This window comes from Fluviispira multicolorata (genome assembly GCF_009208585.1).
GTDB lineage: Bacteria > Bdellovibrionota_B > Oligoflexia > Silvanigrellales > Silvanigrellaceae > Silvanigrella > Silvanigrella multicolorata.
The window spans coordinates 115,344-173,014 of the sequence record NZ_WFLN01000004.1; the positions used below are offsets into that span (position 1 = coordinate 115,344).

At 32.9% G+C, this 57,671-nt stretch carries 51 protein-coding genes (1 of these 51 only partly in view); 28 read left to right on the forward strand and 23 right to left on the reverse strand.

Annotated elements, in window-relative coordinates; all coding sequences use genetic code 11:
• Positions 1–153: 153 nt before the first annotated feature.
• Together GCL57_RS00600 and GCL57_RS00605 are read right to left on the reverse strand one after the other, a co-directional pair.
• Positions 154–1,974 (reverse strand): acyl-CoA dehydrogenase, encoded by a 1,821-nt coding sequence (locus GCL57_RS00600; RefSeq protein WP_152211316.1) that lies wholly within the window; start codon positions 1,972–1,974, stop codon positions 154–156.
• A 63-nt stretch (positions 1,975–2,037) separates the two neighbouring features.
• Positions 2,038–3,576, reverse strand: coding sequence for a TPR end-of-group domain-containing protein (locus GCL57_RS00605; RefSeq protein ID WP_152211317.1), 1,539 nt, complete (start codon positions 3,574–3,576; stop codon positions 2,038–2,040).
• A gap of 157 nt (positions 3,577–3,733) precedes the next feature.
• On the opposite strand from GCL57_RS00605, the gene GCL57_RS00610 reads away from it, so the two are divergent.
• The 4 genes from GCL57_RS00610 (at position 3,734) to GCL57_RS00625 (ending at position 7,536) form a co-directional block, all read left to right on the forward strand.
• A complete protein-coding gene (locus GCL57_RS00610) occupies positions 3,734–4,402 on the forward strand; it encodes a lysophospholipid acyltransferase family protein (protein WP_152211318.1) in 669 nt (222 codons plus the stop codon).
• 152 nt (positions 4,403–4,554) lie between these two features.
• Complete coding sequence (locus GCL57_RS00615) at positions 4,555–5,622, forward strand: hypothetical protein (RefSeq protein ID WP_152211319.1); 1,068 nt, start codon at positions 4,555–4,557, stop codon at positions 5,620–5,622.
• Positions 5,623–5,655: 33 nt separating this feature from the next.
• Positions 5,656–6,501, forward strand: a complete 846-nt coding sequence (locus GCL57_RS00620) for a ribosome-recycling factor (protein WP_152211320.1) — start codon at positions 5,656–5,658, stop codon at positions 6,499–6,501.
• 177 nt (positions 6,502–6,678) lie between these two features.
• On the forward strand, positions 6,679–7,536 hold the full coding sequence (locus GCL57_RS00625) for a hypothetical protein (protein ID WP_152211321.1): 858 nt from the start codon (positions 6,679–6,681) through the stop codon (positions 7,534–7,536).
• 34 nt (positions 7,537–7,570) lie between these two features.
• Here the strand turns inward: GCL57_RS00625 and GCL57_RS00630 are convergent, their stop codons facing one another.
• Entirely contained in the window at positions 7,571–8,122 is a 552-nt protein-coding gene (locus GCL57_RS00630) for a phospholipase D family nuclease (RefSeq protein ID WP_211363197.1), read from the reverse strand.
• A gap of 213 nt (positions 8,123–8,335) precedes the next feature.
• On the opposite strand from GCL57_RS00630, the gene GCL57_RS00635 reads away from it, so the two are divergent.
• Positions 8,336–9,472 carry an outer membrane protein assembly factor BamB family protein gene (locus GCL57_RS00635; RefSeq protein ID WP_161597521.1) on the forward strand — a complete coding sequence of 379 codons (1,137 nt, stop codon included), beginning with the start codon at positions 8,336–8,338 and terminating at the stop codon, positions 9,470–9,472.
• On the opposite strand, the gene GCL57_RS00640 is transcribed toward GCL57_RS00635, so the two are convergent.
• Together GCL57_RS00640 and GCL57_RS00645 are read right to left on the reverse strand one after the other, a co-directional pair.
• On the reverse strand, positions 9,469–10,947 hold the full coding sequence (locus GCL57_RS00640; RefSeq protein ID WP_152211323.1) for a M20/M25/M40 family metallo-hydrolase: 1,479 nt from the start codon (positions 10,945–10,947) through the stop codon (positions 9,469–9,471). The genes GCL57_RS00635 and GCL57_RS00640 overlap by 4 nt on opposite strands.
• 10 nt (positions 10,948–10,957) lie before the next feature.
• Positions 10,958–11,341, reverse strand: a complete 384-nt coding sequence (locus GCL57_RS00645) for a J domain-containing protein (RefSeq protein WP_152211324.1) — start codon at positions 11,339–11,341, stop codon at positions 10,958–10,960.
• A gap of 116 nt (positions 11,342–11,457) precedes the next feature.
• Between GCL57_RS00645 and ccsA the strand changes: the two genes are divergently transcribed.
• The 9 genes from ccsA (at position 11,458) to GCL57_RS00690 (ending at position 19,411) form a co-directional block, all read left to right on the forward strand.
• Positions 11,458–12,309: a cytochrome c biogenesis protein CcsA gene (gene ccsA, locus GCL57_RS00650; RefSeq protein WP_152211325.1), complete on the forward strand. Its 852-nt coding sequence runs from the start codon at positions 11,458–11,460 to the stop codon at positions 12,307–12,309.
• Positions 12,310–12,332: 23 nt separating this feature from the next.
• On the forward strand, positions 12,333–13,388 hold the full coding sequence (locus tag GCL57_RS00655) for an asparaginase (RefSeq protein ID WP_161597522.1): 1,056 nt from the start codon (positions 12,333–12,335) through the stop codon (positions 13,386–13,388).
• Positions 13,385–14,773, forward strand: a complete 1,389-nt coding sequence (gene hemA / locus GCL57_RS00660) for a glutamyl-tRNA reductase (RefSeq protein ID WP_152211327.1) — start codon at positions 13,385–13,387, stop codon at positions 14,771–14,773. The genes GCL57_RS00655 and hemA overlap by 4 nt, the downstream gene beginning before the upstream one ends.
• Positions 14,774–14,833: 60 nt before the next feature.
• Positions 14,834–15,925, forward strand: a complete 1,092-nt coding sequence (locus GCL57_RS00665) for a hydroxymethylbilane synthase (RefSeq protein WP_152211328.1) — start codon at positions 14,834–14,836, stop codon at positions 15,923–15,925.
• Between the two features lie 11 nt (positions 15,926–15,936).
• Positions 15,937–16,680 (forward strand): hypothetical protein, encoded by a 744-nt coding sequence (locus tag GCL57_RS00670; RefSeq protein ID WP_152211329.1) that lies wholly within the window; start codon positions 15,937–15,939, stop codon positions 16,678–16,680.
• A 103-nt stretch (positions 16,681–16,783) separates the two neighbouring features.
• Positions 16,784–17,296, forward strand: a complete 513-nt coding sequence (locus GCL57_RS00675; protein WP_152211330.1) for a hypothetical protein — start codon at positions 16,784–16,786, stop codon at positions 17,294–17,296.
• Positions 17,297–17,324: 28 nt separating this feature from the next.
• Positions 17,325–17,597 (forward strand): BolA family protein, encoded by a 273-nt coding sequence (locus tag GCL57_RS00680; RefSeq protein ID WP_152211331.1) that lies wholly within the window; start codon positions 17,325–17,327, stop codon positions 17,595–17,597.
• A gap of 20 nt (positions 17,598–17,617) precedes the next feature.
• Positions 17,618–17,935 carry a glutaredoxin family protein gene (locus GCL57_RS00685; RefSeq protein ID WP_211363198.1) on the forward strand — a complete coding sequence of 106 codons (318 nt, stop codon included), beginning with the start codon at positions 17,618–17,620 and terminating at the stop codon, positions 17,933–17,935.
• 90 nt (positions 17,936–18,025) lie between these two features.
• Positions 18,026–19,411, forward strand: coding sequence for a TIGR01777 family oxidoreductase (locus GCL57_RS00690; protein ID WP_152211332.1), 1,386 nt, complete (start codon positions 18,026–18,028; stop codon positions 19,409–19,411).
• Between the two features lie 128 nt (positions 19,412–19,539).
• Here the strand turns inward: GCL57_RS00690 and GCL57_RS00695 are convergent, their stop codons facing one another.
• From GCL57_RS00695 to GCL57_RS00740, 10 genes are all read right to left on the reverse strand, one after another.
• On the reverse strand, positions 19,540–20,928 hold the full coding sequence (locus GCL57_RS00695; protein WP_152211333.1) for a hypothetical protein: 1,389 nt from the start codon (positions 20,926–20,928) through the stop codon (positions 19,540–19,542).
• A gap of 207 nt (positions 20,929–21,135) precedes the next feature.
• The gene (gene tatC, locus GCL57_RS00700) at positions 21,136–22,026 is read right to left on the reverse strand and encodes a twin-arginine translocase subunit TatC (protein WP_152211334.1); all 891 of its coding nucleotides are present in this window, start codon (positions 22,024–22,026) and stop codon (positions 21,136–21,138) included.
• Entirely contained in the window at positions 22,008–24,890 is a 2,883-nt protein-coding gene (polA, locus tag GCL57_RS00705) for a DNA polymerase I (protein WP_152211335.1), read from the reverse strand. The genes tatC and polA overlap by 19 nt, the downstream gene beginning before the upstream one ends.
• A 57-nt stretch (positions 24,891–24,947) precedes the next feature.
• A complete protein-coding gene (gene lysS / locus GCL57_RS00710) occupies positions 24,948–26,441 on the reverse strand; it encodes a lysine--tRNA ligase (protein WP_152211336.1) in 1,494 nt (497 codons plus the stop codon).
• 2 nt (positions 26,442–26,443) lie between these two features.
• Positions 26,444–27,292, reverse strand: a complete 849-nt coding sequence (locus GCL57_RS00715) for a metal ABC transporter permease (protein ID WP_152211337.1) — start codon at positions 27,290–27,292, stop codon at positions 26,444–26,446.
• A gap of 19 nt (positions 27,293–27,311) precedes the next feature.
• On the reverse strand, positions 27,312–27,983 hold the full coding sequence (locus tag GCL57_RS00720) for a metal ABC transporter ATP-binding protein (RefSeq protein ID WP_152211338.1): 672 nt from the start codon (positions 27,981–27,983) through the stop codon (positions 27,312–27,314).
• A gap of 24 nt (positions 27,984–28,007) precedes the next feature.
• The gene (locus tag GCL57_RS00725) at positions 28,008–28,964 is read right to left on the reverse strand and encodes a metal ABC transporter substrate-binding protein (RefSeq protein ID WP_152211339.1); all 957 of its coding nucleotides are present in this window, start codon (positions 28,962–28,964) and stop codon (positions 28,008–28,010) included.
• Positions 28,961–30,229 (reverse strand): ABC transporter permease, encoded by a 1,269-nt coding sequence (locus tag GCL57_RS00730; RefSeq protein WP_152211340.1) that lies wholly within the window; start codon positions 30,227–30,229, stop codon positions 28,961–28,963. Before GCL57_RS00730 ends, GCL57_RS00725 begins: the two co-directional genes overlap by 4 nt.
• Positions 30,226–30,909, reverse strand: coding sequence for an ABC transporter ATP-binding protein (locus tag GCL57_RS00735; RefSeq protein WP_152211341.1), 684 nt, complete (start codon positions 30,907–30,909; stop codon positions 30,226–30,228). Before GCL57_RS00735 ends, GCL57_RS00730 begins: the two co-directional genes overlap by 4 nt.
• Entirely contained in the window at positions 30,906–31,481 is a 576-nt protein-coding gene (locus GCL57_RS00740; RefSeq protein WP_161597523.1) for a ZrgA family zinc uptake protein, read from the reverse strand. The genes GCL57_RS00735 and GCL57_RS00740 overlap by 4 nt, the downstream gene beginning before the upstream one ends.
• A gap of 121 nt (positions 31,482–31,602) precedes the next feature.
• Here GCL57_RS00740 and GCL57_RS00745 point away from each other — a divergent pair, with 121 nt between their 5' ends.
• From GCL57_RS00745 to GCL57_RS00775, 7 genes are all read left to right on the forward strand, one after another.
• Positions 31,603–32,100 carry a Fur family transcriptional regulator gene (locus GCL57_RS00745; RefSeq protein WP_152211343.1) on the forward strand — a complete coding sequence of 166 codons (498 nt, stop codon included), beginning with the start codon at positions 31,603–31,605 and terminating at the stop codon, positions 32,098–32,100.
• Complete coding sequence (locus GCL57_RS00750; protein ID WP_161597524.1) at positions 32,091–32,939, forward strand: MnmC family methyltransferase; 849 nt, start codon at positions 32,091–32,093, stop codon at positions 32,937–32,939. Before GCL57_RS00745 ends, GCL57_RS00750 begins: the two co-directional genes overlap by 10 nt.
• A gap of 127 nt (positions 32,940–33,066) precedes the next feature.
• Positions 33,067–33,564 carry a DUF3015 family protein gene (locus GCL57_RS00755; RefSeq protein WP_152211345.1) on the forward strand — a complete coding sequence of 166 codons (498 nt, stop codon included), beginning with the start codon at positions 33,067–33,069 and terminating at the stop codon, positions 33,562–33,564.
• A gap of 136 nt (positions 33,565–33,700) precedes the next feature.
• Complete coding sequence (locus GCL57_RS00760) at positions 33,701–34,159, forward strand: DUF3015 family protein (protein ID WP_152211346.1); 459 nt, start codon at positions 33,701–33,703, stop codon at positions 34,157–34,159.
• A gap of 78 nt (positions 34,160–34,237) precedes the next feature.
• Positions 34,238–36,133: an Lnb N-terminal periplasmic domain-containing protein gene (locus GCL57_RS00765; RefSeq protein WP_152211347.1), complete on the forward strand. Its 1,896-nt coding sequence runs from the start codon at positions 34,238–34,240 to the stop codon at positions 36,131–36,133.
• Positions 36,134–36,253: 120 nt separating this feature from the next.
• Positions 36,254–36,535: an HU family DNA-binding protein gene (locus GCL57_RS00770; RefSeq protein WP_152211348.1), complete on the forward strand. Its 282-nt coding sequence runs from the start codon at positions 36,254–36,256 to the stop codon at positions 36,533–36,535.
• Positions 36,532–37,629, forward strand: a complete 1,098-nt coding sequence (locus tag GCL57_RS00775; protein WP_152211349.1) for a dipeptide epimerase — start codon at positions 36,532–36,534, stop codon at positions 37,627–37,629. Before GCL57_RS00770 ends, GCL57_RS00775 begins: the two co-directional genes overlap by 4 nt.
• Before the next feature lie 131 nt (positions 37,630–37,760).
• On the opposite strand, the gene GCL57_RS00780 is transcribed toward GCL57_RS00775, so the two are convergent.
• The gene (locus GCL57_RS00780; protein ID WP_152211350.1) at positions 37,761–39,215 is read right to left on the reverse strand and encodes a hypothetical protein; all 1,455 of its coding nucleotides are present in this window, start codon (positions 39,213–39,215) and stop codon (positions 37,761–37,763) included.
• A gap of 331 nt (positions 39,216–39,546) precedes the next feature.
• Here GCL57_RS00780 and GCL57_RS00785 point away from each other — a divergent pair, with 331 nt between their 5' ends.
• From GCL57_RS00785 to GCL57_RS00800, 4 genes are all read left to right on the forward strand, one after another.
• Positions 39,547–42,630 (forward strand): alpha/beta hydrolase, encoded by a 3,084-nt coding sequence (locus GCL57_RS00785; protein ID WP_152211351.1) that lies wholly within the window; start codon positions 39,547–39,549, stop codon positions 42,628–42,630.
• Positions 42,631–42,815: 185 nt separating this feature from the next.
• The gene (locus GCL57_RS00790; protein WP_152211352.1) at positions 42,816–43,817 is read left to right on the forward strand and encodes a hypothetical protein; all 1,002 of its coding nucleotides are present in this window, start codon (positions 42,816–42,818) and stop codon (positions 43,815–43,817) included.
• A gap of 122 nt (positions 43,818–43,939) precedes the next feature.
• Complete coding sequence (locus tag GCL57_RS00795; RefSeq protein ID WP_152211353.1) at positions 43,940–44,494, forward strand: hypothetical protein; 555 nt, start codon at positions 43,940–43,942, stop codon at positions 44,492–44,494.
• Positions 44,495–44,516: 22 nt separating this feature from the next.
• Positions 44,517–45,494, forward strand: a complete 978-nt coding sequence (locus GCL57_RS00800) for a sucrase ferredoxin (protein WP_161597525.1) — start codon at positions 44,517–44,519, stop codon at positions 45,492–45,494.
• 4 nt (positions 45,495–45,498) lie between these two features.
• Here the strand turns inward: GCL57_RS00800 and GCL57_RS00805 are convergent, their stop codons facing one another.
• The 5 genes from GCL57_RS00805 to choX all read right to left on the reverse strand — a co-directional run bounded on the left by GCL57_RS00805 (position 45,499) and on the right by choX (position 50,170).
• On the reverse strand, positions 45,499–45,678 hold the full coding sequence (locus GCL57_RS00805) for a hypothetical protein (RefSeq protein WP_152211355.1): 180 nt from the start codon (positions 45,676–45,678) through the stop codon (positions 45,499–45,501).
• A 176-nt stretch (positions 45,679–45,854) separates the two neighbouring features.
• A complete protein-coding gene (betA, locus tag GCL57_RS00810; protein WP_152211356.1) occupies positions 45,855–47,498 on the reverse strand; it encodes a choline dehydrogenase in 1,644 nt (547 codons plus the stop codon).
• A gap of 16 nt (positions 47,499–47,514) precedes the next feature.
• Complete coding sequence (locus GCL57_RS00815; protein WP_152211357.1) at positions 47,515–48,375, reverse strand: ATP-binding cassette domain-containing protein; 861 nt, start codon at positions 48,373–48,375, stop codon at positions 47,515–47,517.
• Positions 48,372–49,208, reverse strand: coding sequence for an ABC transporter permease subunit (locus tag GCL57_RS00820; RefSeq protein ID WP_152211358.1), 837 nt, complete (start codon positions 49,206–49,208; stop codon positions 48,372–48,374). Before GCL57_RS00820 ends, GCL57_RS00815 begins: the two co-directional genes overlap by 4 nt.
• A gap of 17 nt (positions 49,209–49,225) precedes the next feature.
• Positions 49,226–50,170 carry a choline ABC transporter substrate-binding protein gene (choX, locus tag GCL57_RS00825; protein ID WP_152211359.1) on the reverse strand — a complete coding sequence of 315 codons (945 nt, stop codon included), beginning with the start codon at positions 50,168–50,170 and terminating at the stop codon, positions 49,226–49,228.
• A gap of 511 nt (positions 50,171–50,681) precedes the next feature.
• Between choX and GCL57_RS00830 the strand changes: the two genes are divergently transcribed.
• The gene (locus GCL57_RS00830) at positions 50,682–52,265 is read left to right on the forward strand and encodes an ATP-binding protein (RefSeq protein ID WP_152211360.1); all 1,584 of its coding nucleotides are present in this window, start codon (positions 50,682–50,684) and stop codon (positions 52,263–52,265) included.
• Positions 52,266–52,322: 57 nt separating this feature from the next.
• On the opposite strand, the gene GCL57_RS00835 is transcribed toward GCL57_RS00830, so the two are convergent.
• The gene (locus GCL57_RS00835; RefSeq protein WP_152211361.1) at positions 52,323–54,200 is read right to left on the reverse strand and encodes an NAD(P)-binding protein; all 1,878 of its coding nucleotides are present in this window, start codon (positions 54,198–54,200) and stop codon (positions 52,323–52,325) included.
• Between the two features lie 65 nt (positions 54,201–54,265).
• Entirely contained in the window at positions 54,266–54,961 is a 696-nt protein-coding gene (locus GCL57_RS00840; RefSeq protein WP_152211362.1) for an MBL fold metallo-hydrolase, read from the reverse strand.
• A 485-nt stretch (positions 54,962–55,446) separates the two neighbouring features.
• On the opposite strand from GCL57_RS00840, the gene GCL57_RS00845 reads away from it, so the two are divergent.
• Together GCL57_RS00845 and GCL57_RS00850 are read left to right on the forward strand one after the other, a co-directional pair.
• Positions 55,447–56,694 carry a dicarboxylate/amino acid:cation symporter gene (locus GCL57_RS00845; protein WP_152211363.1) on the forward strand — a complete coding sequence of 416 codons (1,248 nt, stop codon included), beginning with the start codon at positions 55,447–55,449 and terminating at the stop codon, positions 56,692–56,694.
• Positions 56,695–56,937: 243 nt separating this feature from the next.
• Positions 56,938–57,671: the 5' portion of a hypothetical protein gene (locus GCL57_RS00850; RefSeq protein WP_152211364.1), read on the forward strand. Its footprint extends 568 nt past the window's final position; the window shows 734 of its 1,302 coding nt (coding positions 1–734); its start codon is at positions 56,938–56,940; its stop codon lies beyond the right edge, outside the window.

A 57,671-nucleotide genomic window follows, 5' to 3' on the forward strand; every position in this document is an offset into this window, starting at 1 on the left:
TATAGATTGTTTTTAAAATTGCGTCAAATTAATTATTTTGTTATTTTATAAACATTTTGGGTATGGTTTGTAATATTTTTTTTTAATTTATTTAAAAAAATAAAAAAGCATCTTATTCTATTTCAAATAAGATGCAAGCAGAGTAGAATCATATTAAAATTCAAATTCAAGACAAGAATTATCTGCAGAAGTTACGTTAGCTAAGTATGACTTTGCTTCTGGCAAGACATGATGTGCGAAAAACTTTGCAGTTTTTATTTTATTTGAATAAAATCTTTTGTCTGTTGCTGACAATTTACCTGAGAGCTTTTCAGAGGCAATAACGGCTTGTTCAAGCAACAATCCTGCTATTATTGTGTGGCCGAGTGCCATTAAAAAAGGATAGGCATTTACAATCGCTGCTTTTCTATCTCCTTTTTTTGCGACTTCACCCATATGCATTGCTGCTTCAGCAAGTCCTGCAATATATTCTTCAAGGAGTGCCGCTTCTCCTCCAATGGTTTTATGCTCTTTGTATTTCTCTATGAAATCTGTGTGTCTTTCAAGCCATCCCATAAAGATAGCTCCTTCTTCCATACGCATTTTTCTGCCAACAAGGTCCAATGCTTGAATGCCATTTGTCCCTTCGTATATAGAAGCAATTTTTGAATCACGTAGAAGTTGTTCTACAGGATAATCCTTTGTAAATCCATAACCTCCATAGGTTTGAATAGATTGAACAATTGAAGCAAAACCCATATCAGTTGCCCAAGCTTTCATAATTGGAGTTAAAAGCTCAAGAAACCCTTGGCATTTCTTTTTGTTTTCTTTATCAGGCGAATGTTCAGATTCATCATGCATTAATGCTGTTGTATAGCTTAAGGCTCGAATGCCTTCCACAATACTTCGTTGACGTAGGAGCATTCTCTTAACATCAGGATGGTTGACAATGGCGATGCGAGGAGGATTTTTAGCATCTTTTTTTGATGTAATATCAACTCCTTGTATGCGTTCTTTTGCATAAGCTTCGGCATTTAAAAAAGCCACAGAAGCTTGAGCCAATCCCTGCAAACCCACTCCTATGCGTGCCTCGTTCATCATTAAAAACATGTAGTGAATCCCATGGTTTTCTTTACCAATGAGGAATCCTTCACAGTCATCTTTGTCCCCAAAACCCATAAGGCAGGTTGAATTACCATGAATTCCCATTTTTTCTTCAAGTGAAATGCAATAAAGATCATTTTTACCAGTGATTTTTCCTGTGATTTTATCAAAGCGTTTTTTGGGGACTAAAAATAAACTCACGCCTTCAATTCCTTGGGGAGCATCTTCAATGCGCGCTAAAACCAAATGCAGAATATTTTCTGCAAAATCATTTTCTCCTCCCGAAATCCATTGTTTAACCCCTTTGATTTTAAAACTGCCGTCTTTATTTCTTTTTGCGGTTGATTTTAGATCCCCTACGGCGCTCCCTGCAGAGGGTTCTGTTAGACACATTGTGCCTGTCCAAGTGCCTGAAGCAATTTTTGGAACACAGGTTTTTTTCATCCATTCTTCACCAAAGTGGTAAAGCACATGGGAAGCTGATTTTGTAAGCCCTGGATACATTGTAAATGCTTGGTTTGCACTTGAAAAAAGTTCCATAAAAACAGCGGCAACAACACTTGGCGCTTGAATGCCACCAGCTTCTTCGGTATCAGATAAAGTTAAGAAACCATTATCAACGAATTGTTTATAAGTTTCTTTAGTTCCTTTAGGGGTTGTTACTTCTTTTGTTTCTTTATTGTGCACACATCCAACTCTGTCACCAACTTTATTTAATGGTCCAAGATGTTGATTGCATAATGAAATTGCTGAGGTGAGCATTTCACCAACTGACTCTATCGAGTGATCAGAATAATGTGGAATATCGAAAAGTTTTTGAATTTGTAAATATTCAAATAATACAAATTCAATTTCTCTTCTGTCTACCATAAATGAACTGTTTGCAGCCATGAGTTTTTCTCCTAGAAAAATAAAATTTCATTTTCTTATATATAAAAAATGAATAGATAAACATTATTGTGAATTCGACTCTGTCACGCTCCATTTTTCATCAAAATCCTCTAAAATAAGTGAAGCAAACTGAGAAGAGTACACTGTGTCCGATTTTATTGATGCAAAATCAGCATCAACTCTTGCTAGCTCAATTAATTTTTTATCTTCCATAAAAGCGAGTTTTAACATTTTAAGTGCTTCGCTTTTTTTTCCTAAAAGTGCGAGCATACATGCTTTGTTATAAATATAAATTGCAGTATGTGGACGCAACTTTAAGGCAGAATCGAAATCTTCAAGTGCATTATCGTAACTGGAGCTTTTATAATATGTAATTGCTCTTTCTGCAAAGAGATCATCCCTTTTTGGTTCTAATGAAATTGCTTTATCGTACATTTCTATTGCATTTGAATATTTTTTGTTATTTCTGTTTATTTCTGCAAAAACAACGTAGGGAAGTTCAAAGGAGGGTTCTTCTCTCATTAAATAATTTAAAGAATCATCAAGAATATATAACGCATTTATTTTTTTATATTCAGAAACGAGAGATTTATAAAATTGCTTACTTTCTCCACTTGATTTTGCTGAATATGTAGCAGCAATAGCTGCTTCTTCTTTTTTCTTATCTCTGAAATAAGCTAATGATAGATGAGCATAAACTAAAGAATAAGCTGAAGTGGAAATATATTCCTTTTCTCCTAAAATCTTTATTAATAAGTTTAAATTATCAATTGCTTTTTTATTTTTACTTTCAATAGTATATTGCATTACAGCAAGTTGAAGTCGTGATTCAACATCATTGCCGAGAGATATAGCCTTTTCAAATGCATAAGTTGCTTCTTTATAATTCCTGTTATTAGCATAAGCAAGAGCTGCCTTATGCCAAATCCACCTGTCAGGATATTTTTTGGCAAAATTTTTCAGGGTTAATCCAAGTTCATCTCTTTTTGTGCTGCGAATAATGGCTGAACTTACGTATTGAGAAATATCATCTGTTGAAGCTCCACTTTTTAAAGCGAATTCTGCACTTTTAATAGATTCTTGTGGGTTCTTTTCAGAGAAAATTCTTGTTTTTTCAATAAAAGTGTCTTTGTGATTTGGATAACGTGTTAAGGTGTCTAAATATAAATCTTCCGCATTTTTAACTTGTCCTGTATAAAATAGAATGTCCGCACTGGCAAAACGTGTTTTTGGTCGATCAGGATCAATTTCATAAGCTTGATTAATAAGCATTATACTTTTATGTAGTTCTTGTGGATATTTATTTCCTTGAGCGACTTGTGCTTGGATTAATTTTGCGAGTGCAACATAAGCATTGATATTTTTTGGGTTTTGGCGAATGCTTTCAATCAATAGTTTTTCAGCTTTAATTTGCTCACCGGGGAGGGAATCGACAATTATTCTTTTTGCTGCAAGATATAATTTTGTTGAGGATTCAACTTTTAAGTCGTTCTCTTTTGTATGTTTGAGAGAGATTGATAACGATCCTTCATCCCCATAGACTATGAAGCTATTGCAAAGCAGACTTCCGTAAAGTGTTATGGTAAGAACCCTATTTTTCAAAGAGTGACCTTCCTCAACCTAGTGCTTGTATGTTGTGAAGTGGTGATACCTAGACTGGATATCGACGTTTTTTCTTAATTATTGAGAAGTGGGTTTAAGGTTATTTTTGTAATTAAATATTTATTTATTTCTGTATTTACGGTTAATTAAGGGTGTTATGCGGACTTTTTTATTTTATGTAGGCTATTTATACTATCTTCTTTTGTTGAAAACTGTGCGTATTAAACTCAATGGTTTTAATGAAATTCAAGCTGTCTGGAAGTCTGGTCGAAATGCTGTTTTTTGCTGCCCGCACAATTCAATTTTGGCTTGCTTTGTAGGGGTAGATAAACAAGAAAGACCTCATGTTGCTCTTGTGGCAAGTCTGAGCAAAGATGGAGAACTTGTTTCAAAATTACTGCTTAAAAGAAGGTATGAAATGATTAGGGGCTCCTCTAGTCGAGGAGGGCGTAAAGCTTTGCTTGAAATGCAAAGAGCAGGTGAGCAAGGGAAAAGTTTAGGAATTGCTTTTGATGGTCCTAAGGGGCCTCCACTTATCCCAAAAAGAGGTTTAGTGGGTTGTGCGCGGGTAGTGAATGGACCTCTTTTTTTAATTCACGCACATTCAACTCGAGGAAGAATTTTTGGCTACCCCCGTGCAATGAGAGTCAACTCATGGGATAAGATGCTTATTCCGTTACCGTTTAGTGAAATTGAAGTCTTTTTTGAAAAACTTCCAGAAAAAGATGAAATTAATTTAAGTTCTGATGAACATTATGAGTTTTTTATATTAAATTTAGTGCAAAAAAGATCAGAAGAAGTTTTTCAAAAATTATATTTAAAGTAAGAATTGTTGAGAAATAAGTTAATATAAATAACATTTTAAATTTATATTATTATAATGTATTTTTTACTATTTGACTTTTTGTTTTAAAAACATTAAACTTATTTTTTTGTACCCGATTTTTAAAAAATCAATATTTTATATAGAGATATTTTATGAAATTTAAAGCATTATGTATTATTCCTCCAATTATTTTTTTTAATAATTGTTTAGCAACTGATATAAATTTTGAGCATTTGCGAGCTGAAGATAAGAGGCTTAACTATCATTCGTATAATGAACAAAATAAAAAAAATAAGGATTTAAATGAACTGAGCGTTAAACAATATTGTAATAATCATTTTTCCAGTAATTGTAAGAATCCTGCCTATAATAAGAATAATTTTTCCTATAACTGTAATGATCCAAATTATAATCGGAATAAATTAATTTATAATTGTAATGACTTACCTTGTGATTGTAATAATCTACAGGATTACTCTTTGAAATTTAATTGGAATGATTCAAAATCTAAGAATAATTCGTTAAGTTTTAGTGGAGATTCCTTAGATCCATTCTCATTAGGTAAAGATATCTCTATAAAAAATGATTTTGGCTTACAGTTTAATAGAATTAAGTGGAGCTCATCTTCTCTTAATGAAAAAGGATTAAAAATAGAAATAGAAGCTTTGATTGAAAACTCTAAAGAAGATAAAAATAAATATAAATTTTATTTGAAATCTTTGGATAATAATTTACTAAATGGAAGCCTTATATTGAATGAAAATGATTACATAATAGAGTTATTACAATTTGACGAAATTTTCTATGGCAAGTTAATGGAAGATATAGACAGTGATTTTTATAAAGAGAATATAGATTCTAAATATTTTGAATATATAAAAATATTTTTACCTTATGTTACAATATCAAATAATGAAAAGTATAATCTGAAGTTTAAAATTGATTTTAAAAGTAAATCAAATGAAATTTTAAAATTATTATCAGTTTTTAAGGAGCATAATAATTACTCGAAAATAACTTCATTTTTGAATAATATGAATTCGAATAGTTACTATGAAATATCAGATATTTTAAATTTAATTGATGAAAAATATGCTGTAAATTTAAATAAAATAATAGATTATATTGTGAAGATAAATTTCAAAATTTACAAGAATTCAGACCAGGAAATGATTATATCCTACGATGAAATTGGGGCTATTAGAGTAATAATACTCTAAGATTATAGTGATATTTTTTTATAAGAGGTAGTAATGAAATTTAAGCCATTTGTTATGTCTTTAGCCATGGTTTTTGTGAGTTCATGTGGAGATAGAAGTGAAGTTAAACCAAAAAAAGTCATTTCATATTCAAACCCTGAAATTGAATTTAGGTGTGATAACTCAAATAAAGAATGTGATATGAGCTTTAAAAATGATAATATAGATTTGGCTTCTGGAGTAATTAGATTTTCAAGTGATAGATATATTATTCGAAATCTTAATTTTAAAGAAGAGCTCATTGAAATAATGAAATCAAATATAGAACCTGAAAATGAAATTAAAATTTTAGATGAATTTTCTGAATTTTTAAATAATTTCTTTTCGAAAGTATCATTTTCAAATAATGATGAAGATAATTTGAAAATCAATATGAGTCCCGAAGATTTTGCTGAAAGTACTTATAATTTAATTTCTAAAATATTGAGTGAAAATTCAAATAAAGTTTTAAATAACGAAGATAAAATATTAATTACTGAATTATTAAAGAAATTTATTTACAATGGGAAATTTGATATTGTAAATATTATAAGACAAAAAGATGAAATTAAAAAATTAATTAAAAAACATTTTGAAGATGATAGAGATTTTAATGTAAATAATGATTTTGATAATATATTTGATAATACTATTAAAAAGTTAAATGATGTTTTAAAAGAAAAGTTTAATAATGATTTTAATGTTTTCAAGAAAATTAAAATAAATGAACCTAATTCTTTCTCTATATCTATTCATTTATTAGGTGATGATGGCACTTCAAGTAAGCAGATAATATACGCACCTTTTATTGAAAAAAACGGTTCTAAAAATGTTTATCGCGGTAAAATCTATTTAAATTAATGAATGATTTATTCAAATTATTATAATAGATTTCTTTTTCTTCATAAAAATAGTAATTATTTTTATGAAGTATTAAAAAATATTTTTTAAGATTTGTCTTTAAAAAAAAATAAAAAATTGTTATAAATAAAGTCACAATAAGTTTATCCAAAACAATTTTTTTAAGGACAATATCTTATGCATTGTAAAAATATAATTGCTTTGACTTTTTGTATCCCAATATTATCGCTCGTTGGTTGTGGGAAGAGTAATAAAATAATTGATACTTCAGGACTTTCACATAATGCGAAGATGTTTAATGAATTAAAATCAAACATAAAGCATACTGAAGTCGTATGTGAAGATAATTTGCAAAAAGACTGTGTGGTTAATCTAAAAAATGACAAAGGTGCAATTATTTCTTCAGGAAAATTAAGTTTTAACAATAGAAATTCCTCTGGGAAATATTTTAGACTCAGTCAGTTCCATTTCGATCAGACCTTATTGAAAAATTCAATAATAAATTTTTCTGAAGAACTTAAAAATGATATTTTTATTTCAGCAAATGAAAATTTAATAAGTAATATTGTTTATGAAAATATTGAAAATGTGGATGAAAATACAGTAAATTTCAAATTTACTGATAGTATTATGGCAAGAGACTATATCGTACAATTTTTAAATAAAATTGATTTTTTCTTAAACTATGACAGAAAAATTGAGCGCAATAATTATGTTGAAAAATTAAAAACAGCGGAAAACTTAGGTATTGAAGATATAAATAATATGATGAATATTGTTTTTAAGAAAGATTTTTTTTCATTTATGAATTTTATAAAAAAATATAAGCTCATTAATTTGCAAATTAAACGAGATACTAATTCAGATATTACTGTATCTTTTGATGACAAGAAAAAGAATGACACTTGTCAATTAGCTTTACTTAAGGAAGCACTTGACACAGGTTATCGTTATAAAGTAGATCCAAAAAATTCAGCATTTAAATATGTAAAGACAAATAAAAATTGTTCTTTTAGTGGAATTTTGCAAAATTAATTTTTTTAAAATCATTATAAATAAAAAGTCTCAATCAGTTTATATCTTCCGATTGAGGCAATTCTTTTATTGATGCTGATTGTCTTTTATCCCAGTTTTCCTTGTACTTATTTGCTAAAGTCGCGTCAGAGATAATAAGTACATTTTCGGCATTTCTTTCTTGAGCAGCTTTTGTAAAATTAAAACTTCCCGTTATAACTGTTTTCGTATCAATAATTATAATTTTATTGTGTGCAATCGCTGGTTTTGAATCTTTCCAAAGAGGTATTCCTTGGTTTTGTAAAAACTTAGCTGAAGAATATTTCTGTGAGAATTGTCCTTTGTCTAGTATGACATTGACTTCAACCCCCCGTTTTTTTGCATTGACTATTGCTTTGGCAATGGGTGCGCTCGTAAAGGAATAAGCTTGGACGAAGATACTCTTTTTAGCTAAATCAATTTCATTCACAATTTCTTGAGCACAATCAGAACCCGGTGTGAAGCAAACCTTATAGGGCGCATCTTTAAAAGAACTTGCATTTAATGGATTCATAAAAACTAAGAATGAAACATAAATAAAATATTTACTTTTTTTATTATTGAACATATTTGTTACCTTTCTTTTTTTTGTTCATCTTTTTATAAGCTAACCATTCACATAAGTAAAGAAGCGCATGATTTAAAAAATAAATACAAGGAAGATTTATGCAATAAAAATAAGCGTATAAAAAATATTTATAAAAGAATTAATAGCTTGGAATTTATTTGAATATTTGTTAACTCATTTTTCTGTCAAATTTTTTACACGGGGTTATTTAAAGTGAATCAATTTTCTAAATTAAATGTATCTTTATGTACTTTTTTATTTGTATTTTCTCAACCATTATTTTCATTTGCAAATGAAAAAATTTTAGATATCAGTGAAAATTATAATTATATAGAACAGCATTATTTTCCAACTCAACCACAAAAAAAATGGAGCGTATCAACTGGTGGTGCTCTTTATGGAAATCCAGTTGTAGATCAGCATGGTAATATTTATGTAGGATCAAAAGATAAAAATTTATATGCAATATCAAAATATGGAAGTATTTTTTGGAGTTTTCAAACTGGGGGAGATATTTTTTCAACTCCTTCAATTTCAGAAGATGAAATTATTTATTTTGGATCATTAGACAATAATGTTTATGCTCTCTATTCACATGGGGATTTAAAGTGGAAATTTGCAACTGGAGACGAAGTTTATTCGAGCCCAGTTATTTCTAAGGATGGTACGATTTATGTCGGTTCTAACGATCATAAGCTCTATGCCATAAATCCGAATGGGATAAAAAAGTGGGAATTTGTAACGGGTGGACCTATTTTTTCAGCAAAACCAGCAATCGGTAAGGATGGAACAATCTACATAGGTTCTAATGATTATAAACTTTATGCTATAAATCCAGATGGAACAAAAAAGTGGGAATTTGCAACTCATGGTATGGTCTACTCTTCACCCGTATTTGCAAAAGATGGAACTATTTATTTTGGATCTTATGACCATAAATTGTATGCATTAAATGAAGATGGAACTAAGAAATGGGAGTATGAAGCAGATAAAAGTGTGCATGCATCGGCAACTGTTGCCGACGATGGAACTATTTATTTTACTTCATATGATGCAAAACTTTATGCACTGTCTCCTGATGGAAAGAAATTATGGGATTTTATGACTGGAGGTTCTATCTACTCGAAACCACTTATTGGAAAAAATGGGCAAATATATATAGGCTCATTTGATAAAAATTTATATGAAATATCAAAAGAAGGTTTTAAAAACTGGGAATATAAATTAGGTGGATATATTTATACTAACCCTGTATTTGGAAAGAATGGGCAAATATATATAGGTTCATTTGATAATAAACTTTATGCAATTCAAAATAAAATAAATTATTTACCTTCCCCATGGTATTAAACTTTTTTAAATTTAGCCAAGTCTTGCAACATATGAATTTGCCCAAATAGAGATTTTTTAAAGTCGGATAACAATAAACTTTCATTTTCGGAGTGTGCATTTGTATAAGGATCTTCAACTCCAACAAGAATTGCGGGTATAGATCCAAATTCATCGGATAGAGGTTGGACAAATGGAATGCTTGCACCACAGCCAATAAATTGTGTTGTATGTCCATAACCTTTTTCTAATGAACGAGCTGCAATTTGATAGACATCTGCTTTGGGATCTGCAATTGACCACCAATTGCTAGCAGATTCTGTTGTTACTTTAAGACGAAAACCCTGCGGACAAACAGCATTAATATGTTTTGTTAAAATATCTAAAACTTCTTGAGGCTTCATATTTGGAACAATTCGAATAGAAACCCTTGCCCATGCAGCGTCTTGAATAATATTACTCACAAGCTTTTTACTGCCACTTTGAATTGCATTTATACTTAATGATGGCTGTCTCCAAAGACGCTCTGCAAAATCTTTTTCTTGTGCAGTAAAGGGGAGTCCATTTAATAAGCCAGTTGCTCCTCTTGCAATATTTTCTAATTTTAATTTCGCAAAATTTTTGCGTTCTTCTTCTGTAAGTTGAAGAACATTATCGGTTAACCCTTTAATAGCTATGTTCCCTTGTTCATCGCATAAAGTAGCAAGTATTTTTGTGAGAGCAAAAACAGGGTCTGGCAGTATTCCTCCCCAAAGTCCAGAGTGCACAGGATGATCAAGAGCATCAACTTCAATGTCTACAGCAACTAAACCACGGAGCGCGGTCGTGATACTTGGTATTCCTGAGTCAACATTGACACAGTCGGTAACAATAATTCCATCAGCTTTTAATTTTGCTTTGTGCTGACGGACAAATGCAGCAAGGTTATTGCTACCAATTTCTTCTTCTCCTTCAATAAGAACTTTTACATTAACAGGTAATTCTCCTGCGGTTTTTAAATAAGCAGCTATTGCTGCAGAATGGGCGATGATTCCTGCTTTGTCATCTGCTGTTCCTCTTCCGTACAGGCGGCCATTTTTTTCAACAGGTTTAAAAGGATCTGTTTTCCATTTGTCTTCACGTCCAGGGGGCTGAACATCGTGGTGAGCATAAAGTAACAAAGTAGGTGCATCGGGTTTGTGGATCCATTCAGCGTAGACATAGGGATGTATGCCCTTACCAAGTTCAAGTAATTCCACTTTTTCAAGCCCCGCACTTCGCAAAACTTCAGCTGTAGCTTCAGCACTGTGTTTCACTTCATTTTCGTCAAAACTTGCTAAACTTACACTTGGAATTTTCACTAGTTTTTTTAAACGATTTAATTCTTTTTCAATATTTTTTTCACAATAATCAAGTGCCTTTTGTGTTACTTGAGTTGGGGTTGTTAAAAAGAGTGGCTCACCTTTCTCATTTTTACATCCACATGTTGGGGAGTGAAGATGTTTTATACTTTTCATAGAGAATTCCTTATTTACTTTTTTTAACTATTTGCCACGCTTCGTTTAAATATTGCATTGCTTCTTGATTTGTAACATTATTTTTATCAGGATGCCAAAGTCGGGCACGTTCCAAATAAACTTTTCTCACTTCTTCAAATTCAGATTTTTCATTTGAACTTAAAAACTCAAAAGCCCACTTTAAAGTTCCTTTTGGAAATTTATTCGAATTCTTTAAACAAATATCAAAGCTGTGATTATTTATATTTTTGTCTTCTCTTATTTTTTGTAACTCTTGAATAATTTCTTCTTTTTGTTTCAGTCGAAGTTGTTTTTCAAGTTTTTTTTGTTTTTTCTTCTCTAACTCAATTCTTTTTTCTTCAAAAGATTCGTCATCGATAAAATTGCTGCCCATGTTGGAAACATTCACCTACTGTTATATATCAATTTGACTTCAGTGTTCTTACGCTGGTTAAATGGGAGGAAGGGGTCCTGCCACTCACGCTTAAAGCACAGAGTTTGGATAATGACATGCAGAATCTGACAATTCAAGAAAACATTTTCCGTAATATATTCATGCTAGAAACGATTGCACGTATTGGAATGAGTTCTTTATATGGGTTTGCTGTTTTGAGTTTTGCTTACACACTCATTTTAAAATCGAGAAATGCACCACATTCTGAAAAATTTCATTTGTTAGCACGTGCTTTCTTTTTATTAGCAACTTCTTTTACAATCGTATATGGAACTCTCGAATTTATCTTTCCAGTTAATTCTTTAACAACACAAGTATATACCGTAATATGTCTTGTGTTGTCAGTTGCCGTTATTGTCGTAGATAGAGGAAAAGAGGGTTTACCTGCATTTTCATTTCTTGTCGGTGCACTGACATTTTTATTTGCAACGATAACTCCTTTTCTCGATCCCACACCTCTTTACAATGCGGCATCAGGTGATTGGTTGGTATTTCTTCACATTGGTACGGCTGCATTGGGAGAAGCAATTTTTGTCGCCGCTTTTTGTGCATCTCTTTTATATTTGAGAGAATATAGAAAATTAAAGCAAAAAAAATTAGGAAAAGTATCTTCACCTATCAGTCTTGCATCGCTTGAAAAACTGGTTGAACGTTCTTCACTTATTGGTTTGACTTTTATAACTATTAGTTTGTTATCAGGATTGGCCTTGATTTTTATCGGTAAAGTGACTGTGCAAGTTGGGATTATTAAAATACTCTGGGCGTTTTTGGTTTGGGGATGGTATGTGATGACCATCTTTGGTAGGAGTCTGTGGGGTTGGCGGGGTCGCAAAGGAGCACGCTTTACAGTTTTTGGGATGCTATTATTGCTTATTGGTTTATTTGGAACGATTTGGCAGTACTTTTAAAAGTAGAAAGAATATTGTTACTTATGAAGAAAAGAGTTCTTATTTATCATACTGGAGGAACTTTTGGAATGGCATTGGGTGATACCTTGGCTGCTCAAAAGCAATCCCCACATTTTTTAGAAGATCTTTTGCAGCGCGTGCCCGAGTTGCCTTCTCTTGCAAAAATCGAATTAAGAATTCTTTGTAATATAGATTCTTCCGATGCAAATCAAAAGCTTTGGTGTTTGCTTGCAAATGCCATTCAGGAAGATTGGAATGATTTTGATGGATTTGTTATTATTCATGGCACAGATACCATGGCTTTTAGTGCAACAGCATTGGCTTTTATCTTGCAAGGATTAACAAAATCCATTGTTTTTACCGGTTCTCAACGCCCAATCAGCGCAATGCGCTCAGATGCTCGTGTGAATATTATCGATGCTGTGGAGCTTGCCACCCGTGGAATACCTGAAGTGATGGTTTGTTTTGACAGTGAAATACACAGAGCAACTCGTGTCACAAAATACAGCAACGAACATCTTTACGCATTTAAAAGCTATAATGCTCCTGTTATTGGAAGTTTGGGAGTAAACTTTAAAATCAAGCGAAAAATTTTAAATTCAATAATTCCTTTTGCAAAAAGACATATGCCAGTGGTAAATACAAATTCAAATAGTAATATTGCATCACTGCTTTGTGTTCCTGGTGTTATGCCTTCAGATTCATTTATTGAATCACTCTTAAATTCAATAGAGGGCCTGATTGTTCAGGGTTTTGGATCAGGAAATCTGCCCGTAACAGAAAAAAACTGGCTTAATCTTTGTCAAAAAGCCTTACTTAAAAAAATACCAGTGGTGATGTCTACCCAATGTGAATCTGGAGCTGTTTCATTAGATTTATATGAAAATGGTAGAATATTTTCTGATTTAGGTGTTATTTCTGCATTAGATATGACATTTGAAGCTGCAAGCGTAAAATTAATGATTATGCTTGGACGAAAAATCTCTTTTGAAAAAAGACATGAATTTTTTGCAACACCACTTGCATTTGAATGCACTCCTGTTTCTAAGAATAAAGAAGATATAGGAACAAGAAAATGAAGCAATCGCAATTTTTTGCATACAGTGGAGCTCATTTTAAAACATGTCCCGTAGAAATGCGAGAGGCATGGGCTTCTGTGGGTTCTCTGGATAATATAAAGTATATTTTGCAAAAAATATCTCCATTACAGACAATTGAATTTGTTATAATTAGTACTTGCAATCGCTTTGATATTTGTTTCTTTGGAATTATTTCACAACATCAAATTATAAATATTTTTTCAGAACTTTTAAGTGTTTATAATAATAATTTAAATTTAATAAGCAAAAGTTTTTCAAAAGATTATATTGAAAAATTTCTGCATATTGACTTTGATGCAGATGCATTGCGAACATTATATAAAGTAACAACAAGCTTAGACTCGTTAGTACTTGGCGAGTCCCAGATTTTAGGACAAGTTAAAGATGCTTATTTAAGAGCATGTGAATTTGGTTCTGCTCAAAATCAAGCATCTGCTATTTTTAGCCGTAATTTTCGGGTGGCTAAAAAAGTTCGAACTGAAACAGAAATTGGCCGCAATGGCATATCTATTGGACATGCTGCTATCGACGTTATTTCGCGTGTTTTTGATGGTGTACAAGATAAAAAAATTGTTATTTTTGGTGCAGGCGAAATGTCCCGTATTACAGCTCAACATCTGATTGTTTCCAATGCCAAAAGTGTTTATATTGCTAATAGAACTTTTGCAAAAGCAGAAAAACTTGCTCTTGAATTGGGAGAAGCTTGGCCGCTTGAATTGGATGATGCTCTGCAACGAATTTCTGAGTTTGATATTTGTATAGCTGCTGCTTCTGGTAATAATTTTATTATAGAAAAAAATCATTTAAAAGATTATTCAAAAAAAAGGCATGGAAAACTTTCTGTAATGGTTGACATCAGTGTGCCACGAAAAATCGATCCTACAGTTTCTGAATTTGATAATCTTTTCTTATTTAATGTCGATGATCTCGATTCCGTGATGGAGAAAAATAGACAAAATCGACGGATGGCGGCACAACAAGCTGAAAAAATAATTGAAGAAGAAGTTCGTGATTTTATTTTGTTCTGTAAACAAAAAGAAAATCTTGCTAATGTAGGTCGTTTTCACAGTTGGGTTAAAAATGTTACAGATTACGAATTGTCACGTTATATTAGAGATATTAATAATGGTAAAGTTGTTAATCAATCAGTTGTTTCTGATGCAATTGCCAAAAAAATAGTATCTAATACAGCATTGCTGGCAAGAAATAATATAAAAGTGGATGGCGATGACAATTCAGTAGGAGATCTTCTAGAATTTTTATTTCGTCTGTCAGAACAACCGTTATTACCAGAAAATATTCAAAAAGAAGATAATATTGTAAAACTACCAATTAAACCATCTGCAAAAGCAGGAGGAATTTAAATAATTTTAGATAAGAAATTTTTTAAAATTATTTAATTCTGAAAGAAAGTTTTTATTTTTATGAATTCAGTCGTTCAAATTGCAACGCGAAAAAGCCCTTTAGCTCTTTGGCAAGCGCTTACAACTCAAAAATTATTAGTTGATTTAGGTCTAAATGCAGAGATTTTCCCTGTAGTAACAACAGGGGATAAAATGCAAAAATCTCAACTTGCTGATGTACATCTTAATTCAGACGGACAAAATCATTTAAATACAGGTAAGGGTCTTTTTATTAAAGAAATACAAGAAGCACTTTTAAATGGGCAGGCACAAGTTGCTGTGCACAGTATGAAAGATCTTCCTGTAACTCAAACAAATGGATTAAGTATTGTGTCGGTTTTACCAAGGGCTGGTGCACGCGATTTTTTAATACTTTCTCCCATGGTTATTGAACAGTTGGGTTTAGATAAAAAATCAGATTCTGATCTTAAAAAATTACCATTCCAAGAACTAAAAGCACTCTTGTTGTCGAGTTCTAAATTCTGTGAGAATGTAATTGGAACAACAAGTTCTAGAAGACAAATGCTTTTTAGAAAGTATATAAAAAAAGATCTCAATCTACAGATTTTGCGTGGAAATGTAGATTCGCGACTCAAGCGCCTACGTAATAATGAATTTGCAGCTATTGTGTTAGCTGAAGCTGGCCTTGAGCGTCTCGGACTTTTATCAAATAGTGATATGTTTCCTCTCCCTTTGGAGACCTTTATTCCTGCCACTGCTCAAGGTGTTATTGCAGTTGAGATAGCAGATACCAATGAAGACTTAAAAGAACAAATTGCACAATTGTGTTGCCATAAAACTGCTTTGTATGCAGCTGTGGAGCGGTTGGTTTTGTTTTTACTAGATGGAGATTGCCATTCTTCAATTGGTATTCATTTAAATGAGTACTCTTTATTTATTATCTGTGCACGTGATGGAAAATCGTGTGAAACAAAAATTATTTTAAATAAAAAAGATATGGATCAACTTAAAATAATTTTTGAAAAAAATCAGTTTATTTATTCTTCTTTTTTTAAAGAGCTCTGCTCTTCTGTTTTTGCTCAAAAAATTCACAGTATATTATTAAAAAATAACTTTGCTGAAGTCAGTGAAGTGAATTCAATTAAATTTTGAAAGTGTAAGGAATGGAGAATAAAAATCAGGTCATTCATATTGAGTGTGGAGTGCTAGGTGATGTTGCACGTAATTCTTCACATTTTTTTTGGCCTGTTTTTCAATTCAAAATTTTACAGACGAATTGGTCTCCTCCTCAAAATGAAAATTTTTCTATTATTTTTACAAGCAAAATTGCATTAAATTCTTTTTATTCTCATGTTTTACCAAAGTATACATGTAAGAATTTTTGGAATAATTTAGTCTCAATTTGCGCTGTTGGCAATAATACAGCTGAGCTTGTAAAAAAAACTTTACCCGATTATTTTTTTAAGCAAACTAAAGAAGTTTTTTCTCCATTACAAAAAAATGGGCTGCAACCTATACTTTTAAGAAGAGAGCTCTTTTCAAAGTGTTCTCAGGTGTTCATTTTTACTTCTCAGCTTGGAAAATCATTTCAAATAGTTGACGATATGAAAGATCAATGTCACTTTCAATGTGAAGTGGTTCCTCTTTATACTTTAATTGAAACAAATATTGAATTTAAAGAAACATCTTTCCATACCAAGTTGCAACTTGAAAAGAAATCAAATCAACAATTGGTATTTTATTGTCGTTCAGGACAAATTCTTAAAAGAGTTGTTTCTTTATTGGTTCAACTTTTTAATGTAACCGAAGCGGGTAAGTTACCTTCTTTTGTCTTTTTTTCGACTTGGGAGCAATCTGCGAATGAACTTCTTTTAGAGCTGAATCTAATTGACAGAAAAATCTCTTAGTGACAGTTTTAGGTTGTGTACTTTTTTAATAAAAAGGTCACGTACTTGGAAAGAAGGTATTATTGAGTATTGAAAATACCAAGCTTACTTGAGGTAATAACAAATGAAGCAGTCTGAAAAACTCTGGATCCAAAATCTTGCGAGAGTCAGCCTTGGAAAAACTTTAAAAGCTTCTCATGCTGCGCAGATGATTCAACAATCTGTGAGTGTTTTTTTTGAAGAACTCTGTTCGCTCATGATCAATTACTCTAATTATTTTAATGAACTCATTGCGGAAACAAAGCCTCAAGATTGCAATCGTATCTTTCAAACGAGTCAACCCCGTCCTGGACTGATCGTCCTAAAGGGAGGGGATAAAATGATTATTTCCCTTGAAGGAAAAATGATTCGTGTCAGAACAGTGCAAGTACATATAAATTGCGAAAGAAATTTCCAATCTTACGATTTTGAACCCAAGCAAAATGAAGTGGGTGCGGTTGTTTGGAATTGTATAAATGACGGGCAAATTGTAAACCCACAATTGGTAGCAGAACATTATCTGACTTCTTTTCTTGTGTCAGGTTGTCGTGCTATTTCCCAAACATTACGATTGGTCGCAGTGGCGTCCCATCCGTAAGATTATTTAATTTTTGAGGTTTTTTTTAATGTTGAGTCATGAAGTAAAAGAGCGTATTGAAAATGGGATCGATGGGGCTGAATGCTTTGTCAATGAATTTTCTGGAGGAACTGACCATTATTCAGTCATAGTCATTTCAAATGTTTTCGAAGGGCAAGCCTCTTTAAAACGGCATAGAATGATTATGGATTTATTCAAGGACGAAGTTAACTCGGGCGAAGTTCATGCTTTGTCAATTAAAGCACTCACTCAAAAGCAATGGACAGATGAAAAACAGAAAAGTCTGTCTTCTCAACTCTAAAAAAATGAAGGAGAATCAACTTGAATTCAACTTGGAAATCAAAAATTGAAAATGACGTTAAAAATAACGAAATCATGGTTTATATTCGTGGAACACCGCAAGCTCCTCGCTGCGGTTTTTCAGCACGTGTTGTGCGAGCACTAAGTGAACTGGGTTGTCCTTATGGATCTGAAGATATGGACAGCGATCCTGAACTTTGGGCAACATTAAAAGAAATAAATAATTGGCCAACATCTCCTCAAATTTTTGTGAAAGGAGAGTTTGTCGGTGGTTGTGATATTTTTATTGAAATGTATAAGTCTGGTGAACTTCACGAAAAACTTGGAATTCAGAAATAATTAAAAATAATTGAATTTTTTAGTTCTTGGAGAGTTAGAAAACTCCTGATAGACTTCGCACTAGCGAATTTTCTCAGGAGTTTTTTGTTTATGTCATTAAGAACATTTATCAGAAGTTGTCATTTACCAGTGTCCGTTGAAAAGGCTTTTCAGTGGCACGAAAGAATGGGGGCTCTTGAAAGAATGACTCCCCCGTGGATGCCAGTTGAAATTGTGAATCGTTTAGGTGGAATTCGGAATGACGATTTAATTTCTCTGAAAACGAAAGTTGCTTTTGCTTCATTAAAGTTTTCAATGCGTCACCAAAATTATATTGAAAATAAGCAATTTGAAGATATTCAAGTAAAAGGACCTTTTCAAAGTTGGAAGCACACCCATCTATTTGAGAAAATAGATGAAAAAAAATCAAAAATTATTGATACAATTGAATACTCATTACCTTTAGATTCACTGCTCGGTATTTTTACAAAAAAATTTATTGAAGATAAATTAAATCGGTTGTTTACTTATAGACACCGCACTCTTAAAAATGATCTTTTTTTACACGAAAAATATTCACAAAAAAAATTAAAAATTTTAATTACAGGTTCAAGCGGACTTGTTGGAAGCAGTCTTGTTCCCTTCTTAAAAACAGGTGGGCACACTGTGCTTCGCCTTGTGCGGAGTACAGTTAGTTTAAATGAAAGTGATTGTATTTACTGGAACCCAATTGAAAAAAAATTTATAAATCCTGAATTACTAGACGATGTGCAAGCAGTCGTTCATTTGGCTGGAGAAAATATTGCTGCAGCTAAATGGAGCAATGAAAGAAAACAGATTTTAAAAGCAAGTCGCATTGATTTTACAAAAGATCTCTGCCAAGCCCTTTTGAAATTATCACATCCACCCAAAACATTTATTGCAGCATCTGGAATAGGTATTTTTGGTAGCCGTGATTATGATGATATTTTACATGAAGATTCTAAGCTGGGAGAAGGTTTTCTTGCTCAATTAGCTAAAGATTGGGAAGAGTCTTGTCTCGTTGCTGCTCATGCAGGTATGCGAGTTGTTAACTTAAGATTTGGTTCTATACTTTCTATGGGGGGAGGGGTGCTTAAAAAAATGCACACACCTTATAGACTTTATTTAGGTGGTGTTTTTGGTACTGGCAGACAGATGTTGTCCTGGATTTCAATTACCGATGTACTTGGTCTTATTTTGTTTTCATTGACCAATGAGAGTATTGTTGGTGCTGTGAATGCAGTGGCTCCCCAAGCTGTGACCAATGAGCAGTTTTCTGACTTGCTTGCTCAGACCTTAGATAGACCCAGTTCTGTAAGAATTCCTGAAATTGTTGTAGAAGCTTTATTTGGTGAAATGGGCAGGGAGCTCTTGTTGTCTGGGCAACATGCAAAGCCAATGAAAGCAACTAAAAATGGATATGTATTTTTGCATGCCCATCTTCATGATGCGTTTACTTATTGCTTAGGAATTTAATTAAAATATTTTTTTAAATTCATCTTAAAATAATTTCCATTTTAAAAAATACAATCATTTTAAAAAAAGCCCTCGCTCTGTAAAGTAACAGAGCGAGGGCTTAGCAATTTTGCTATTCGTAATTAAAATTAGAATGAGTACATAGCAGTGATGTATGAGCTTGCTGCATTTTTATTTATTTTATTTCTGCCTGTCCCGTCATAGAAAGCAACTTGATCAGCTGTTTTAAGGTCTGCAACGAGGGCAACTTCAAAAGTATTAACTGCATAACCTACTGATGCTGCATATTGATTGAGCTTATAATTTGATCCATTTGCTTGATTTGCATAAAGGCTTTCTAAATAAGCATATGACACACCATAGGTAAGTCTATCGCCTTTTTGTAGCATACCTGTTAAATAGCCTCCAGTATCACCAGAAAGACCAACCCCAATTAGATTAGAGCTAGTAGAGTCATCAACCGCTACGGGTGCATAGCTGAAACCATCACCATTGGCAGTTGCATTATAAGTCGTGCCGGCTACTTCGCCTTCGTACCAAACTGAGACACCATTGCTAGCAATAACGCCTTTGCTGCCAAAAATTGCGCTGTCATTGTAAAGCATTGAAGCTTCAATGTGCCTGACATCTCTAACTGTTTTTAAAGATTCATCGTTGTTTTGTGATTTTGGAGAGTTAGCTTGTTCTCCGTAAAAAAACTGACCTGTAAGGCTTTTATCGTCATCAAAATTATAAGCAACTTTTGCATTACCAGCAAAACCAACCGAACGACTGAAGGATTTGCTTCCCCAGTTTGTTTGAATTGTATTTGAAATATCGTCTACACCTTTAAAAGGTTCATTTGTGATGTTTTGGGGCGAGAATGCTGAAATATTATTAAATAAACCTACACCAACTTCTGAAGTAAATTTTTTACCTAAAGTAATAGTTTCTTTAATGTAAGCACCGTCTTGGCGGGCATAGCCGTTAGTAGCTATTGCCGCATCTGGAGCAGAGCTGTCAGCTCCACCAATACGAATACCACCCAAAGATAATGTGGTTAAAAAAGTATTTTCCCCACTTTTAATATTAAGTACATCTAAGTTAAGTTGAGCACGACGAATGGTGACTGCACCATCGCCTTGTGTTGAGCTAGTGCTTGATAATGTTTTTGGTTGGTTGCCATTAAATTGAACTTCAAATTGCCCAGTGGCAATTCCGCCAGAAGCTTGAATGCCAAAGCGCACTTTACCAGCACTAAAGTCGGGAGCTGTATTGCGCGTGGAGTCATATAGATTTCCATTTAACTGAATAAGTCCATAGGCTTTTACTAAGTTTTCAGTTGGGTCTTTTTTAAGAACTTCTTTTTTAAGGGCATCAATTTGTTCTTGACTAATTAGTGAGCCACCAGTAGAAGGGCCTGTGTCCATTGCTACTTTTTCACCTTCATTTGTTACTGTGGTTTCTTGAGCAAAAGCAGTGCTTCCAACAAGAGATAGGGCAGATATTGTAAGGGTGCGTATAACTTTTCTTTTCACAAAAAACTCCTTTTGCGAGAATAATTACAGATAACAGAGCAAATAAAACAATAATACTCATAGATAAAAAGGACAAATAACTCGATTTTCGCAAGATATGTGAATAGAGTAATCTTGTCAACTCAATAGCCAGTTTTTTCAGAATTGTTTAAATTTATTGCAATTATATTGAATATGTCTATTGAAATCAAAGGTAAATTAATTCTATTAAGAAATATTAGAAGATTCACGAATTATATTTTGTTGACGGCTTTTTTCGATCTTTTTTATAATGAATATAGACACTTCTACCATAAAATACATTGGTAAAGCTACAAGACACTGACTTATAACCTCTGGTGGGGACAATATAGCACCAATAATAAAACAAGCAAGAAATGCAATTTTTCTATTTCTTATCAATGCTTCAGAAGGAAGAATACCTGCTAAACCGAGCAGAGATAAAAAAACAGGAACTTCAAAAACAGCTGCGAAAATAAGCATGAGTGTTATCAAAGAGCTAAAGTAACTGTCATAAGTGATCATGATAGAAGCATACTTACTGCTCCAACTCAAAGCTTCTTTAAAAAAGTAGGGGATTATAAGAAAAAAACCAAAACACATTCCGCTGTAAAATAAAATAACGCTAGAGGTAAGTGAAAATAGAGCGAGATTTCTTTCTTTTGCATAGAGTGCAGGAGAAATAAATTTCCACATTTCTCGTACTAGAAAAGGGAGACTTGTGACAAAACCAACAAGGAAACAAATTTTAAAGTTCATTGTCATAACTTCAAAAATTCCAATTGAAGATAAATTCTGCTGTATTCCTAGGTTTTGTGCATGCAAAAGAAAGCTGTCATAAGGTCGTTTTAAGAAAAAAATAATGTGTTCCATAAAAATAAAAGAAATTCCTGAGAAAGCAATGAGCCATATGGTTCCACGCAAAGCATGTTTTCTCAGATCTTGAATATGTTCAAACAAAGTCATTTGCTCATTTTTATTTCCTGAAACTTCTTGTTCCCTTTTTGCTTTTCTTTGTAAAGCTGCGTTAAATGCACTCGAAATATATTGAATGGGTCTAAAACCAGTGCTCGCCATTGCTACTTTGCCTCCAGCCAATTGTGACCTTGCCCTATATCAACAAGCATAGGAACTTTAAATATAACAGCATTTTCCATGGCCTCCTTAACAATTTTTTTCACCTCCGTATATTCGGAGTGAGGTCCATCGAAAACAAGTTCGTCATGTACTTGCAAAACAATTTTAGTTTTTAATTGTTTTTTTGATATTTCTTTATGCACTGCGAGCATGCCAAGTTTCATAATATCTGCAGCCGTGCCTTGTATGGGAGAATTTATGGCCATATTTTCTGCGAGTTTTGCTTCAAGCGGATTTTTAGAAAGAATCGCTGGAATAGGGCGAATTCTTCCAAAATATGTGCTTACTTGACCAGTGGAGTGTGCTTTTATTCTCTGTGCATCTAAATATTTTTTTACACCAGAAAAGTTTTCAAAATATTTTTCAATGAATTTTTTTGCATCGCTCAACGGTATTTTTTGCTCTTTTGCTAAGCGTTGTGCACCCATGCCATAGATAATTCCAAAGTTAATTGCTTTTGCTTTACCGCGTTCTTCAGAGGTAACATTTTCAGGACTTTTACCTAATATTTGGGCAGCTGTCTGTCTATGAATATCTGCACCTGATTGGAATGCGGCAAGCATATTTTTATCTTCTGACAAGTGGGCAAGAACTCTAAGTTCAATTTGAGAATAGTCTGCAGAAATAATATTAAATTCAGAACTCGAAGCGCTAAAAGCGGCTCTTACTTTCTTTCCCCAATCGCTGCGGACAGGAATGTTTTGCATATTTGGATCGGAGCTTGAGAGTCTTCCTGTTGCGGTTCCAATTTGATTAAAATGCGTGTGAACTCTTCCTGTGGAGTTTTTAATGAGCTTTGGGAGTACGAGAACATAAGTTGATAATAATTTTGATAGTTCTCTGTGTTGTTGAATAAATGCAACTATAGGGTGTTCTTCAAATTGTTCAAGTACCTTTGCATCGGTTTTGTAACCCTGAGTCGTTCGTGCAAGTTTGCCTTTGTGTCCTAACTTTTCATGTACTTTGAGGTGATCAAAAAGAATATCACCAAGTTGTTTTGGACTTGTTAACTTAAATGGAAAACCAACTGTTTCAAATATTTCTTTTTCGATTGCGATTATTGACGTTTGAATTTCAGCTGCTAAACCACCTAAATACTCAGGGTTGATATGCACTCCATTTCTTTCCATCTCAGTTAAAAGAAGAAGTATAGGCATTTCAATATCAAAATATATTTTTTGTAAATCTGAATTTTCTTTAAGTTTATTTTTGTATCTATACCACAGTCTGAATGTTGCATCGACATCTTCGCAAGCATAGTCAGAGAGATCTTTTAAAGGAACATCGAGCATAGAAGATCGCCCTGTTTCTTTACCGATGAGAGCACTGGTCGGAATTTTTTGAAAGTCGAAGTGTTTTAATGTTAAAAAATCTAAACTAAAACCGCCTTCTGCAGGATTATACAACCAAGCTGCAACCATTGTGCAACAAGCAGGTGAGTTGCCGATTTCTATTCCAAAGTTCTTAAGCTGGTGAAGATCGAATTTTAAATTGTGTGCAACGAGGGGAGCTTTACGTTTTTCAAAAGCATTTTTAAGCCCTTCAACGACATCTTTCACAGTGTATTCAGGTAAGTCTATTTCAGAGCTTAAAAGTGTGCCGCCGTGTAGGTGTGTGTTGTGCGCTGCTACATAATATGCAGTTCCTGTTTCAAAACAAAAAGACATGCCAATGGGAGCGTCTTCAAGAATATCAAGACCTGTGGTTTCTGTGTCAAATGCAAAGAATTCGAGATTCGGATCCATTATTTTTTGGAAAACTTCATTCAATTCTTTTTTTGTAGTCACTAAATGATAATTTTTTGTGTCCCAATCTTTAATATTATTTTTTGTTACTTTAGATTCTGCTTCTTTGCTCTCTGGCTTTAATTTTTGTTTTTTAGCAGCACTTTCATCTTCGATTGAAAAAATATTAGTTTGTATTTTATCAGATTGTTCTTTTTTGTTCTCAACAAAAAGATTTCTCACAAGGCTGTGCATGCGAAGAGCTTCAAATTTTTCTTTTGCAAGTTTGTTACCTTTAAAAGTATCAAACGTGTATCTCAATGAGAGCTCTGAGATATTTAAAGGAACTTCAGTATTAATTGTAACAAGGTAACGAGAAAGCATTGCATCATCTTTATGATTTTCTAACGCAGTTTTTGCTCTTTTATTGGTTATCTTTTCAAGATTTTTATATATATTTTCGACTGAATTATATTCTTGAACTAATTTAGCTGCCGTCTTTTCGCCTATTCCTTTAACTCCTGGAATATTATCTACGGCGTCACCCGCTAGGGCGAGAACTTCAATAACTTTTTCAGGAGGAACTCCAAAATAATCTATGACTTTATCAATATTGACAATGTCATATTCATCACCCTTTTTTAATGAAAAAAGACTAATTTTATCGTTGATAATTTGCATGTAATCTTTATCAGAAGTGACTAAATACACTTCACCATAATGTTCAAAATACTTAGCAAGAGTTGCTGCAACATCGTCAGCTTCGAAGCCAGGAATGGCAAAAGAGGGGAGACCAATTTCTTTGAGTAAATTTTGAATAAGGATAATTTGTGGAATAATATCAGGTGGTGTCTCGCCTCGGTTCGCTTTATACAAGGGATAAACTTCATGGCGAAATGTTTTTTCTTTGAGATCCCAACAAACAGCAAAGTGTGTCGGATTTTGTTCTCTTAATATTTTTATAAAGACTTTTAAAAATCCGTAGACTGCGCCAATTGGTTTGCCATCAGGAGAGGTCAATCTTGATCCCATTGCATAAAAGGAACGAAAAAGAAGTGACATTCCATCGATAATAAAAAAGCGTTGTGTTTGTTGTTCCATGAGTTTTTCCTAGAAAATAAGCAAAAATGATTGAAGACAAAAAGGAAAACCAGTTATTTATTTAACTGGTTTTTCGGGTGCTTTTTCTTCTTGGCTGTGTGAGTGGGGGCGAAGAAGTGGGAACAGAATGGTGTCCTTAATATTTTCGCAGCCACATAAAATCATGGTCAGTCTGTCAATCCCGATTCCAACTCCAGCTATTGGAGGGAAACCGTGCTCCATGGCAGTTAAATATTCTTCGTCAATTGGCATCGCTTCATCGTCCCCATGCTCACGTGCCTGCATTTGTTCTTCAAAGCGTTCACGTTGATCCAGTGGGTCGACGAGCTCCGAATAAGCTTTTACAAGTTCTACGCCATTAACGAGAAATTGAAAGAAATCAACATAGTTTGAGTTTTTACTGTTTCTGCGTGCTAGGGGCGCCATTTCCACAGGATATTTTATAAGAAAGCAAGGTTGAATAAGCTTTGGCCTACTTACTTTTTTGTATAATGAGTCAACCATATTCGCCCAGCTTAAACTTTGAATATCATCATCAAGGCGGATGTTTTTTGCTTTAATTTGTTCAGAGAGCGATTCACGTGTTGTGTATTTTGTGATGTCAATTCCTGAATCTTTCTTAACCAGATCAGAATATTCATGGACAGGCCATTCACCCGAAAAGTCTATTTCTTTTCCGCTAAGTGTTACTTTAACGCTGCCAAAAATTTTCTCGATTAAATCACGCATCATTCCTTCAACGAATTTGCGCATGGTGTCTGAATTCCAGTAAGAAGCATAAAACTCAAGCATAGTGAAGTCTTGTAAGTGAGTTGCAGAAATGCCTTCATTGCGAAAACTGCGAGCAAATTCAAATACTTTATCCATTCCTGCGCCAATGCAGCGCTTTAAGTATGTTTCGCAGGCAATGCGCATGACACATTCAATGTCGAGAGCATTGTGATGAGTGAAAAAAGGACGTGCGAGGGCTCCAGATGGAGTTGTTTGCAATATAGGTGTTTCGACTTCTAAATAGCCGCTGTCTTCTAAATAACGACGGATTGTTTTGACGATTTCAAAACGCTTTTTGAATACATCACGTGACTCTTGATTCATAATTATGTCAAGATAGCGTTGGCGGTAACGTGTTTCAATGTCTTCAATTCCATGATATTTTTCAGGAAGTGTGCGTAAACATTTGTTTAGCAATTGCCAAGAGCCAACCCGCAGGGTGAGCTCTCCTGTTTTAGTAACAAACATTTCTCCTTCTGCACCAATGAAATCTCCAATAGAAACATGGGCAACAAAGTTTTCAAAAACCTCAGGAGCATCTTCGGTTTTACGAACACAAATTTGAACTTTACCACTGAAATCATAAATATGAGCAAAAAGAATTTTACCCATTGTTCTCATTGCGACAATGCGACCTGCAGTGCTGATGCCTTTTGCCCCTTCTTTAAGAGATGCAACTTGCTCAACTGTATGAGTTTTATTGTAATAATCAGCAAGATTATTATTTTCGCGCTGCTCAAGAAATTTAGTTTTTTTAAGTTCAAATATATTGTCTGACATGTTCAAATCCTTCTTTGGGTCTGTAGGTGAACTACAAAAGTCTTCGTAAGTATAGTTATAAATCCAACGAGGACAATACTTGGGCCTACAGGCCAGTTAAAACTGAAAGCAATGAGAATTCCTAAAATTCCTCCGATGAAGCTTAATAAAACAACAATTGGAGAAAAAACACTCCGAGGCTGATAAATAATTGTTGGTAAAGTAAGGAGTGCTGAAATCATCAATCCGCCCACAGCAAAAATTCCTGAAAGAATGGCAAAGGTCATTAGGAAAGGAAAAAGTCGATCTAATAACTTGACTTTAAAACCAACAATTTCGGCAAATTCTGGATCAGATAACCATGCGTCCCAATGTTTTCTGAGTGATATTATAGAAATAAAAACGATAATTAATGAGAATAGAAGGACATAAAGGTCATTTGCACCTAAAGTTAATACATCACCAAAAAGAATACTTTCAGGGTCAATACGGGTGCCTTTATTGCTTGAAATTGCAATTATCCCTATAGCAAAAAAGGACGTCAGGCAAATAATAGCGGAGGCATCGGGGGGAATTTTAAGAGTTTTTAGAATCCATTCAGAAATAAAATTACCTATAAAAGCTGTGACTGTCGCTCCTATAAGCACACAAGCCCAAAATGGAAAGCTTGAAAACTTTGCTATTATTATTCCTGCTATAACTCCTGGAAACACGAGATGAGACAGTGTGTCGCCTAAGTAAGCTCTTTGTTTAAGAACAACAACAGGGCTTAGGCATCCGCACATAAGTGTTATCAACACTGTAGCGATAAGAGCAATTTGAGCAAATTCAAACTCAAATGTTTGAATAAGATTTAAAAAACTAGGAGGCATGAATTCTTTAACCTTTTTTTTAAATAAATACTACAGAAGTCTCTTGATCATGTCTGCGTGTGAATGTAATTTTCCCAGAAATATAAGATGTAAAATTTTCAAAATGATGATCTATCATAAAAATACAAACCTTTTTTTCTTTTGATAAATCATAAAGAGTGTCCATGAGTTGTAATTGACAGCAGCTGTCAAGACTTGCAAGAGGTTCATCCAAAAAAAGCATTTTAGGTTTTGAAATAATGGCTCGTGCAATCATCGCTCGTGTTTTTTGGCCACCACTGAGTTCGTGAAAACTTCTATTTTCATAACCAGATAGTTGCCATTCTGATAACATACCTAAAATTTTTTGAACGTCAGCACTTGTCGTTTTATGTTTTGGGCCAAAGCCTTGTTTTACAAAGTCTTGAACAGTCATGTGGAAATAGCGGTTCACAGCATGAAATTGGGGAACATATGCTATGCCTTGAGAAATATCGTGTTCAGTGGGAATTGGTTTATTATTAATACAAACTTTTCCTTGTAGTGGCTGAATAAGACCAAGCCATGTTTTTAATAATGTGGATTTTCCGCATCCATTTTGGCCAATGACTGCATATATCCCAGGTTGGTTTACCTCACCTGAAAAAGGGTGAATGAGGGGGCATTTATTAGGGTAGCCAACAACCAAGTTTTCCCAGCTCAAGTAGCTCATAGTATTTCCAAATTAGTAAGAATATTAATTCTTTAAAGCATTAAGAATCGTTTTAACATTTACTTGCCACATCCCAATTATGGTGTCTGCGTTCGAACCTTTCTTTCCTAAAGAATCTGTGTAGAGTTCACCCCCAATTTTAATACTGGTTTCGTGAGCAATAGATTGTATATTGCGCATGTTGCCGGTAGATTCAAGAAAAATAGCTTTCACATTTTCTTTTTTGATATTTAATATGATATTTTTCAAATCTTTCGACGTGGGCGCAGAATCATCAGAAACTCCTGTGATACTTAATATTTTAAATCCAAATTCATCTGAAAAGTAACCTAATGCATCGTGATTGGTTGCTAATATTCTTTGTTTTTCAGGAATTTTTTGAATTTCTTTTTTGAGTAAATTCACTTCTCCATCAATTTTTGACAAATAGTTTTGCGTACATTTCTCAATGACTTCTGCTTCGCTTGGTTTCAAATCTTTTAATAATATAGATATTTTTTTAAGTGCTAGCTTTGTTAACTTGGGCGATTGCCATATGTGAGGATCAAGTTCCAAATGTCTGTGCTCATGATTGTGATCTTCTTCATTGTGTTCGTGATTGTGCGTATGGTTGTGTTTTGAATTAGGATCTAGCTTTTTAAGTTTCATATCTTTGCTGAGCTCAAGCCAAATTTGTGTTTCACTTTTAGGGATTTTTTGAATCCATTCTTCTAAACCAGCTCCTATAAAAATGATGACTTTAGATTTTGCTATACTTAGACGGTTTTGGGGTGTCATATGAAAAATATGGGGATCAACGCCTAAGCTGATAATGCTATTTGTTGCAAACGAATTTGAATTACAACTTGCTTGTTGAACGAGCTCTTTAATATAAGGTAACGATGTTTCAATTTTTATCTTATCGTTTTGAGTGTCTGCAAGACAGATATTTGGAAAAGATAAAAAAGCAAATGAAAATAATTTTACGAGAGTGTGTTTCATGTTCTAATACTAAGTCCATCAATGAGAGAGTTTCTGTAAGCTTTTATAGCAGGAATATGACTAATTAATGCCGATAAAATAACAACGAAAATTAAATAAAGGTATTCATGAAAACTTAAAGCAGTAAGTGAAATTAAAATTCCTAAGTTTTGCAAAAGAAGAGATTGAATACATGCAACAAAAAAGTAACAGAAAAAAACTCCGAATAAACAGCCTGAGAAGCTTAAAAAAATAGCCTCCGCAACAAGTAGATGAACAATTACGATTCTTCCTGCTCCAATAGCACGTAAAATTGCCATTTCTCTTCGTCTGCTTTCCAGAGAAGTATAAAGTGAAACCATCATGCCTATGAGTCCAATAATTACGACAAAAATTGAAACAATTTGTAGAGCTGTTTCTGCATAACTTACTGTTTCCCAGAGTTGACTTAATGCAACTCCTGGAATCACGCCCATTATGGGTTCTTTTTTATAATTATTAATTTCACGTTGCAAACTCAATGAGCTAATTCTTGAATTGGCACCAATTAAAAAAGACGTGATTTGTTCAATTTTAATATCTTCCTTTTTAATTTTTTGAGTATTTGCATTTTTTTTATTTATTGCTGGAACTCCATTTTGCCAATCAATATGTATAGCTTCCATACCTTCGAGAGTAATGAATGCGGCTCTATCAATTGGGGTGCCTGTTTCTTTTAGAATAGCAGTTACTGTGAAAGGTTTATCCTTATGTATTAATATTCCTAAGCCTTCACTAATGCCGTGTGTAAGAGCAATGTTATCGCCTAATTTTAAATTCTCTTTTGTAGCCATTTCAGCCCCAAGAGCGACATCATAAATGTCATTGGGTGTGTTACCTTCTTTAAATTCGATTTTTTTGTTGCCAAAAAATTGATAATGTAAATAAAAATTTTGATCTGTTGCGATAACACGATGCCCATTATAACTATCCCCCAGCGAAAATGGAATTGTCCAAGCGACATCAGAATTATTTTTAAAATGATTGTATGTGTGCCAGGATATATTATTGGTGGCATTGCCCATATGAAACACGGTATATAGTAAAAGTTGTATTTCACTTCCACGAGCTCCAACCACTAAATCTGTTTTACTAATTGTATTTGAAAAACTTTCTTTAGCACCTTGTCTAACTCTTTCAACTCCTAAAAATAACATGATACTCATTGCAATTGAAAAAATTGTTAATAACGTAGATATTTTTCTATTCCATAAAGATTGTGAAGCGATTTTGAAAAGGTAAATCATAATTTTGCTCGATTTATATCTGGAAGTGCAATATGACGTGGAAAGAATTTCATTAAACTTTTATCGTGACTCACAAAAATAAGGGTTGTTTTTTGTGCTTCACATTGTGAAAATAAATTTTCTAAAAACAATTCTCGCGCATCTGAATCTAAAGAGCTTGTTGGTTCATCAGCAATAATTAATTTGGGAGATCCCAGTAAAGCCCTTGCAGCGGCCACTCTTTGTTGTTGGCCAACAGAAATTTCATTCGCTTTTTTTGTCAGAATATTATCAATATTTAATGCTTTAGAAATTTCTTTGCATTTAATAATTAAGGATTTTTTGTCCATATCTTCTCTACGCTTAAAATTAAGTTTACAAGGTAATAGAATGTTATCAAGCACATTTAAATAAGGTATTAAATTAAACATCTGAAAAATATATCCCATTTGAGATCCGCGAATAGAATCTTTTAATGAGTTTTTTGCTCCAATAAATTCTGTACCAAAAATTTTGAGAGAGCCTTCTTTTGCTGGGATAATTCCTGCAAGTATGCTGAGTAAAGTGGTTTTTCCGCAGCCACTTGGACCATACAAAAATATTTTCTCGCCTTCATTAACAGTAAAATCAGAAATGTCTAAAATATTTTTTTCTTTTTTATAAGAATATTTTAAATTTTTCAATTTAATAATTGGATTCATAATTGAATATAGCCTTTGTCTTTTGAAACAGTAACAGAGGTTTGCTTTTTATCGCTATTAAGTTGAATAATTGCTTTTTGAACTTTAGGAAAATAATTTGTAAATCCAAAGCTAATTTTTGAACCAGTAGCATCTTTATTACATTTAAATTTAAATTCTGCCTGAAAATTTCCATGTTTTCCATGTTTTCCATGTTTTTTATGGTCAGATTTTTCTTCAATAGCATCATCTTCGTCATGTTCATCATCATTGGGATCTACAGCAAATGGATTTATTTTCTCTCCAGTAATAGAGCATTCTAACGAAGGATCAAAGCGAACAATTTGTAGAATATTTTTTTTGATTTTTTCGCTGGCTATTTTAACATTCTTTTTTTCTACGTCTGTCTTTGCTTCGTGCTCAAAATTATAAATACTTTCACTTGGAACTTTAATGTAGATTGTTCCCTCTTTATCCTGTAAAGCAATATCGATCTTTGCAGTACCATGTTCATGTGCTCCAAAGGCATAAGCAAAAATTGAAGTCATTCCTAATAGAATGGGAAGAAATATTTTATGTATATTCAAAAACATTTGAGACCTCCATGGGGAAAAGTTACAAAAAAAATTGCCTAAGCATTTTACCCGAGTGCACTCTTTCATAATTGCAAATATTTTGCAATATGTAGAGAGTTTTTCTAAAGGAAGCGAAACTATGAATTCTCGTAACCATGAACATAACTATAGTCACGCCCACCATGAAAAGGGTTGTAATGGAAAATCTTTCTATGACATAGCTGTAAGTTCTTTAAAAGATTCAAAATATCGTATCACAAAACCAAGACTTGCCGTTATAGAGTGTTTAGCAGATTCTAAAATTCCGCTTTCACCTAAATGTATATTTGAGAATGTTCAAAGAAAAAAAAATCTTAATGTCGATCAGGTTTCAGTTTATCGCATACTAGAGACGCTAATGTTACTTGGCCTTGTGCATCAAGTTTTTCCGTCTGGAGAGTATTTGTCGTGTAGCACACAGTGTGAAACGAATCCCAATCACATCATGCTCAATTGCACTCAGTGTGGCAAGGTAGAAGAGATTCATTTAGAGTGGAGTTTTATTTATAAAATATTTGAAAGAATAAAGACATTATCACAATTTGAACCTAAAAAACATATACTGCAAATCGATGGAATATGCTCGCAATGTCAATAAATGAAAATGAAAATGGAAATAAATATATTTTGGTTTATACAGAGTCTGGTAAACCTACATTCAAACATATAGCAACAAGTGAAACATTGCATGGACAGGTTGGCCCTTATGAAGAAGCTCAATCTCTTTATGTTGAAGGTTCTAACATTCTTAATAAATGCGGGGAATGCGTAGTTTATGATGTAGGGATGGGCTGTGGCGCACAGTTGATAGCTATGTTCCATGCTTTTTTTATAAATAGATCTTTATCAAAATTAACTGTCGTGAGTTTTGATCTTGAAAAAGAAGGGCTTGTTTCGTTATTAAAGAATAAAGAATTATTTCCATATATAAATAAATTTAGTCATTTATTACCAATGTGTATTGAAAAAGATTCGATTAAATATGTTTTAGATGATGAAAGAATTTTTGAATGGATTTTTATTCAAGGTGATTTCGTCAAAACAATTTCGAGTCATGCAAAATATCCTCTAGCAGATATTATTTGTTATGACTTTTTTTCTCCTGTAAGTCATTCTCAGTTATGGACATATAATATTTTTGTACATTTAAAAAAATATGTTAAAGAGTCTTCTTGTTTTATAACATATTCTTCAGCAACATGTGTAAGAGCATCTTTACTTGCTGCTGGATTTTATGTTGGTTTAGGTATTGCAAGTGGTAAGAAAGCGAATTCTACATTGGCTTCACCAACTCCTCATATTCTAAATGATTTACTTCCTCCCCAATGGAAAATGCGTTTTAAAAGATCTCAAGCTCAGTTTTCATTAAGTGAAACAGACGTAGCAAAAGCCATTATTGAAAAGAATGTCTCAACCCATCCTCAGTGGTTATTGTAATTTATATTTATCAATAATTTATATTACTGATTTAATTTTGACATTCTTTTTTTTTAACCACCAAAATTTATAATAAAATATATTGAGATTTTTGTAATGGACTCAAATTTTTGCGGAGGAGGAATCTATGAAATTAGATTTGAAAACGTCTTTAAAGCTCTTAATTGCTTTAGGATTAAGCCATTTATCTCTGAATGCTTTTGCTGTGGGATCCGCTGGTTGCGGGTTGGGTTCAGTGGTTTTTTCTGGAAATCAATGGTGGAAGCAATTGCTTTCAATGACAACAAATCATTTAACTCTGAGCCAGGCATTTGGTATTACAAGTGGTACGTCAAATTGTGCTTCTGGCTTATTTGGAGAAACTCAAAAGCAAGAGGATTATATTGTTGCAAACTTTGTTACTTTGCAAAGGGAGTCTGCGCAGGGCACAGGTGAAAGTTTAAATGCTTTTGCGTCTGTGCTAGGTTGTCAGAGCGAAGCATATGATTATTTTGGAAGCTATACTCAAAATCAGTATAAAATTTTATTTAATTCACAAGACCCAAAAATTGTTTTATCAAATTTTAAAAATATCATGAAAAATGAAAATAAATTATCAAAAGAATGCTCTCTGTTGAATATATAAATTTATATAAATTATAAAATAGGCTTTATAATTTATAAAAACAGACAATATAAAAATCATTATAAACTGTTGAAAATTTTTTATTACTTGTATAAAGTTGCACTGTTAATAAAATAATATCTAAAGGAGAGGATAAATGCTTAAAACATCGAAATGTGATGCTAAGAAATCTCTCTTAATTGCTGCTGCATTTACAAGTCTGACCGCTTCGCATGCTTTAGCCGCATCTTATGGACTTGCAGGTTGTGGTTTAGGCTCTGTTATTTTTGAAAGCAATAATACATGGTGGAAGCAAGTTTTAGCTGCAACAACTAATGGCACTGCGGCTAATCAGACTTTTGGTATTACTAGTTGCACCTCAAATTGTGGAAGTGGTGCTTCGGCTCAAGCTCTAAAGCAAAAAGATTATGTTTCAGCTATTTTAGCGTCATTGCAAAGAGAAGGTGCGCAAGGCACGGGAGATGTTTTAAACGGATTTGCTCAGGTTTTTGGTTGCAGTGCAAATGATTTTAATCATTTCGGAGCATTTTCACAGTCCAATTCTAAAGTGATTTTTAATTCGAATGATCCAAGTCAAATAATATCAAATGTGTAATCTGAAATACAAAAAGATTCTAAACTTTCTGTTTCGCGTGAATATGCGCAGATATAACAATTTTTTTTTAGATTAAAGTTGTTTATTTTATTTAGCATTCCTTTTTCATTTTTTGCTTTTTCTCTTGAAAGTGATTCAAATAATAATTTAAAAAATTACTTTATAGAAAAAGCAAATAGGCTTCAATTAGCTGAAAAATCTGAATGGAGAAAAATTCTTTTTTATCAGCTCAAATATTTTGGCTCACGAATAGGTATGATAGATGGATCTGATTTTTATTTATCACCGATTGGAAAAACGGATTTAAATGCAGAATTGACTGCTACAATTGAACATTTTTTTTCTTCTGAAGAAAGTAATTCTTCAGCAAAATGTAAATTTCCACGCCGACTGAAATGGTTAAAGTCTCATTTGGATGATGAAAATTATAAAATTCCAATGATAAAATGCGAAAATTTTGAGAATTGGATAAATCTTGTTAATCCTAAAGGTGTGGTGTTGGTATTTTCATCTTTCTATATAAATAATCCTTCGAGTATGTTTGGCCATACTTTTTTACGATTTATAAACTCAAATAATCCTCTAACTGATTTTGGAGTTAATTTTGCTGCAAATCCTGACACAAATAATATGCTTTCATATACATATAAAGGTTTGACTGGAATGTTTGAAGGAAAATTTAGTTTGTTACCCTATTCAGTAAAAGTTCAAGAGTATAATAATTCTGAAAGCCGTGATTTATGGGAATATGAACTTAACCTCTCGCAAGAAGAAACTCTTAATATGGCAATGAGTCTTTGGGAGGTGGGTAACAACAGAATTGATTATTATTATTTCGATGAAAATTGCTCATTTATTTTGTTAACTTTATTAGACACTGCCAATGATCAATTTAATTTTGCGGATCAATTTTTATTATGGGTAAACCCAGCAGATACTTTGAGAGTCGTGAATAGATTTCCAAATTTGGTAAAAAATGTTACGTTTCGTCCTTCATCGCAAAAACGCTTTCGTTTTCGCTATTCAATTTTAAATGATCAAGAAAAAGATTTTTTTTCAAAAATTATAAATGATAATAATCAACTCAAAGAACTAAATAACTATTTACCTAAAGAAAGTGTGGCAAAAATATTTGATGCCGTTTCTGAATATATAGATTTTAAAGAAAAACTTGCAGGTACAGAAGAATCGGTAAAATATCCACTATTTCGTAAAAACTTACTAGAAGCACGTGCTTCGCTGTCCGTAATCTCATCACCTTTGAAAATTGAACCTCCTAAAGAAGAAAGACCCGAATTTGGTGTGGCAGGAGCGCGAGTAGGGGGTGGATATTCCTATTCTCGTTTTGCTGGCAATGCATTGGATTTTGAACTTAAACCTGTTTTACACAGTCTCGATAGCCCTTCTGCAGGTTATGCGCAAGATGCACAAATCGAATTAATGAAGTTAATTTTACGCTATGAAACAAAAGGATCAAATTTTTTTGTAAATAATCTCGATTTATTGAATATTAAATCTTTTCCTTCGCTTAATCCACCTCTTTATCCTATATCTTGGAAATTAAGGGCTGGCCTTGAACAAGATTATGATTGTAGTAAATACGGTTATCTTTCGAGTTGCCAACGATCTTTTATTGAAGGAGGAAGTGGTTTTTCGTTTTTGCGAGATAATTTTCAAATTTATATTCTGAGTCAAGCGGATCTTGCTTACCAAGAAGAAAATGGCTTTGAGATTTCGCTTGGAGCATATTCTGGTTTTTCATTGCGTCCCAATCACTTTTCTGTCTTTTCTTCAGATTTGGAATGGATGAAAAGACACTCTTTCACGTATAAAAATGATCGAACTCGATTATTTTGGCAAAACTCCTTGTCTTATCAGTGTTTCTCGAATATAGAAAATAAAATATTCGCTAGTTTTAATCTTGAAAATCAGGATTGGCGAATCGGAACGAGCATTTATTGGTATTTTTTTTAAATTTTTGGGTGCCAAAACTTTGAAAAATTTTTGTTTCTATGAGAATGATAATTGCATATACTGTAAGCGGGATCTTCGCTGATCCCTTTCCTTTTGCATGTTTTGATTGGAGCCTCTTTTATGGTTAAAAGTGAATTAATAGAAATCCTCGCATCTAAGGCTGACGTTACTGCTCCACAGGCAGAAGAACTCATCAATATGTTCTTTGATACCGTTTCTGAAGCTTTAACTGAAGACGGGCGTGTTGAAATTCGCGGATTTGGTGCTTTTACCGTTCGTAAATATAAATCTTATGATGGCCGTAATCCTAAAACGGGTGAAAAAATTGGAGTCCCAGAAAAAAAACTTCCATTTTGGAAAACAGGTCTTGAATTGCGCCAACGAGTGGATGGGCTAGGTTGAAAATTGTTGATATCCTTATCGGCAAAATAAAAATTCCTCTTAAAAGGCCTTTTAAAACGGCTTTGAGGACAGTTTATTTTGCAGAAGATATCATCGTTAAGCTTCTCACACGCTCTGGGTTAGTTGGATATGGCAGCGCGGCACCAACATTAGCTATTACAGGCGAATCCTCTGATTCAATTATTTCATGTTTAGTAAATAATTTAAAACCTAAAATTATAGGTGCAGATCTGAGTAATCTAGAAAAGGTTATGAATGATTTGCACTCTTCTTTTGTTAACAACACATCGGCTTTGGCAGCAGTCGATATGGCTTTTTATGATTTACTTGCTCAATCCCTTAATTTACCCCTCTATAAATATCTAGGTGGCTATCACAATCTGGTTTTTACAGACCTCACCATCAGTGCTAATTCTCCTGAAGTGATGGTCGCAGACTCACTTATTGCTCTCGATGAAGGTTTTCAAGATCTCAAACTCAAATTAGGTTTAAATCCTTCACTCGATTTTGTTCGGGTACAGGCTGTTCGTACGGCTGTGGGCAATAAGGTAAAAATAAGTCTTGATGCTAATCAGGCATGGGGAGCAAAAGAGGCTGTTCGTATTATTCGTCGATTTGAAAAATTAAATTTAAATATTGAATTTGTAGAGCAACCTGTAAAGGCAAAAAAATTATCTGACCTTCGTTATGTTACTCAAAATGTTGAAACCGATATACTTGCCGATGAATCTGTCTTTTCTCCCTACGATGCTCTTCAATTGATTCACCATAAAGCATGTGATCTTTTAAATATTAAACTTGCAAAAGCAGGCGGTATATTCAATGCAACTAAAATTTTAAATATTGCTGAAGCCGCAGGTGTTGAATGTATTGTGGGTTGTATGCTTGAAAGTCAGATTTCAGTGACAGCTGCAGCGCATTTTGCGGCAGCCAAAAAATCAATTGTGAGATGTGATTTAGACTCTCCTTCTTTATTAGCGGAAAATCCTATTGTAGGTGGTGCGGTGGTTGAGGCAAATACTTTGACTTTAAGCGAAACTGATGCGGGACTTGGTATTAAAGAAGTTCTTAACGTGGAATATTTAAAGTTTTAATTTTTTTTATATTTTATTTTTAAATAAGAAGATTGTTTTTTTTAAATTAATTTAATATTTTCATTTTAATTCATTTTTAAAGGGAAATACAAAGCGGTTTGATTTTAAATATGATTTAAAAAATTCAAGGATTAAAAATAGACAGTGAGCGTTCCTTTTGCGTTCATAGGAGCAATGGCGCGGTTTTTACCAGCAAATGGATATTCAAATTCACCACTGATTTCTCCAGGAATTCTATAAGGAAGACCGCTGATTTTAGCCCCAATTGCTGCAGAATAGTATTGTTCATATCCATGATCGGGGTGCATACTTGAATCACCTAAATAAAATTGATCACCCATAACATAAATAGGTTGTCCATTTAAATATGCTTGTGCTGCAATATTATATTTAAGTTGTGTAAATGTACCAAGCCATTTTAAGCTTTCAGAAACATTTCCAAGCCCCCAAGCTGCCTGTAAGAAACCAATGTGATGAAGACCTTTTCTTGAAAAAGTCATTATGTTACCTTGTTGATCGCCTGTGTGTCCTGATTGATCAACTGAAGGATCATTTGAGTTAAAGTTTTTATTATTTAGCATACTGGAGCGGCCTAAATTTGCTTTGGTCAAAGAATATTCAGAGACATGTTGCCAACTTAATATGACGCCTGGAGTTGCAACATAGTCTAAATTCATACGGAAAATAGCATCGTAAGTACCGCCCCCAGTTAAAAGCGTGTTGTCACCACCGGTCGCGCGCATTGCATTGGCTAAATTAAATTTACCTGTTGGCATACGCAAACCACCCCCTAAAGAAAAGTAGAGAGGCACATGGCGAATAGGGGACTCTTCGGAAATGACACTCCATAATATACCAAATTGGAGGTCGCCAATACCCGTTGCACCGTTTTCGGGTTGAGATGCTGTTAGGAGTGCATTGCGGATTTGATCTTTAATAGGACTTCCAGAATCAATTGTAAGTAACTCTCCCGTGGGTAGAATAACAGGAGTAGTGGTGGTTGCGTTCATAATTTTACCACCATTTATTTCATCAATACATTGCTGAACAGTAAAGCCACCAGTACATAGATTGGCTGAATTATAACTAACAGCAAGTTCATGTACGAACTTATTATAATAGCGTTCATACATTTCTGAATTCGCTGTTAACTTATTTCCGTCCATGCTGACTTGGTTTGACAGTACAATTGGAATGCCAATTCCAATTGAAATCGAATTTGTCAGACCGTACTGCAACATAATACCATTGACCCAGCGGCTCATATCAAGTCCATTGCTCACAGATTTTGCATTGCTATCAAAACCTTGATCTCCAAAAGTATATGCAAAAGGTAGATCGAGTTTAAAGATTCCTTTAGGTAAAGTTTTTCCGGTTGGAAGGACAGCATATTTAGGTGCTTTATATCCGACCTCTCCAACTCCTCCAGCCACTTCTTCGGTTGGATCGATTTTATTATTTTGTGCAATGTCCTGTGCCTGAACATTAATAGAAGTTGCAGAAATAATAATACTGAATAAAGAAAAAGCCTGTTTAATTTTTTGACAATTTAAAATTGAGCTGAATTGTTTTTTTCTAATATGCATAAAATCTCCTCTAAAAACATATCAATTAAACCGAAAATAAAGTTTATAAATAGCCGACCAAAATAGCGACGAGAGAAGAGGAGAATATAATTTCAATACTTAACATTCTAAAAAAAAAAGCGCAAGTTCAAGAAAGAATATTTAAGGCTTGCAGTATTTTTACTAATGATGTAATAGCCCTATTAAGTCAACTACAAATGCGATGAGAGAGAGTGAGTGGTTCGGCGTGGGGTTAATTTAGAGGCACTCCATGGTACACAATTAAATAAGAATTTATATTTGCTAAATATTAATATTATAATTTAATTTAAGATTAATAAAGGAACAATATATGATTAAGAAGAGAATTCTAGTCACGTCATCATGTTTTCTATCTACAATTGCTATTGTGGGTTGCGGAGGAAAGCAAAATATTAACATGCAGACTCAAAGCAATAGAAACAACGTAATGTATGATAAATTTGCTACTCAACTTTGTTTACCTACGAGTGCAGAAGCCGTTTCATTGTCGGGTCCTAATGTAAAAGAAAATTTAGTAAATAATTTAAAGCAAAATCCAAAGTGTTTTAACCCTGATCCAACTGATCCTATCAAACAAAAAAAATACGAACAAAACCGTGATGCTGTTAATAAATATGTAGCAGAAATGGCTCCTAAAATTGTTGCCACAGAAATTATAAGTTTTGATAAGTTCTCTGACTACAACAAGAATAGGGAAATTGATTTTAAAGAATTTACCGATGGTCATAAAATATCATTAAAATACCTAGAACGAAAAGATCCTAAACTAATAGGCGAAGATCCTAAGCCAATAGAATTGAGTAATATTAAGACATCAAGCGGATTAAATGCAGAATCTAAATTTGATTTCTTTGGTACGACCAAAGGTAAAATTGATCGCACTAAAATTTCTAAAGGTTCGGCTTATATATTAAAATATCGCTTGGCGAAATCTCAACAAATTTATGCGGCACTTATTACAATTCCAGAAGACACTAAAAAAATTCCGCTTATGCTTTATGCCCACGGTGGAGATGCAGGTATTTCATTTAGAGAGCTTGCTACATTATTACAAGATAATTTATCAAACTATATTGTTGCAGCACCCGCTTTTCCTGGTGAGTCAATTTGCTCCGTTGATAAAAAAACGGGTGATTTAACAACGCTCTTTAAGCGCAGTTGTGTCGATAGCGACGGCAATGAAATTGAAGCCGGAGTTGAACCATTTGGAAAACGTTCTCCTTTAGTGGATGATGTGGTTGCGACCCTAGGTCTGCACAGTGCTTTAAGTAAAATTGCGCTTGGAGAATTGAAATTAGAAAATAATAAAAATTTAAAAGAAATTAAAACACGATTAGAATTTTATTCTGAAGATATTTCTTTAGTAAAGAAAATTGCAGGGCCTAAAACCGTTGCAGCTGCGAGCAGTCGTGGCGGCGCAACAATGCTTGCAGCCCTAGGACGTTCGGGTGTTATGTTACAACAGGCCCTCGAAAAATTAGAAAAAGATGGATTAAAAGACATTTATTTTCCACCTTTGTTTAGTTCCGCCGCAGTTTATTATGGACCATCCACTTTCCTCGTCGGAAAGTTTAGAATTTTATTTCAAGATATTTTAAGTGGCTCTGTATTCGATCACTCTGGTTATAATGTCCTGCCAATGATTCCAGATCTTAATAAAAATCATTATATTGTTAATTATCGCAAAGCTCCACTTGATAACAGTGATAAAAAATTAAAAGAAATGATCGGGTTTTTAGGCGCATCTGATATTACTTATTTAGCTCCTTATATTTCTGTTTCCACACAAAATTGGAGTAATAATATTAATGAAATTAAGAAGCTATTAATGACAGCTGAATTTGATGCTTTATTGAAAAAAGCATTAGGAGAACTTGGGCAGAAAAATATTAATATTGAAAATAATACTGGAGAAGTTCTAATAAAAAAAGTTATTGGAGATCTTCTGAATTATCTTATAGCACATAAGAATGGTGATAAGTCACTTTTAAAATTTATTTCTGAGGCTATTGTTAAACCTAATATTAATTTGAGTCCAGATATTTGCTCAATTAATGCAGCGATATTTCCCGCTAAATCAAATGGTAATTGTTCTCTACGTGGAATTTTAACACATGGCATTGAATTAAATTTACCTGATGAAAATCAAGTAAGCTTAAAGGAAGGATTATTCGCTGAAAGCGATCAAAAAGGGATTGAAAAATTTGCACTCCTGTTAGATACATTGTCGAATGATAAGGAAGGTTTAAAAAATATTGTTGATGCTTTAAATTCAGTAAATAACAATGAAAGTATTGTAAAGTCTTTATTTATTTTAAAAGCATCTTTGGAAAAATCAGGAATAAAATTAGAAAGCACGTTTTTTACGAATTTTATTAAATTTCTAGTATCTGCATCTGTTTCTGCAATAAATAATAATGAACCATCAATTACTGATGATGATGTAAAAAAGATTAGCACAAATGCTTTGTATTTTGTAATGAGTGCACAGAATTTAATTATGTATAAAGATAATATAATGAAGATGGATTTTTTAACTTTTCTAAAAGGCCCACTTAATTTCATTAAAAACAATAGAGAAGCTTCTCCGGGCGCATTGTTACTTTTACACAACACCCAAGATCAAATAGTGGATTATTCTCAATCCCTTATTACTAAGACGGCCTTAGACACGGTATTTGGAATGTCATTTGGTACAGGCTCTCAATATTTTCCTTTAAATGCATTGAGAATTCCACCAATAGGCTCTCAATTCATTGGCTTTCAACCTGAGTCTAAATTTTATAAAGTTTCTGTAGGTGATAAATATTTAAAAGACAAAGTAGATTTCTGTTCTGATAAAAAAGATAAAAATGGCTTTTTTATTGATGCGAATTATAATGATTTCGTCAAAAAATGCTTTACGCGCAAAGGTAACTATGCGCATGGCGATGCTTCATTCTTAACAGGTAAAGTTATAAACTCTCACTTACTCACTGATAATGAGGGTGCAATTGAAGACGCATTGTTATTTGGATATGACGAAAATAAAACCTCTCAAACAAGCATTGAATTCCAAATTATAAAAATGAATGAGGCATTTAAGGTGATTCCTGATTATGTAAAGCCAGAAAAACACAGTTATGATTTTAAGACTCAATGTGACACCTACAATGCGAACTGTTTTATTTTTGGTACGTTGAAGAAGCAAAGTGATGGAACATGGTCGGCTCCACGTGACAGAACTCCTTTGTACAATCGTACTTTATTTCAGGTGCAAGACTTACTTGAGATGAAAGTCGCGCAGGGAGGATTTTGGAGTCAGAGAGCCGAACAGTTTGAAGGCATGACACCAACCGATGTTTTGAGCAAATGGTTAAAAACCTCTGCAACAGAAGCCTTTAATATTCAATAGTCATTATGAAATGATTAAATTTTTTTTGATTAAAGCGACCTAATTTAGGCCGCTTTTTTATTTTATTGACAGCAATGGAAAAAAAATCTATTGGCAAAAAGGCTAGGCATATAACCTAGCTTTTTTATTAAACGGACTCATAAAAGGCGGATATAAATTAGGTTGTGAAGAGGCAATTTTTAAAAATGAAATATTTTGCACTTGGTTTGTTTTTATTTCAAATATTAATTGTTTATCCTGCGTCCGCTTATTTTTATGTAACACAAGAACTACCTAAAATAGAATGTAAAATTTGTTATCAATATTCATTTTATAGTGAGAAGAATCTTGCACAAGAAATTGAAGGAATATGGAAAAGTAATTTTTATGATAAAGCATTTTATTTAAATTATTTAAAGAGTGCTTTAAATAATTACCAATTAGATGAAAATAAATTAAGTTATATTGAGAAAATTACTTTTAAAATAATATATAAAAATAACACCAAAGTTAAAAATATTTTTGCTGAAAAATATGATATCAGTAATAATTATTATTTTTCCAATGAATTTTTAAAATATTATAATCATCTTCTGCCGCAGCCTCAAATATTAATCCAATATATTTTATATTCTATTCAAGGTATTTTGCGAGCCGAAGAATTGGCAAACGGTTATTTTAAATTACTTAAAAATGAATCTTTAAACTTAGATTCAAATGGTATTTTAGAGCTGGGATTTAATTTGGCTCATGCCCCAAAAAGCTTTATTTATGATCTCTTAAAATATGCTCAGTTAAAAAAACTTTCTTTCAACGAAACAGTCGCTTTAAGTCGTTTTCAAAAGGGTGTGAGTGTTTTTTTAAGTCAAAGCTCTTATCAGAATTTTGTTTTAAAAAGTGATAAATTTTTAGGGCGTGCTGGTGTGATATTTGTCACTTCAAAATCAGTAGCAGATAAAATTATTAAGTTGAACAGTAAAAAGGAAATTGAGAATTTTTTAGGGCTTGCAGAAGGTACTTTTGCCAGTGGGCTGGTCAAATACAATTTACCTTTTTCTTTTGATTATTGCCCTGCCTTACCTCATGATAAGACCATTGGGAGAAATGCTAAATTTATATTAGGTGGATTTACATCAGGAAATATCCCAGAATTAGTTTTTTACAATGTTCCTAAATATGATATTATAAAAGTTGAATATATAAAATGAGTTATTTGAAATATATTTGTTAAATGAACTCTTTTAGAGATATAATTCAAAAATATTGTTTGTTCATATTTTTTTTGATAAATTAAAAATACATCGATTTGAAACTTTGAAAGGGGTTAGCTATGAGTTCCTTTATTTCAGCAGATTTCATAATTCCCGAACATTTTATATGTCAAAGCTTTCAGCTTAAACCACTCTCTCCCCTCTTTGCAGCCGAAGATTTCATTGCAATTAAATTAAGCGAAAAAGAAATTAAATATGTCTTTGGACGAGCTCATGAATGGCCAACTTGTGATTTGTCATTTGACGATAATTACAATGATCTTGTAAGGCATGAAAAAGAATTTAATGAGAGAATTTCATTTGCCTATGCCATTTTATCACCTGATGATGGTCATTATTTAGGTTGTTTATATATTATGCCTATAAAATCAATAGAAGAAAATGATCTGCGAAAAACATTTTTCAATGCTCAAGCTTTTTTTTGGATTAATACGTCCTATAATAAAAATAATTTAGAACAAAATATTTTTACTGAAATTGAAACTTGGTTAAAAGAAATATGGCCATTTCAAAAAGTTGCTTTCCCAGGAAGAACTGTTGCATGGGAAATTTGGGAGCAGTTGGAAAAAGGCTCTCGTATACAAAAAATCACTGAAAATGTTCTACAATCTTAATATTAAAGGCGATGAGGCAAGAATGTTAAAAGAATATATAGAATGTTCATTCGCTACGAGGCAAAGTCAAGAAGACATTATTTGCTCCGTGTCTCCTATTGATGTGCAAATTTCTATTGAATTAAATGAACCATGGTCTTCGGTACCAAGTAAATCTGAAACATTTTTACATCATAAGCATCTGTTCGAAGTGTTACCTAGCTTTTTTAAAGAGAAAATAAAAAGTGGTGTAAATCATTTTGCGCAAAATGAGTTTTCGCTTGCAAATCACACCCGTATTTTTTATTTTCAAAAAACTTCGCACGAATTTTCTGCTTATAAAAAAATAGAACTTCTTGTACCAAATCATGAATTTAAAGAAGCTATTTATTCTTTAAAAGATTATCAACTTGAAAATAAAAATGATTTTAAAAAATGGGAAGTAACTTTAAATAAAGACTGTCGAGAGGTGTTTATTTGCACCCATGCCGAAAGAGATAATTGTTGTGGAAAATATGGACTGCAAATATTTAATAAATTTAAAGAAGAAAATTCAAAATTAGAAAAAGGCAGATTTCGCATCTGGAAGTCCTCTCATATTGGGGGGCATCGTTATGCCCCCACTTTTTTTGAAGCCCCCAGTATGCGTTGGTATGGACTTTTTAATATAGAAGACGTACCTCATTTTTTAAACAGAGTTGAAAATAATTTTCAAATTGAAAATAATTATCGAGGATTTAGTGGAATTAATAGTTCTTTTGTGCAAATGGCAGAAAAGGAATTATTTAAAAAATATTCTTGGCAATGGGATCTTGCTCAAAATAAAAACTATGAAATTATTTTAAGTGATGATTGCAGCAATGCGACGGTGTTGTTTTATTTTTCTTTTCCCGATGCAAATGGCGTTGTTAAAAAAATCTATGATATCCAATTTGAAAAATTAATAACAGGCATTGCAAGTTGTGGTTCAGATGATAGCAAATCTGTAAAGCAATATAAAATTGTTGAAATTATTGAATAAATTTTTACGGCCAGTCGCACGTCTGGCTTTTATGATTCCACTTACCACCTTCGCTTTGGCAGGCATCTATTTGTAAGAAATGAATATTATAATTATGATTTACAAAGAGAAATCCATAATATGAAATGCATGGAAGAAATAGAAAAGTTGCTAATACAATGATTATTTTGTTAATATTTTTCATGGAGTACCCTTAACTTGAAAAACAAATGATTATAACATTTTAGCATTTGTTCTTAACGAAATCCTCTCTTGAAGTTCTTGCTTCAAACAGGCTTTTGTATCAAATGCCAAAACCTCATTGTATGCAACTGCTATCGGCGATTTTATAAATAACTTTTCGAAAATATTATACTGTATTTAATGTTGATAAAAATCCACGGAAGATGCTGGGAGAGAAGTATTCCCTAAAATTATATCAGCAGATTTTTCTGCAATCATCATGACAGGGGCATAAATGTTTCCATTGGTTACATAGGGCATGACAGAAGCATCGACCACCCTTAGATTTTTGACTCCATGTACAAGCATTGTTTTTGGATCGACAACGGACATGGAATCTGTACCCATTTTACAAGTGCATGAAGGATGGAGTGCCGTTTCGGCATCTCTTTTAACCCATTCTAATATTTCTTCATCGCTTTCATAACGTGAGCCAGGAGAAACCTCTCCACCATTAAACTCATTGAGAGCATTTTGATTGAGAATTTTGCGCGCGCAGCGCACAGCTTCAACCCATTCTCTTTTGTCTTGCTCAGTAGATAAGTAATTAAACTGCATGCTTGGGTGCATTCGAGGGTCAGTTGAACGAATTTTTATGTGTCCTCTTGCGTCGGAGTTCATGGGGCCGACATGCACTTGGTAGCCATGGCCGCCAGAAGGTGAAGAGCCATCGTAGCGGACTGCTAAAGGGAGAAAGTGAAATTGTAAATTCGGGTATGCGACATCATTATTACTTCTAATAAATCCTCCTGCCTCAAAATGATTGGAGGCGGCAGCTCCTTTTCTTTGGAAAAGCCATTGAAATCCGATTTTAGGTTTGTTCCACCATTTGAGTGCAGGGTAGAGACTCACAGGTAATTTACAAGCGTGTTGTATATACACCTCTAAGTGATCTTGAAGATTTTGTCCGACACCAGGCAAATCTTGAATGATTTTTATTCCATGGGGTTTTAACTCTTCTGCATTGCCAATTCCTGAAAGTTGCAGAACTTGTGGAGAATTAATTGCTCCTCCGCAGCAGATAATTTCCCCTGCATAGATTTTATGAGTTTTTCCATACCTAACATATTCAACTCCTACAGCACGATCTCCTTCAAAAAGAATGCGTGTTGTCATAGCCCTGCATTTGATACTTAAATTTGGGCGTTTTCTACGAATTGGATGAACATATGCTCTTGCTGCGGAAAGCCTTCTGCCTCGATTTATATTTCTATCGAAGCGTCCAAATCCTTCTTGCTTATATCCGTTGACATCATCAGTTAAAGGATGTCCTGCCTCTTGAACAGCATTAAAAAAAGCTTTAAATAATGGATTTTCGCAAGGGCCCGTCTCAAGCAAAAGAGGTCCTGTAAAGCCATGATAGGCATCAGCACCCACCATACGCGTTTCTGCTCTGCTAAAATAAGGCAGACAATGTTTGTAACCCCATGATTCCATGCCAGGATCTTGAGCCCATTTTTCGTAATCCATTGGATTGCCACGAATGTAAATCATCCCATTAATAGAACTCGAACCTCCTAAAACCTTCCCACGCCCATGAAAAATACGACGGTTGTTCATGTGAGGTTCTGGATCAGAATGATAGCACCAATCATATAATTTATTGCCTAATGGATACATAAGTCCTGCTGGCATATGGATAAATATATCCCAAATATAATCTGGACGTCCTGCTTCTAGGACACAAACCTTATGGGATGAATTTGTACTTAAGCGATTGGCAAGAACGCAGCCCGCAGAGCCACCGCCTATAATTATAAAATCGTATTGATTCATACTCATTATTTTTCCTCTCAATTTAAGTAAGAAATGTATGTGTTCCTTTAATATCTTCTGTAAATCGTTTTACATTTTCGCAAGCAGGATTTTCTATAATGTCTTGTGGAGTTCCAATTTGGAGAATTTTTCCAGCATCCATAATCGCTATGCGAGAACCAATTTTAATTGCTTCTGAAAAATCGTGGGTCACAAAAATAATTGTTTTTTTAAATTTTTGCTGAAGCTCTAATATTTCGTCTTGTAGCTGTTTACGAATAAGAGGATCGAGTGCTGAAAATGGTTCATCCATTAAAAGGACATCCGCTTGAGTCACAAAAGCTCTTGCTAAGCCCACTCTCTGTTGCATTCCACCTGATAATTCATGAGGATAGTGTGATTTCCATTTTGCTAAACCAACAATTTCAAGCTTCTCTTCGACTTGTTTAATGCGTTCTGTTGACTTAATTCCTTGAATTTCGAGAGGGAAAGCAACATTTTCTGAAACCGTACGCCAAGGCATTAAGCCAAACTGTTGGAAAACCATTGAGACTTGATGCTTACGAATTTTTCTTAGATGATTTTTAGGACATTCTATTAAATTTATTCTTTGATTTGTCTCTGCATCTAAATATAATATCTGTCCTCTTGTTTTTCCAATAGTGCGGCCATTCATGCCATTTAAACAACGTAACAAAGATGATTTTCCTGAACCAGATAAACCCATAATCACAAGAATTTCACTTTTATAAACGGAAAAGTTTACATTTTGCACAGCTATAACATGTTTGAGTTCCTGATGAATGTGTTCTCTTGATTGACCCGCATCGAGTGCTTGAAATACTTTTTTTGAATTTTTTCCAAAGACAAGATCCAGTTGTTCAATTTTAAAATGTTCTATCATCTAACTGCCCCTATTTTTTGTGATGAATTTGCAAAAATTCGATCGAGTAAAATAGCGACAAAAACAATAGTCATTCCTGATTCAATTCCTTTAGAAATATTAACTGTATTGAGTGCTTGTACGACAGGTTTGCCTAAACCATCAGCACCAACAAGGGCAGCGACAACAACCATGGAAAGAGAAAGCATCATGCATTGTGATATTCCTGTTTTTATAGATTGCCATGCATGAGGAATTTCGACGGAAGAAAGTTTTTTCCAAGAGTTTGCGCCAAAAGAGTCTGCTACCTCAAGTAGAGCATGTGGAACATTAGAAATTCCTAAATAAGTAAGGCGAATAACTGCTGGCATAGCAAAGATAATTGTAGATATAAGTCCGGGAGCCATACCCAGGCCAAATAGCATGAGAGTTGGAATTAAATACACAAAAGTTGGAATTGTTTGCATAAGATCGAGAACAGGGCGCATAATTGCATAAATAAAAGAATGATGTGCACAAAGAATTCCTATGGGAATACCGACAAAAGTCGAAATTAAAGTTGCAAAAAGGACGAGGGTCATTGTTTCTAAAGTCTCTTCCCAATAACCTAAATTAAGGATCGCTAAAAAACAAAAACTTATAACGAGTATGTTTTTTATACTGCGTTTGACGATAAAAATAAGAATTAAACTTGTAATTATAAAAGCGAGAGGAGGAAACCACATTAATAACGATATAAATTTCTCAATTATGCTTGCAATAGAGTCTGAGACAAATCGAAATTGATTTTCAAAAAATTGGGTGAGAAAGTTTACTCCATCTTGAGCCCAAGCACCAATGGGAAGTTTTTGCATGAAAAATCCTTTTATATTTATTTTTTCGAATTAAAAATATTTTTTTCAATTGTTGCAAGTGTTGTTTTTGTCCCATCAAAATTATGTACGTTGTAAATCCATTTTTCTATTTTTGGCAGATTTAATTTTATCCATATTTGTGCAGCATCTTTAGGTTCAATTTTTTTATATAAAATCATGTCCATAAGTTGATTTTCATCATCAATGGAAAAGCGAATATTTTTTAAAAATTGAACTACATTTGGACACTCTTTTGTATAATTTTTTCTTGAAATTGTAGAAACTGTAGATTTGCCTTGATTTGCGCCAAAGTAGTTTTCTCCTCCTTCTAAATAATTCATATTTATTTTATAGTTCATTGGGTGTGGTTGCCAACCTAAAAATACAATCCATTTTTTATTTTTATATGCTTGGTAAACCTGCATAAGCATAGCTTGTTCACTGGATTCAATTACTTTCCATTCTTTTAGATTATAAGCATTATCATCGATCATTTTTTGAATATTTTTATTTCCATCATTTCCAGGTTCGATTGCATATATTTTACCCTGAAATTTATTTTTAAATTTTTCAAGATCGGAAAATGATTTTACCCCTGCTTCGTATATATAATTTGGTACAGCCAATGTGTATTTTGCATTGTCTAACAGAGTTCCTAGATGTTCAATTTGATTATTATCTTTATATGGCTTTAAAATAGAGGCCATGGAAGGATACCAAGCGCCTAAAAAAACATCAATATCGTTATTTTTTAAACTGTTAAAAGTTATTTGCAGAGAAAGATTTTTTAATTTTGTTTCATATCCCATTGAATTTAAAATAGTTTTAGCTACTTCGGTTGTTGCTGTAATATCTGTCCAACCCACATCAGAGATGCGAATGATCTTACAATCAGGTGTTGCATTTGCTTTATAAAATAATAAATTAAGTGACATTAAAGTAAAGTAACATGTTTTGCGCATTATTCTTCTTCTTATTTAAATATTTTATAATTAAACATATTTTATTCATAATTAATTATCAAATTAATATCTCTCATATCATTTAGAGTGATACATATTCTTTTTAAAGATGTCAAATATGTTTTTTTGTTATATCGTATGAATTGATTTAAGTAAAAGCAAAATAATTGGATATCTATTAATAAAGGCATAAATATAAAAACAAAAGGAGACGAAAGTAATTAATTGATCTTTATATTAGATATTTTTTCAGCTTTAAATTATGCATTTTTAATAATTATTAATATTAGTAAAATTATAGAATTTTTATTTATGTAAATGATTTTTAAAGTATAATTTGTTTAGATAGTTGGTTAATTGAGAGTTTTTTTGAATTTACATTGATTCATTTGAAACTTGACTTTATCTATTGGAATGTTTATTAATTAGGCCGATGTGCTTGATGTTATTGTTATTTATTTTGCACGTAAATCTAGGGTATTATAATAGTTGAAAGATTAGGAGAGTGTGTGTGAGTTTCTCTGCCTCACTGTTGCAATTGTCTATTATAATGTCATTAATTATATTTTTGTTTATTTATTATATGAATAACAAAAAACTATTGATAAAATCTAGAGAATATTCAAAAAGAATTAATGAAATTGAAAATGAAATGGAGATTAGGGAATATTCTATTACTAAGGAAAAGACTCAGTTTCAATTTCAAATTGCAAATGAAGTGAGATCACCACTTGTTCCTTTGCAATTTTTAATTGCAAAAGCTGAAGAGTTATCTGAAGAAAGTCGAAAATTATTAAGGCAATCAATCCATCGATTACAGGATATTTCTCAATTAATTATACATAATAACCAAGAAAAAAACGAAGACTTTTCCTTAATTGGGCACACTCATGAAAAACATAAAGTTCAACTGTTATCAACTCTTATTCAAGATATTGTTTCTGAAAAAAGAATTCTATATCGTGAATTATTAGGGGTTGAAATTTTTGCAGAGTTAGGCCTATCTTCTTATGGCTTATTTGCTAAAATCCCACTCTTAGAATTTAAAAAAGTTTTGTCTCAGCTCATAGATAATTCTGTAGATACAATTTCAAATAATGGCAGTGTTAAAATCCGTTTGTCATCTAGTGCAGATAATATTTTTATGTTCATTACGAATAGTGGAACTTATAAAGCAACTAAAGCAATTCCAAAAATTATTTTAAGTGAATCGAATCGCTTGAAAACTACAAATAAAGGATCAGCTCTTTGTCATGCTAAAACAGTTGTTGAATCTATGGGGGGTAAGTTTGAATTTCGTGTTCAATTTGGTACAGGAGCAGCTGTAAAAATTATTCTTCCAAAAGTTTCTATTCCAAATTGGTTTGCTTCATCTTTAAAAATTAAGCCTAATTCTTATGTGGTTATTATTGATGAGGATGCATATATTCATAGTTTATGGCAAGAAAGTTTTAAAAATATATTATCAACTGATTTCAATATTCAGCTTATTCACTTTTCTCAACTTAAAGAAGTAATAGCATGGAGCGAAAGTGCAGAGTATAAAAAAATGGAGCATAAATATTTTTTAAGCGAATTTAATTTTAACGATTGTTCTATGAGTGGAATAGATTTTATATCTATGATGCCATTTACAAATAATTCATTTATAGTAACAAATAAATATACAGAAAAAAATATTATAGCAATTTGCCAAAAAGCAAATATAAAAATTATTCCAAAGGATAATTTATTTTTTATTCCACTTGAAGTATTAAAACCAAAAGATAAGCCAAATGCAATCTTAATAAATGATGATTCTTTAATTAAAATGGTGTGGCATTTGACAGCTATTAAGCAAAATAAAAAAATTGTAATTTATAAAAATCTTGAAAAATTTCTTGATAATCTTGAGATGTATGATCATGGAACCTCTCTATTTATAGATATCGATTATTTAAATAAAAACAGTGGAAATAAAAAGGTATTGCAAATTTATAATCTTGGTTTTAAACAAATTTATTTAATAACAGGACAAAATCCCAGTCTATTTATTCCAGCAAAATGGGTCAATGCAATTGTTACCAACGAGCCGCCTTGGTTATTAAAATGTTAAGTTCAAAAATTAAGGTATTTTAAATTTCTATTCATTATATTTTATTGACTATTAAAACTAAATAAATTCATTTACGGCTCTATGCGCCATGTCGATTGCTGTGTGTGTGTAAGGGTTCCAAGATGAGTCTGAATTTGCAATGGTAATATTATTAAATGGTTTGCTAGAGATTCTAATTGTTTTTTCCATGTCATCTTCATCGTCGAATAAATCTTTTGTCGTGTAAGAATATCCATGTGACCAACGGTTTACAGTGATTGCTAAAATATCTTTTTTGTGGTCAAATCCTTCACTGCCAAGCATGCGTTGCAACTGTTGACGAATGTCATTTTCCATTTCTGCAAATGGCGTTGTTAATAATTTAGCTCTAGCAAGTCGAGCTTGAGTGCGTGCATCGAGACCTGCATTTGGGGTTGTAGGCACATATACCATATGCAGACATATAGGTTCATTGGGATTTTTTGCATGGGAATATTTGTTAAAATCGACAGCATAATCAATTTTAACACGTGAATACTTCATGTCCGGTACATATATTTCATGGACTTTAAGTTTATTAAAAGATTGCCAGTTACGCAGAATGACTTTTGAATAGACGAGCGCTGCTTTTACATTTTTTGAGAGTGCAAGTTTTTGTTCGTTTGGTAAGTCTGGAATTATATGTGGAATCATCATATTGTAGCAGGCCATGACGCAATGTTTGGTTTGTATGCAATGCAATTTTCCGCTTTTGTCTAAATAACCCACGTCTATAGAATTATCAGAATTATTTTTAACATGCACAGCTGTGCTGTTTAATCGAATGCGGACCGGAGAATTTTTTAAATCTAATTTTGAATAATCAAATTTTGTTAAAATAAGATCATCTATATTATTTCCGGAAGCCACTTGAGGAATCATTTTACGCACAAGTAAACGAGCAATAGAAGCATTTCCATCAGGAAAATGATAAATATAGGGATCATTTAAGTCGTTATGGTCTTCACCCTCTAATGGAGGCAACTCCATTCCTTCGAAACCGGGGAGGGCGAGTGTTCTTGCTTCTAATGCTGAAATGCCGTCAGAGCCAATGGCAAAGAAATCATTACTGCGTGCTTGAAAATAGATTGCAGCTTGTTTACTCAAACCAGCATATTTTATTAAAAAATCGTGATAACTTATTTTTTTTAAATAGGCTAAACGTTCTTCAATTGATTTCTCTGGTAAATAATTTTTATTGTCTTCATATAATTTTATGAGAGCTATTTTATCATCTTTTGATAGAGGAAAGTCATTAATAAAGTCTTTTATTTTTCTGCCATTTAATCTTTTAGGATCAATATCATCTGCAACAGCTCGAGTTGGATCTCCTGTGACCATTTTATCTACATCAAAACTCTCTTTATTAAAAAAAACGGCTCGGCTCATGCCTAAATCTGGGTAGAAATTTCGATGAAATTTATTACCTAAATTATCAATATCAACACTTAATTCTTTTAATAACTGAATAGCTATTTTACTATAATTGCTTTTTGGAGATTGCAGTGATTCGGTTCCTCCATATCCAAGTATTAATTTTCCATCAATATGAAATTCATTTCTTTTGGCATGTCCGCCGAAGTCATCATGGTTGTCGAGGACAAGTATTTTTGCATTTTTTCCATATTTTTTTTGATAAAAATAGGCTGAGGATAAGCCACTGATACCACCTCCCACAATAACAGCATCATACTTTTCTTCGATGGATCTATTTTTAATTGGAAATTGCAATTTATCTCGGCCAAGCTTATGTGCATTTTCGAAAGAACCAACATGATTTCCTCTTAATCCCGTAAGTGCAGGAGGATAATAATCACTTTTTAATAAAGGTAAGGCATTTAATGCATCGATGGGTGCTAATCCCGCTGCAATTGAAATAGATAACCCATTTAAGAAATCTCGGCGACTGATGGTCATTTAATTCTCCTTTTGACTTTTTAAATATTAAATAAATTTAAAATGTTTAAAAATAAATGAAATTCTTATGAAGAAACTCCTCCAATTAAATTTGCAGGAACAGCTTCTTTTATTTTTTTAGGAGGAGGGAGATTCCAAGAGCTAATATCATTTTCAAATTCAGTGAAGTTTTTATGGAGCAACTGCTTATTTGTTCTTTTTTCTTCTTGTACGCTTGAAACAAAACGATTTTTATAATCATGACCCGGAAAAATAAGGGTGTCATCGGGTAAGGAAATTATTTTATGAAGAGAATCAAACATCTCTTTATTATTCCCAGATTGAAAATCTGTTCTGCCGCAGCTGCCAATAAACATACAATCCCCCGTGAGCAGTCTGCTTTCGTCAACCAATATTGAAAGACAATCGGGAGTGTGGCCAGGGGTTTCAAAGAATTGCAGTGAAACATTTCCCACATAATAGATTTCTTTTTCCTTTATTTTTGTGTGTGGATACTGTACTTCGCTTTTTGGACTCAGCAAAACTTCGGTTTTGCTGAAATGTTTTTTAAATTGATTTATTGCAGTAATGTGATCTGCATGCACATGTGTTTCTATAAGATACTTGAGTGTCCAATGATTGGTGTTTAGAAGTTCTAGATACACATCGAAGTTTTCATGGACTGAGTCGATGATAGTCACCTCATGACTCGAGCTGTCACCAATAATATAGGTATAAGTGCAGGAGATATCATCCACCAACTGTCTAAATATAAGACTCATATAGACTCCTTTGTAATGAAACCCAGTGAAAATGGAGAAGTGATCTTTTATAAAATATTGATGTTTAATAATTCATTTTTAAGTGAATTTCCAGTGATTTCTTGTTAAAATATCAATTTTTTTCTTTCCTTCAAAGTGAATGGTGTGAAAGGGTTTTAATGAGATGTAAATTAAAAATATGAAAAAATGTGTTTATAGAATTGAAGTTTTCAATATATTGTGATAATTGAGATTTGATATCAATTGATTCATAAATTCTTAAGAGGATCATAACTTGAATATTGTATCAATCTCCAAAATTCAGCCTTCTAAAAGCAGTTATAACAAATTGCTAACTTCTGTTACAAACACGCCAGCATGTTGTTGTTGTTAATTCATATCTTTATTTTCATTTTTTTTAAAAATAGAATATAAAATTTTTTTATTTAATTGATTTTATATTTCATATGATTCATTTATTAAAATTCTACTAAGAGAGATGTTTTATGACTGTTATACAAATTTCTAAAAAGAAAAATTTATACAAGATGCCATTTATTTATTTAACTATGATTTCATTAGGTGTTTTTTGTGGTTTATCAAACATAGAAAGCTTGCACACCATAGGCTTATTTATATCTGATCTATTTATAAAAATATTTAAATGTATAAGTATTCCAATTATATCACTTTCATTAATTGTGACATTATCAAACTATAGCTCGCAGAACTCTATGAAATCTATTTGGCAGCGCACGCTTTTTTACACGTTTGCAACGACTCTTATTGCTGCAACAGTGAGCGCGCTTCTTTATTATTTTATTAAACCAAGTAATGTTAGTTTTACAGAAACTATAACTGCGCCTGTTGTAAATACACAGACAAGCTATTTACAACATATTTCAAATATTATTCCTGCAAATATCATTGCTCCTTTTTTAGAAAATCAAGTTATGAGTGTATTGCTATTGAGCATTCTTGCAGGTATAGCAATTCGTTTTATTCCCGACGAGGAAGCGAAAAAAACCATCACTCAGTTCTTTAAAGGTGCGCACGGTTTATTTCTTGTCCTCACAAAGTGGATTGTAACGATTATTCCATTAGGACTGTTTGGCTTTGTGACTACCACTGTGATCCAGCTCCGTGGCGGAATGGATATGAAAGGTGTAGGAGAGTTTTTAGCTGTAATTGTTTTAGCAAATGTTATACAGGGATTTGTTATTTTGCCTTTGTGGTTAAAACTCAATGGAGTTCGTCCTTTTCAGACCATGCGTGGTATGTTACCTGCATTGTCATTGGCATTTTTCTCTAAGTCATCTGCAGGAACTTTGCCTGTTACAATGGAAAGTGCGGAAAAAAATGTTAAAATAAATCCAATTGTAAGTCGTTTTGTTCTACCTCTTTGCACAAGTATTAATATGAATGGCTGTGCAGCATTCATATTTACAACAGTGATATTTTTGATGCAAAATAATGGAGCAGATATCACTGTTGCAACAATGGGATTATGGATAATTATTTCAACAATTGCCGCAGTTGGAAACGCAGGCGTGCCGATGGGATGCTTCTTTCTGAGTGCAAGTCTACTGGCAAGTATGAACGTACCTATAGTGCTTTTAGCTGTTATTTTACCATTTTACAGTATCATTGATATGGTTGAGACCTCCCTTAATGTTTGGTCTGACTCATGTGTCGCTAAAGTTGTAAATGACAAAGTAAAATTCAAATTGACGGAACTTGAAAAAGTCTCATAGTTAAAGAAGAGTCCTTAAATAGCTAACCAAAAATTGAATATTTTTCTTACAACATCTTATATTTTTAAAGCATAAAAACATAAGATGTTGATAATTATTATAAAATATTAAAAGAAGCTTACCAAAAAAAAGTAAAAAAAACGGACATTAAAAATAATTTATGAAAGAGACAAATGCTGGGAGTACGTTTAAAGAGCCTTCTTTTGAGGCACAAATTATCTTTTTTTATGGAAAGTTACAAAAATGTTAAGTAAACAAACAAAAAAAATTGTTTTTTTAGTAGGCTTTTCTTTATGTGGCACAGCATTTGCAGATGGTTCAACTGTAGCGAATTCTATTCAAGTTCCTACAATACAAAATGATAAGTTGCAAAGCTCAAATAAAGTAATTTATCAAATTTATGAAGGCAATAGACTATTAGAAACCAATTCTAATGCGCGCTTTAAGCGTTCTTTGCCAGATAGAGGACAAAATTTAAGCGAACCGATACCGTCTTTTCCAATGCCAAGTTTCAATAAAATTGATGCTTATGTGAACAATCACAATGGCGCATTTCCCTACACTTGGGGTGCTGATGCGGACAATAAAAAAACTTGGACACAAGAGAAAACCTTTGCGAGCCTTGATTATAAAGACATTGGTACAGAGCTTGTCTGTTTAGATCCTACAGGGTGTCATGGTGCTTTTTCTGTGTCTAATACAATCTCTCCTCCTTTTCATCAAACCAATGTTAAAAATATTGGTTTCGCAATTAATAATATTAAAACCAATACCATGAGCTGGTTCTATGTTTCTGATCCAAATAATAGCATTGATAAATTTTATGTAACAAAGGGTGATGGAAAGTTTCCAGAAGTAACAACTCCTGAAAATAGCTATAGTCCAGCTGTGGAATTTAATGTGAAATACAATGAGCCTATTGCTTATATTATGTTCCACTCAAATCCAGGTGAAAAATTGTCTGTTTGGAATGGAAA

Coding starts and splice junctions, on each gene's coding strand:
- GCL57_RS00600 (WP_152211316.1), bottom strand. CDS start 1,974: ATGGCTGCAAACAGTTCATTTATGGTAGACAGAAGAGAAATTGAATTT.
- GCL57_RS00610 (WP_152211318.1), top strand. CDS start 3,734: ATGCGGACTTTTTTATTTTATGTAGGCTATTTATACTATCTTCTTTTG.
- GCL57_RS00615 (WP_152211319.1), top strand. CDS start 4,555: ATGAAATTTAAAGCATTATGTATTATTCCTCCAATTATTTTTTTTAAT.
- GCL57_RS00620 (WP_152211320.1), top strand. CDS start 5,656: ATGAAATTTAAGCCATTTGTTATGTCTTTAGCCATGGTTTTTGTGAGT.
- GCL57_RS00625 (WP_152211321.1), top strand. CDS start 6,679: ATGCATTGTAAAAATATAATTGCTTTGACTTTTTGTATCCCAATATTA.
- GCL57_RS00630 (WP_211363197.1), bottom strand. CDS start 8,122: ATGTTCAATAATAAAAAAAGTAAATATTTTATTTATGTTTCATTCTTA.
- GCL57_RS00640 (WP_152211323.1), bottom strand. CDS start 10,947: ATGAAAAGTATAAAACATCTTCACTCCCCAACATGTGGATGTAAAAAT.
- GCL57_RS00645 (WP_152211324.1), bottom strand. CDS start 11,341: ATGGGCAGCAATTTTATCGATGACGAATCTTTTGAAGAAAAAAGAATT.
- ccsA (WP_152211325.1), top strand. CDS start 11,458: ATGCAGAATCTGACAATTCAAGAAAACATTTTCCGTAATATATTCATG.
- GCL57_RS00655 (WP_161597522.1), top strand. CDS start 12,333: ATGAAGAAAAGAGTTCTTATTTATCATACTGGAGGAACTTTTGGAATG.
- hemA (WP_152211327.1), top strand. CDS start 13,385: ATGAAGCAATCGCAATTTTTTGCATACAGTGGAGCTCATTTTAAAACA.
- GCL57_RS00665 (WP_152211328.1), top strand. CDS start 14,834: ATGAATTCAGTCGTTCAAATTGCAACGCGAAAAAGCCCTTTAGCTCTT.
- GCL57_RS00670 (WP_152211329.1), top strand. CDS start 15,937: ATGGAGAATAAAAATCAGGTCATTCATATTGAGTGTGGAGTGCTAGGT.
- GCL57_RS00675 (WP_152211330.1), top strand. CDS start 16,784: ATGAAGCAGTCTGAAAAACTCTGGATCCAAAATCTTGCGAGAGTCAGC.
- GCL57_RS00680 (WP_152211331.1), top strand. CDS start 17,325: ATGTTGAGTCATGAAGTAAAAGAGCGTATTGAAAATGGGATCGATGGG.
- GCL57_RS00690 (WP_152211332.1), top strand. CDS start 18,026: ATGTCATTAAGAACATTTATCAGAAGTTGTCATTTACCAGTGTCCGTT.
- polA (WP_152211335.1), bottom strand. CDS start 24,890: ATGGAACAACAAACACAACGCTTTTTTATTATCGATGGAATGTCACTT.
- lysS (WP_152211336.1), bottom strand. CDS start 26,441: ATGTCAGACAATATATTTGAACTTAAAAAAACTAAATTTCTTGAGCAG.
- GCL57_RS00715 (WP_152211337.1), bottom strand. CDS start 27,292: ATGCCTCCTAGTTTTTTAAATCTTATTCAAACATTTGAGTTTGAATTT.
- GCL57_RS00720 (WP_152211338.1), bottom strand. CDS start 27,983: ATGAGCTACTTGAGCTGGGAAAACTTGGTTGTTGGCTACCCTAATAAA.
- GCL57_RS00725 (WP_152211339.1), bottom strand. CDS start 28,964: ATGAAACACACTCTCGTAAAATTATTTTCATTTGCTTTTTTATCTTTT.
- GCL57_RS00730 (WP_152211340.1), bottom strand. CDS start 30,229: ATGATTTACCTTTTCAAAATCGCTTCACAATCTTTATGGAATAGAAAA.
- GCL57_RS00735 (WP_152211341.1), bottom strand. CDS start 30,909: ATGAATCCAATTATTAAATTGAAAAATTTAAAATATTCTTATAAAAAA.
- GCL57_RS00740 (WP_161597523.1), bottom strand. CDS start 31,481: ATGTTTTTGAATATACATAAAATATTTCTTCCCATTCTATTAGGAATG.
- GCL57_RS00745 (WP_152211343.1), top strand. CDS start 31,603: ATGAATTCTCGTAACCATGAACATAACTATAGTCACGCCCACCATGAA.
- GCL57_RS00750 (WP_161597524.1), top strand. CDS start 32,091: ATGTCAATAAATGAAAATGAAAATGGAAATAAATATATTTTGGTTTAT.
- GCL57_RS00755 (WP_152211345.1), top strand. CDS start 33,067: ATGAAATTAGATTTGAAAACGTCTTTAAAGCTCTTAATTGCTTTAGGA.
- GCL57_RS00760 (WP_152211346.1), top strand. CDS start 33,701: ATGCTTAAAACATCGAAATGTGATGCTAAGAAATCTCTCTTAATTGCT.
- GCL57_RS00770 (WP_152211348.1), top strand. CDS start 36,254: ATGGTTAAAAGTGAATTAATAGAAATCCTCGCATCTAAGGCTGACGTT.
- GCL57_RS00780 (WP_152211350.1), bottom strand. CDS start 39,215: ATGCATATTAGAAAAAAACAATTCAGCTCAATTTTAAATTGTCAAAAA.
- GCL57_RS00785 (WP_152211351.1), top strand. CDS start 39,547: ATGATTAAGAAGAGAATTCTAGTCACGTCATCATGTTTTCTATCTACA.
- GCL57_RS00790 (WP_152211352.1), top strand. CDS start 42,816: ATGAAATATTTTGCACTTGGTTTGTTTTTATTTCAAATATTAATTGTT.
- GCL57_RS00795 (WP_152211353.1), top strand. CDS start 43,940: ATGAGTTCCTTTATTTCAGCAGATTTCATAATTCCCGAACATTTTATA.
- GCL57_RS00800 (WP_161597525.1), top strand. CDS start 44,517: ATGTTAAAAGAATATATAGAATGTTCATTCGCTACGAGGCAAAGTCAA.
- GCL57_RS00805 (WP_152211355.1), bottom strand. CDS start 45,678: ATGAAAAATATTAACAAAATAATCATTGTATTAGCAACTTTTCTATTT.
- betA (WP_152211356.1), bottom strand. CDS start 47,498: ATGAGTATGAATCAATACGATTTTATAATTATAGGCGGTGGCTCTGCG.
- GCL57_RS00815 (WP_152211357.1), bottom strand. CDS start 48,375: ATGATAGAACATTTTAAAATTGAACAACTGGATCTTGTCTTTGGAAAA.
- GCL57_RS00820 (WP_152211358.1), bottom strand. CDS start 49,208: ATGCAAAAACTTCCCATTGGTGCTTGGGCTCAAGATGGAGTAAACTTT.
- choX (WP_152211359.1), bottom strand. CDS start 50,170: ATGCGCAAAACATGTTACTTTACTTTAATGTCACTTAATTTATTATTT.
- GCL57_RS00835 (WP_152211361.1), bottom strand. CDS start 54,200: ATGACCATCAGTCGCCGAGATTTCTTAAATGGGTTATCTATTTCAATT.
- GCL57_RS00840 (WP_152211362.1), bottom strand. CDS start 54,961: ATGAGTCTTATATTTAGACAGTTGGTGGATGATATCTCCTGCACTTAT.
- GCL57_RS00845 (WP_152211363.1), top strand. CDS start 55,447: ATGACTGTTATACAAATTTCTAAAAAGAAAAATTTATACAAGATGCCA.